General features: G+C 67.6%; 58 protein-coding genes and 1 tRNA gene (1 of these 59 cut by a window edge). 21 read left to right on the top strand and 38 right to left on the bottom strand.

Translation table 11 applies throughout. The features are described 5' to 3' along the window. The first annotated feature begins 279 nt into the window (after positions 1-279). Complete coding sequence (locus NP4_RS02070; protein ID WP_067990908.1) at positions 280-714, top strand: Pycsar system effector family protein; 435 nt, start codon at positions 280-282, stop codon at positions 712-714. Positions 715-734: 20 nt separating this feature from the next. Here the strand turns inward: NP4_RS02070 and NP4_RS02065 are convergent, their stop codons facing one another. From NP4_RS02065 to NP4_RS42300, 5 genes are all read right to left on the bottom strand, one after another. After that, a complete protein-coding gene (locus NP4_RS02065; protein ID WP_067990900.1) occupies positions 735-1,766 on the bottom strand; it encodes an SPFH domain-containing protein in 1,032 nt (343 codons plus the stop codon). Next, on the bottom strand, positions 1,763-4,009 hold the full coding sequence (locus NP4_RS02060) for a hypothetical protein (RefSeq protein WP_067990897.1): 2,247 nt from the start codon (positions 4,007-4,009) through the stop codon (positions 1,763-1,765). Before NP4_RS02060 ends, NP4_RS02065 begins: the two co-directional genes overlap by 4 nt. Then, positions 4,006-4,746, bottom strand: a complete 741-nt coding sequence (locus NP4_RS02055; protein ID WP_067990893.1) for a hypothetical protein — start codon at positions 4,744-4,746, stop codon at positions 4,006-4,008. Before NP4_RS02055 ends, NP4_RS02060 begins: the two co-directional genes overlap by 4 nt. A gap of 51 nt (positions 4,747-4,797) precedes the next feature. After that, on the bottom strand, positions 4,798-5,433 hold the full coding sequence (locus NP4_RS02050) for a Crp/Fnr family transcriptional regulator (protein WP_082875447.1): 636 nt from the start codon (positions 5,431-5,433) through the stop codon (positions 4,798-4,800). 288 nt (positions 5,434-5,721) lie between these two features. Then, the gene (locus NP4_RS42300) at positions 5,722-5,958 is read right to left on the bottom strand and encodes an LbetaH domain-containing protein (protein ID WP_245996920.1); all 237 of its coding nucleotides are present in this window, start codon (positions 5,956-5,958) and stop codon (positions 5,722-5,724) included. Positions 5,959-6,633: 675 nt separating this feature from the next. Here NP4_RS42300 and NP4_RS02040 point away from each other — a divergent pair. Further along, on the top strand, positions 6,634-7,233 hold the full coding sequence (locus NP4_RS02040; RefSeq protein WP_147287821.1) for a hypothetical protein: 600 nt from the start codon (positions 6,634-6,636) through the stop codon (positions 7,231-7,233). Positions 7,234-7,845: 612 nt separating this feature from the next. Here NP4_RS02040 and NP4_RS02035 read toward each other — a convergent pair. Further along, positions 7,846-7,918 (bottom strand) — tRNA-Ala (locus NP4_RS02035). Positions 7,919-8,047: 129 nt separating this feature from the next. Here NP4_RS02035 and NP4_RS02030 point away from each other — a divergent pair. Together NP4_RS02030 and NP4_RS02025 are read left to right on the top strand one after the other, a co-directional pair. Continuing rightward, positions 8,048-9,478 carry an HNH endonuclease signature motif containing protein gene (locus tag NP4_RS02030; protein ID WP_067990885.1) on the top strand — a complete coding sequence of 477 codons (1,431 nt, stop codon included), beginning with the start codon at positions 8,048-8,050 and terminating at the stop codon, positions 9,476-9,478. Positions 9,479-9,517: 39 nt separating this feature from the next. Further along, positions 9,518-9,754: a hypothetical protein gene (locus tag NP4_RS02025; RefSeq protein ID WP_067990882.1), complete on the top strand. Its 237-nt coding sequence runs from the start codon at positions 9,518-9,520 to the stop codon at positions 9,752-9,754. Positions 9,755-9,821: 67 nt separating this feature from the next. Here the strand turns inward: NP4_RS02025 and NP4_RS02020 are convergent, their stop codons facing one another. From NP4_RS02020 to NP4_RS01995, 6 genes are all read right to left on the bottom strand, one after another. Beyond that, positions 9,822-10,562 carry a DsbA family protein gene (locus NP4_RS02020; protein WP_307596149.1) on the bottom strand — a complete coding sequence of 247 codons (741 nt, stop codon included), beginning with the start codon at positions 10,560-10,562 and terminating at the stop codon, positions 9,822-9,824. Positions 10,563-10,608: 46 nt separating this feature from the next. Continuing rightward, entirely contained in the window at positions 10,609-11,823 is a 1,215-nt protein-coding gene (locus NP4_RS02015; protein WP_067990876.1) for an MFS transporter, read from the bottom strand. A 979-nt stretch (positions 11,824-12,802) separates the two neighbouring features. Next, positions 12,803-13,216, bottom strand: coding sequence for a VOC family protein (locus NP4_RS02010; protein WP_169813637.1), 414 nt, complete (start codon positions 13,214-13,216; stop codon positions 12,803-12,805). A gap of 135 nt (positions 13,217-13,351) precedes the next feature. Further along, positions 13,352-13,714: a VOC family protein gene (locus NP4_RS02005; protein WP_169813648.1), complete on the bottom strand. Its 363-nt coding sequence runs from the start codon at positions 13,712-13,714 to the stop codon at positions 13,352-13,354. A gap of 142 nt (positions 13,715-13,856) precedes the next feature. After that, on the bottom strand, positions 13,857-15,491 hold the full coding sequence (pgm, locus tag NP4_RS02000) for a phosphoglucomutase (alpha-D-glucose-1,6-bisphosphate-dependent) (RefSeq protein ID WP_067991964.1): 1,635 nt from the start codon (positions 15,489-15,491) through the stop codon (positions 13,857-13,859). Between the two features lie 136 nt (positions 15,492-15,627). Then, the gene (locus tag NP4_RS01995) at positions 15,628-16,035 is read right to left on the bottom strand and encodes a DUF190 domain-containing protein (RefSeq protein ID WP_082875446.1); all 408 of its coding nucleotides are present in this window, start codon (positions 16,033-16,035) and stop codon (positions 15,628-15,630) included. Positions 16,036-16,559: 524 nt separating this feature from the next. Between NP4_RS01995 and NP4_RS01990 the strand changes: the two genes are divergently transcribed. Then, positions 16,560-17,786, top strand: a complete 1,227-nt coding sequence (locus NP4_RS01990; RefSeq protein ID WP_082875445.1) for a lipase family protein — start codon at positions 16,560-16,562, stop codon at positions 17,784-17,786. A gap of 187 nt (positions 17,787-17,973) precedes the next feature. Here NP4_RS01990 and NP4_RS01985 read toward each other — a convergent pair whose 3' ends face one another. After that, complete coding sequence (locus NP4_RS01985; protein ID WP_082875444.1) at positions 17,974-19,476, bottom strand: MFS transporter; 1,503 nt, start codon at positions 19,474-19,476, stop codon at positions 17,974-17,976. A 131-nt stretch (positions 19,477-19,607) separates the two neighbouring features. Here NP4_RS01985 and NP4_RS01980 point away from each other — a divergent pair, with 131 nt between their 5' ends. Then, positions 19,608-20,300: a TetR/AcrR family transcriptional regulator gene (locus tag NP4_RS01980; protein ID WP_067991953.1), complete on the top strand. Its 693-nt coding sequence runs from the start codon at positions 19,608-19,610 to the stop codon at positions 20,298-20,300. 57 nt (positions 20,301-20,357) lie between these two features. Then, positions 20,358-21,656, top strand: coding sequence for a D-arabinono-1,4-lactone oxidase (locus NP4_RS01975; protein ID WP_067990870.1), 1,299 nt, complete (start codon positions 20,358-20,360; stop codon positions 21,654-21,656). A gap of 1 nt (position 21,657) precedes the next feature. Here NP4_RS01975 and NP4_RS42295 read toward each other — a convergent pair whose 3' ends face one another. Both NP4_RS42295 and NP4_RS01965 read right to left on the bottom strand, forming a co-directional pair. After that, entirely contained in the window at positions 21,658-22,746 is a 1,089-nt protein-coding gene (locus tag NP4_RS42295; RefSeq protein WP_245996914.1) for a DUF6286 domain-containing protein, read from the bottom strand. Then, positions 22,743-23,093 (bottom strand): hypothetical protein, encoded by a 351-nt coding sequence (locus tag NP4_RS01965; RefSeq protein ID WP_067991946.1) that lies wholly within the window; start codon positions 23,091-23,093, stop codon positions 22,743-22,745. Before NP4_RS01965 ends, NP4_RS42295 begins: the two co-directional genes overlap by 4 nt. Before the next feature lie 323 nt (positions 23,094-23,416). On the opposite strand from NP4_RS01965, the gene NP4_RS01960 reads away from it, so the two are divergent. Continuing rightward, the gene (locus tag NP4_RS01960) at positions 23,417-23,680 is read left to right on the top strand and encodes a hypothetical protein (protein ID WP_067990868.1); all 264 of its coding nucleotides are present in this window, start codon (positions 23,417-23,419) and stop codon (positions 23,678-23,680) included. A gap of 66 nt (positions 23,681-23,746) precedes the next feature. Here NP4_RS01960 and NP4_RS01955 read toward each other — a convergent pair whose 3' ends face one another. The 9 genes from NP4_RS01955 to NP4_RS01915 form a co-directional block, all read right to left on the bottom strand. After that, complete coding sequence (locus NP4_RS01955; RefSeq protein WP_067990865.1) at positions 23,747-24,313, bottom strand: hypothetical protein; 567 nt, start codon at positions 24,311-24,313, stop codon at positions 23,747-23,749. Next, on the bottom strand, positions 24,310-25,245 hold the full coding sequence (locus NP4_RS40590; protein ID WP_156524874.1) for a DUF6286 domain-containing protein: 936 nt from the start codon (positions 25,243-25,245) through the stop codon (positions 24,310-24,312). Before NP4_RS40590 ends, NP4_RS01955 begins: the two co-directional genes overlap by 4 nt. Continuing rightward, on the bottom strand, positions 25,242-25,559 hold the full coding sequence (locus tag NP4_RS01945) for a hypothetical protein (protein ID WP_067990859.1): 318 nt from the start codon (positions 25,557-25,559) through the stop codon (positions 25,242-25,244). The genes NP4_RS40590 and NP4_RS01945 overlap by 4 nt, the downstream gene beginning before the upstream one ends. Continuing rightward, on the bottom strand, positions 25,556-25,744 hold the full coding sequence (locus NP4_RS01940; RefSeq protein WP_067990856.1) for a hypothetical protein: 189 nt from the start codon (positions 25,742-25,744) through the stop codon (positions 25,556-25,558). Before NP4_RS01940 ends, NP4_RS01945 begins: the two co-directional genes overlap by 4 nt. 1 nt (position 25,745) lies before the next feature. Next, complete coding sequence (locus NP4_RS01935; RefSeq protein ID WP_067990853.1) at positions 25,746-26,252, bottom strand: Asp23/Gls24 family envelope stress response protein; 507 nt, start codon at positions 26,250-26,252, stop codon at positions 25,746-25,748. A 97-nt stretch (positions 26,253-26,349) separates the two neighbouring features. Further along, the gene (locus tag NP4_RS01930) at positions 26,350-26,664 is read right to left on the bottom strand and encodes a hypothetical protein (RefSeq protein WP_067990850.1); all 315 of its coding nucleotides are present in this window, start codon (positions 26,662-26,664) and stop codon (positions 26,350-26,352) included. Then, on the bottom strand, positions 26,661-27,038 hold the full coding sequence (locus tag NP4_RS01925) for an Asp23/Gls24 family envelope stress response protein (RefSeq protein WP_067990847.1): 378 nt from the start codon (positions 27,036-27,038) through the stop codon (positions 26,661-26,663). Before NP4_RS01925 ends, NP4_RS01930 begins: the two co-directional genes overlap by 4 nt. Then, positions 27,035-27,619 carry an Asp23/Gls24 family envelope stress response protein gene (locus NP4_RS01920; RefSeq protein ID WP_067990845.1) on the bottom strand — a complete coding sequence of 195 codons (585 nt, stop codon included), beginning with the start codon at positions 27,617-27,619 and terminating at the stop codon, positions 27,035-27,037. The genes NP4_RS01925 and NP4_RS01920 overlap by 4 nt, the downstream gene beginning before the upstream one ends. Continuing rightward, positions 27,610-28,173, bottom strand: a complete 564-nt coding sequence (locus tag NP4_RS01915; RefSeq protein ID WP_245996913.1) for an RNA polymerase sigma factor — start codon at positions 28,171-28,173, stop codon at positions 27,610-27,612. The genes NP4_RS01920 and NP4_RS01915 overlap by 10 nt, the downstream gene beginning before the upstream one ends. Before the next feature lie 172 nt (positions 28,174-28,345). Between NP4_RS01915 and NP4_RS01910 the strand changes: the two genes are divergently transcribed. Then, a complete protein-coding gene (locus tag NP4_RS01910) occupies positions 28,346-28,552 on the top strand; it encodes a CsbD family protein (protein WP_067990841.1) in 207 nt (68 codons plus the stop codon). Here NP4_RS01910 and NP4_RS01905 read toward each other — a convergent pair. Together NP4_RS01905 and NP4_RS01900 are read right to left on the bottom strand one after the other, a co-directional pair. Beyond that, positions 28,542-29,921, bottom strand: a complete 1,380-nt coding sequence (locus NP4_RS01905; protein WP_067990839.1) for an MFS transporter — start codon at positions 29,919-29,921, stop codon at positions 28,542-28,544. The genes NP4_RS01910 and NP4_RS01905 overlap by 11 nt on opposite strands. Before the next feature lie 54 nt (positions 29,922-29,975). Then, positions 29,976-30,794, bottom strand: coding sequence for a helix-turn-helix transcriptional regulator (locus NP4_RS01900; protein WP_067990836.1), 819 nt, complete (start codon positions 30,792-30,794; stop codon positions 29,976-29,978). Positions 30,795-30,894: 100 nt separating this feature from the next. Between NP4_RS01900 and NP4_RS01895 the strand changes: the two genes are divergently transcribed. Next, positions 30,895-31,431: a YceI family protein gene (locus NP4_RS01895; protein WP_067990834.1), complete on the top strand. Its 537-nt coding sequence runs from the start codon at positions 30,895-30,897 to the stop codon at positions 31,429-31,431. Between the two features lie 118 nt (positions 31,432-31,549). Here NP4_RS01895 and NP4_RS01890 read toward each other — a convergent pair whose 3' ends face one another. Then, positions 31,550-32,407 (bottom strand): LuxR C-terminal-related transcriptional regulator, encoded by an 858-nt coding sequence (locus tag NP4_RS01890; RefSeq protein ID WP_067990832.1) that lies wholly within the window; start codon positions 32,405-32,407, stop codon positions 31,550-31,552. Positions 32,408-32,463: 56 nt separating this feature from the next. Here NP4_RS01890 and NP4_RS01885 point away from each other — a divergent pair, with 56 nt between their 5' ends. The 3 genes from NP4_RS01885 to NP4_RS01875 all read left to right on the top strand — a co-directional run bounded on the left by NP4_RS01885 (position 32,464) and on the right by NP4_RS01875 (position 36,334). Further along, positions 32,464-34,107, top strand: coding sequence for an AMP-binding protein (locus tag NP4_RS01885; protein ID WP_067990830.1), 1,644 nt, complete (start codon positions 32,464-32,466; stop codon positions 34,105-34,107). 23 nt (positions 34,108-34,130) lie between these two features. After that, positions 34,131-35,831: an AMP-binding protein gene (locus NP4_RS01880; RefSeq protein WP_067990828.1), complete on the top strand. Its 1,701-nt coding sequence runs from the start codon at positions 34,131-34,133 to the stop codon at positions 35,829-35,831. Between the two features lie 311 nt (positions 35,832-36,142). Beyond that, on the top strand, positions 36,143-36,334 hold the full coding sequence (locus NP4_RS01875; protein ID WP_067991943.1) for a hypothetical protein: 192 nt from the start codon (positions 36,143-36,145) through the stop codon (positions 36,332-36,334). Here NP4_RS01875 and NP4_RS01870 read toward each other — a convergent pair. Then, positions 36,331-37,338 carry an AraC family transcriptional regulator gene (locus NP4_RS01870; protein ID WP_067990824.1) on the bottom strand — a complete coding sequence of 336 codons (1,008 nt, stop codon included), beginning with the start codon at positions 37,336-37,338 and terminating at the stop codon, positions 36,331-36,333. The genes NP4_RS01875 and NP4_RS01870 overlap by 4 nt on opposite strands. Before the next feature lie 146 nt (positions 37,339-37,484). Between NP4_RS01870 and NP4_RS01865 the strand changes: the two genes are divergently transcribed. Beyond that, positions 37,485-37,865, top strand: coding sequence for a VOC family protein (locus tag NP4_RS01865; protein WP_067991941.1), 381 nt, complete (start codon positions 37,485-37,487; stop codon positions 37,863-37,865). Here the strand turns inward: NP4_RS01865 and NP4_RS01860 are convergent. Further along, positions 37,847-38,578 carry a helix-turn-helix domain-containing protein gene (locus NP4_RS01860; RefSeq protein ID WP_245996911.1) on the bottom strand — a complete coding sequence of 244 codons (732 nt, stop codon included), beginning with the start codon at positions 38,576-38,578 and terminating at the stop codon, positions 37,847-37,849. The two genes, NP4_RS01865 and NP4_RS01860, sit on opposite strands and share 19 nt — an antisense overlap. Before the next feature lie 83 nt (positions 38,579-38,661). On the opposite strand from NP4_RS01860, the gene NP4_RS01855 reads away from it, so the two are divergent. Both NP4_RS01855 and mscL read left to right on the top strand, forming a co-directional pair. Next, positions 38,662-40,482, top strand: a complete 1,821-nt coding sequence (locus NP4_RS01855) for an amino acid permease (RefSeq protein WP_067990819.1) — start codon at positions 38,662-38,664, stop codon at positions 40,480-40,482. Positions 40,483-40,548: 66 nt separating this feature from the next. Continuing rightward, entirely contained in the window at positions 40,549-41,013 is a 465-nt protein-coding gene (gene mscL, locus NP4_RS01850) for a large conductance mechanosensitive channel protein MscL (RefSeq protein ID WP_067990816.1), read from the top strand. 3 nt (positions 41,014-41,016) lie between these two features. On the opposite strand, the gene hutI is transcribed toward mscL, so the two are convergent. The 5 genes from hutI to hutH form a co-directional block, all read right to left on the bottom strand. Next, positions 41,017-42,198 (bottom strand): imidazolonepropionase, encoded by a 1,182-nt coding sequence (hutI, locus tag NP4_RS01845; protein WP_067990813.1) that lies wholly within the window; start codon positions 42,196-42,198, stop codon positions 41,017-41,019. An 82-nt stretch (positions 42,199-42,280) separates the two neighbouring features. Further along, positions 42,281-43,576, bottom strand: coding sequence for a formimidoylglutamate deiminase (locus NP4_RS01840; protein WP_067990811.1), 1,296 nt, complete (start codon positions 43,574-43,576; stop codon positions 42,281-42,283). Then, positions 43,573-44,775 (bottom strand): allantoate amidohydrolase, encoded by a 1,203-nt coding sequence (locus NP4_RS01835; protein ID WP_067990808.1) that lies wholly within the window; start codon positions 44,773-44,775, stop codon positions 43,573-43,575. The genes NP4_RS01840 and NP4_RS01835 overlap by 4 nt, the downstream gene beginning before the upstream one ends. Then, positions 44,772-46,421, bottom strand: a complete 1,650-nt coding sequence (hutU, locus tag NP4_RS01830) for a urocanate hydratase (RefSeq protein ID WP_067990805.1) — start codon at positions 46,419-46,421, stop codon at positions 44,772-44,774. The genes NP4_RS01835 and hutU overlap by 4 nt, the downstream gene beginning before the upstream one ends. Continuing rightward, positions 46,418-47,968 (bottom strand): histidine ammonia-lyase, encoded by a 1,551-nt coding sequence (gene hutH, locus NP4_RS01825; RefSeq protein WP_067991938.1) that lies wholly within the window; start codon positions 47,966-47,968, stop codon positions 46,418-46,420. Before hutH ends, hutU begins: the two co-directional genes overlap by 4 nt. A gap of 89 nt (positions 47,969-48,057) precedes the next feature. Between hutH and NP4_RS01820 the strand changes: the two genes are divergently transcribed. Both NP4_RS01820 and NP4_RS01815 read left to right on the top strand, forming a co-directional pair. Continuing rightward, entirely contained in the window at positions 48,058-48,858 is an 801-nt protein-coding gene (locus NP4_RS01820) for an IclR family transcriptional regulator (protein WP_067990802.1), read from the top strand. 74 nt (positions 48,859-48,932) lie between these two features. After that, positions 48,933-49,835: an alpha/beta hydrolase family protein gene (locus NP4_RS01815; protein WP_067990799.1), complete on the top strand. Its 903-nt coding sequence runs from the start codon at positions 48,933-48,935 to the stop codon at positions 49,833-49,835. Here NP4_RS01815 and NP4_RS01810 read toward each other — a convergent pair. Then, positions 49,826-50,407, bottom strand: coding sequence for a TetR/AcrR family transcriptional regulator (locus NP4_RS01810; protein WP_067990796.1), 582 nt, complete (start codon positions 50,405-50,407; stop codon positions 49,826-49,828). The genes NP4_RS01815 and NP4_RS01810 overlap by 10 nt on opposite strands. Positions 50,408-50,502: 95 nt before the next feature. Between NP4_RS01810 and NP4_RS01805 the strand changes: the two genes are divergently transcribed. Continuing rightward, a complete protein-coding gene (locus NP4_RS01805) occupies positions 50,503-50,937 on the top strand; it encodes a DoxX family protein (RefSeq protein ID WP_067990793.1) in 435 nt (144 codons plus the stop codon). A gap of 15 nt (positions 50,938-50,952) precedes the next feature. On the opposite strand, the gene NP4_RS01800 is transcribed toward NP4_RS01805, so the two are convergent. The 3 genes from NP4_RS01800 to NP4_RS01790 form a co-directional block, all read right to left on the bottom strand. Further along, the gene (locus NP4_RS01800; RefSeq protein ID WP_169813636.1) at positions 50,953-52,293 is read right to left on the bottom strand and encodes a GDSL-type esterase/lipase family protein; all 1,341 of its coding nucleotides are present in this window, start codon (positions 52,291-52,293) and stop codon (positions 50,953-50,955) included. 73 nt (positions 52,294-52,366) lie between these two features. Further along, positions 52,367-53,143 carry an ABC transporter permease gene (locus NP4_RS01795; protein WP_082875442.1) on the bottom strand — a complete coding sequence of 259 codons (777 nt, stop codon included), beginning with the start codon at positions 53,141-53,143 and terminating at the stop codon, positions 52,367-52,369. After that, positions 53,140-53,799, bottom strand: coding sequence for an ABC transporter ATP-binding protein (locus tag NP4_RS01790; protein WP_245996909.1), 660 nt, complete (start codon positions 53,797-53,799; stop codon positions 53,140-53,142). The genes NP4_RS01795 and NP4_RS01790 overlap by 4 nt, the downstream gene beginning before the upstream one ends. 37 nt (positions 53,800-53,836) lie before the next feature. On the opposite strand from NP4_RS01790, the gene NP4_RS01785 reads away from it, so the two are divergent. Further along, positions 53,837-55,198 carry an MFS transporter gene (locus NP4_RS01785; protein ID WP_067990787.1) on the top strand — a complete coding sequence of 454 codons (1,362 nt, stop codon included), beginning with the start codon at positions 53,837-53,839 and terminating at the stop codon, positions 55,196-55,198. A 68-nt stretch (positions 55,199-55,266) separates the two neighbouring features. Then, positions 55,267-55,714 carry the start of a serine hydrolase gene (locus NP4_RS01780; protein ID WP_147287820.1) on the top strand. It continues 461 nt past the right edge of the window, so 448 of the gene's 909 nt are visible here — the first part of the coding sequence; its start codon is at positions 55,267-55,269; the stop codon falls past the right edge of the window.

Raw genomic sequence — 55,714 nt, 5'->3', positions numbered from 1 at the left:
AGACCGGCTCCGCCGGACCCGACCGCGCGTCGTTCCGCGACGATCCCGCGGGATGCGTTGAGATGGCGCTCGACAGAGCTGCTTGCGACTCCGGCCGACCCTGACCCTGTCGGAGACATCGCGATCAGATCGACCTCGAGTGTGCATTTGTACATGGAAACTGTTGCAGCGCAATGGTGTTCTTAGCACATGAAACCTGGAATGCTGAACGCGGCTCGCTGCAGACTCCGACTGGGGCGGCTCGGGCCCGCCGACGATCTGTCCACGGCACTTCGGACGGTGTCGGAATTCAACCGCGTCATCACCGCGGCCGATACGAAGGTCGGTTTGCTGTTGACCGCGAACGGATTCGCGCTTACTGGACTGATCGCGGCTACCCGCACACACCCGACTGTGCTCACCTGCGTGGCGGCCGCCACCCTCGGGGCGTCACTGCTGGTGTGCATGTTGTACCTGGCGGCCACACTGCGACCGGACCTGCGCGGTGCCGGGGCCGGGAACTGGTTCAGCTTCCCGACCTTTCCTACCGAGATCGACGAGCGGCCGAGCGCAGCGGTGCTGGCCGATCACGCGTGGCGGGAGACCGCAATGCTCGCCGAGATCGCCCGCAGCAAATACCGCAGGTTCGCGGTGGCTTTGCGATGGAGTGCGGTGAGCCTGATCGCGTTCGTGGTCTGGTTCATCGTGTCCTCGCTGTCCGGTCTCGGTGGGTGACCGTTCCGTGTGCCACGGTGTTAGGCACCTTCGTCTTCCTCGTCCTCTTCGTCGTCCGGCTCGGTGTCCAGTGCGCTGAGCGACGCTGTGTCCGCGATGATCGCCGATGCGGTCAGCTCGATATCCGGTGCCGAATCGGAACCCGCGACCGAGGTCGGTTTGGTGGCGCTGTCTATGAGCGCGTTAACCTTCGCCAGGAGCTGGTCGCCGTCCCGCTTGTTCAACATGCCCTTGTCGAGCAACAGAGTGATGATCTCCCGCGCGGACTGCGTGTTGACGTCGCGCTGAACGATCAGCTGATCGATCACCTTGCCGACATCGTCCCTGCGGGAAGCGAGCTGTAGCGCGAACAGACTGAGATCGCCATCGCGCAGTGCGCTCAAGTAATGCTCCATCCGGATCTGTTCGCGCGCTATGGAATTCTGCCCCTTCAAATTGGCGATCTCGTGCTCGAACTCAGCGTCGCGCAGCGTTACGTGATGCTCGGCAAGGCGGCGTTCCTCAGCCCGCTGGTTCAGGGTCCGGCGCCGGAGGTGACTGAGGGTTTCCGCGTCCGGCCGCAGCTGCACCCGGCATTCCAGCAAAGTCAGTCCGCAACCCAATTCGAGGGTGCGCGAAGCGAAGAAGGAGTTGACATGCTGCTCGGCGTCGAGGAACCGGTCGACATCGAACTGGCGGCCCATCGCTCGAAGGTGCTGTTCGACGATCGGACGGTAGACGAGCTCCGCGGCCCGCACATTGTCGCGGATTGCCCGCACCGGATCGGTGATTCGCCAGGACAGGTGGGCCTGGACGACGAAGTTAAGGGTGTGCTCGGAAGTGGGCACCTCGACCTGGAATGATGCGTGGTGGACCGCGACATTCACCCAGAACACGCCGGTGGGACGGGATGCGAACGGGCCGCTCAGCTTTCGCCCGATCGGCACCAGGCGGCCGTTCCGGTCCAGTGAGACGGTCAGCCAATACCCGTCCGATTGAGGACGGAACCGGCGCCAGCTTTCGACGGACATCTCCGAGTAGTAGATCAGCACTTCAGGATTGTTCGCATTCATTCCGTTTGCTCCTTCGAGTCGAGTTCCTTCGTGTCGAGTTGTCGCATCGAATCCAAGAGCGTCAGTACGTCCTGGACCGAACGCCGGGGTCCCTTGGGCTCGGCAGCCCATCCCCTCAGGTAATAGGGGAGAAGCTCGTTGTCCTGCAAGGCGTTTCCGAGATCGAACAGGAAGCCTGCGAGTGGTTCGCGCAGGCCCGGGTCACTCTCTGCGATGTCGACCCAGCCTCGGATTGCCGCGTAAGTTTCGGGCGGGTGTTCGGGACTTTCGATGAGACGGCCGAAGAGGGTGATGATGGCCTCGCGGTCTGTCCCGGTCAGGCACAGTGGCACCGGCCACTCGTGCAGGTTCTGCTCCGTCCGCACCAATCGATAGCCGCTAAGATCCAGCACGCTTCGTAATCCAGTGTCTCGCAATCGATGACGGCCCGCAGGCCTGGTCCAGTACAACAGTTCGCGCAGGATTCGGTCGGTGAGGCCGCCCGACCAGAACAGCTGGGCCATCGAGAGGGCTACGGCCATTCGGAGTGAGAGTCGGGTGCTGCGCGCCGCGCGACGCAGCCGTGGAATGGCCGTCTCAGGCATCGCCTGGCCGATCTCGCTGCCCAGGGTCCGCGCGGCGGTGACTCGCAACGCCAGTGGCTGATCGCGCTGCAACCAAGCTTCGAGCATTCGTGAAACGAGCGGAGCGAGATCGGAATACAAGAACGGGAACTGCAACGCGGCCATCGCTGCGACCCGGTCGGACCGTTTGCCGCTGCGGGCCCACGGCTCGATGATCACCAGACGAGCATGCTCGAACTCGAAGGTGGACAGCAGGCCCGCAGCCACTCCGGCACGCGCGCAAACCCTGAGATCGGGACTGCTCCCGAGTGCTCGCAGCCAATCGCGCACCAACTCGTGGGCGATGTGATACTCCTGCCAGACCCGATCGAGGATCTTGCACGGGTAGCTGGGATTGGTGAATTCGACTACGTGGACTGGGATCTCACCGTAGACACCGTTCTCGGTCGATCGATACAACCGCGCCCGCGCTGCGGCGATGAGTTCACTGTTGCGTGACCCGAATACCGGCCAGACGACCGTCTGGTCGGGCTGTTCTTCGCTGGCAATGACCTGAGCCAGCTCGCGGGCCGCGTTGGAGACCATGTACAGCGGCATTCTGTTGAAGACCGCCAGTGCGATCGCGAAGGCGCGAGCCTCCGGGCTGAGATGCTCGTCGAACCACAGCGCGAACTCGTTACTGATCGTCGTGAGATGACGGTCGATGATCTCGGTGAGTTCTGCTCGCCCCGCGGCGACATCGGCCAACTCGCTGCCCAGTCGCCCGAGAACGTGGGCGGGCGGGCGGTCCTGGGTGTACCTGTCGAGCAGCTCAACCACCTCGGGCAGTTCGAGCGTGTCGGCCGGGTCGCGGTCGAGATGGTATCGCGCATGGTTGTGGACCAGCTCTTTCGCGTCGGCCGGATCGCCTGCATCCAAGAGGAATTCCCCGAGGTCGGGTGGAAGGCAGATGACGTCGTTCAGCAACACGATCATCTGGCAGCCCCGCTCGCTCAGTCTTTTGCTCAGCCGCTCGAGGTGAAACCGGTGCAGGTGCGCGGCTTGATCGGGACCGAACGTCCCCATCAGATATCCGGTGTGTTCGGAGAATTCGATCTCCCAAGAACGAAGTTCCACGTCGAGTTCGAGGGTGTACACGCTCGTCATGGACGCTTCGTGCAGTGCGCACAGTGCCACGGTCGTGCGCCCCCAGCCTTCGGGTGCGCGCAGCAGCAGCAGCGACTGCGCGTCCATCCTGCGACGAATCTCCGGAAAGGCCTTCGGTTTTGCGAAGGTGCGGCGGATCTGCTCGAGTCGTTCGATGGTGACCGCGCCATGGGTCGCGGTGTGGTGGTTCGTGGCATCAGCGTGGTTGTCGCGGCCCACCTGGGTGCCGATCGTCGCGTTGCCGCCGACGAAGTTGGTGGCGTAAATCGTCACATGTCTCGCGGCGGTGGGAATGCCGCGCATCGAGCCCACCGCGTCGTGCATGCTTTCGGCCGCCGTACGGCTGTCGTCGAGCAGGTCGTCGTCGGTAGCCTGCTCGGACGGTTGTGCCTGCTTGTCCGGTGCGGCGTCGTCGGCGTTCTGGCCGCTGGGGCCGACGGATTCCCGAGACCCGGAACCGGGCGGTCGGGCATCGCCGACTTCCTTGCCGTCGAACCGGTCATTCTGGGGCGTTTCCGAATCGGCGCCGCTCATGATCGCCTGTAATGGTTGTCACGGCCGACCTGGGTGCCGATCTTCGCGTTGCCGCCGATGAAGTTCGTGGCATGGATGGTGGCCGCATCCGGGCCCGAGCCAGTGGTTCCCGACCCCTGGATGGCTCCTCTCTCGGATTCTGTTGGGGCGGAATCGAGTTTTGGCAGCGACGGCCGGGGATACCCTGGTACGCGAACCCAGATCTGGTGAGTATCGGATTTCAAATGCATTGTGGCACTGTCGTATTCATCCGGCGTGACTGTGTCCCGGTAACCATGGCGAACCACCCCGCGGAAAACCACGTCCGAGACCACCACGACCGAGTTCGCGCGCGGTGCGTGCTCGAGTGCGTACTTGGCGGCTTCCGCGGCGTTCATCCGGAACGTCAGCGTGAGCGCGTCGCTGGACCAACCGTTGTCGTCCCTGCCGACATACCCTTCGTGCACTGCGATGCGTATCCGCAGCCAGTTCATCGGGCCCGCCGCGCTGTTGTGCTCGCGCACGCCGGTCAGCATCGCGCCGACGACCTGATCGAGGACGTCCAGAACCGGAATGCCGAATATCAGCATGGCTCCGTCGCCACGATCCTCCCGAGCCACCAGGGCTGCGGGGTGTGGTAGCGCGCCATCGATGATGCCGTTGAGCGTCACGCGCATCGCATCGCTCTGCACATTGGTCAAGGATTCGGAGTTTTCGACATCCACGACGAGAAAGGACTGATGCGTGGGTTCGGGCATGACTTCTCCTGATTTGTGCGACGTCTCCGTTGATCTGGCGGTTCTTCAGGTCTATCGGCGAGGACCGCGCGTGTCTGCGTCCGAATACACATTCGGCAGACCTTCGGCTAGTAGGTCGGGCCGCAGCAGTTCCACCCGACGCCGAGCCGTCCGAATCGCGCCGATCGCACGTAGGTATTTGAATGCCTTGGCGACCGCTTCGCGGGATGCATTGGCCGCGTTGGCCAATTCGGTCTGAGTCAGCGGGAGGTCGATGACCACCCGATCCGCCTCCGGGCGCCCGTACCGCCGGGCGTATTCGAGCAGCAGCCGGGCCAGCCGCTCGGTAACGGTGTACGCGCCATAGTCCAGGCGCTGCCTATCGGCCTCGCGCAGCCTGGTCACCACGGTGCGCAACAGCTCGAATGTGAGCGCACCGTCGCTGATCAACAACGCGCGAAAAGCGCTGCCCTGCAAGGTGGTCGCGACGACCGGAGAGATCGCGGTGATGGTTGCCGAGCGCATACCCGCATCGATCGCGGAGAGCTCTCCGAGCAGATCGCCGGGGCCTCGAATGCCCAACACGACCTGTCTCCCACTCGGCGCGGCCGAACTCGCCTTCACCCTGCCCGACTCGATCACAAGAACGTGATCGGACACATCCCCTTCGCGTAGCAACACCGCACCGATCGGCCAGCGTTGCCGCACACCCGCTGTCAGCAGGTCTGCGCGGTCGAACCGAGGCAGAGTGTCGAAACGCAGCGTCGTTCCCCCTTGTAAACCACCGTGCCCTGCGGTGGTGACTCCGCGACAGACTAATCGGTCAGTGCGTGTCCCCGGGCTGATTCAAGGTGAGGAGATTGCCCGCGGATGCCTCGGCACAGGGCGCATAACGCACAGGATCCCCAGATCCTGATAGGTCCCGACAAGCTGCCTCAGCCGATGGCACGCCTGTGCGGACCTCCCGACTGCGACCAACCTGATGGCCGGGTACATCTAGTGCCCGGTGGCGGAGGTCCATTCGCCGATCAACGCGCCGAGTCGTCGCCCCGGCCACCGGCCGATCGGAGTGTGGACGTTGATCCCGGTCACGACATGACCCGGTGGCACGTCCTTGGTCACCACCGCCCCAGCGGCGACATAACTGCGCGGCCCGATCCGCACACCACCGACCACACGAGCACCGAACCCGACCACCGAATCCGCTTCGACCACCGGAGGTGCCTCGTCCACGCCCCACCACCCCAAATCGGGGCGAGTGTACTCGTGCACCAGGTCCCCCATCACCGCCGAGCGCTCCCCGATAACCGTTGCGTCACAGACGAACCCGGCCACACAGGAATCCCTACCGACTCGGACACGGTCACGCCCGCGGGTTGGCGCGGGAGCGCCCTGAGGCTTGTTGACGATTCGCTCGGAAAGGTTGCGGCAATCGGATGCCGACCCTCCGAAAGGGTCTGGTTCGGCGTTGTCTCGGTGGGGTGGGTGGTGGCGGTTTCGGCTACGGTTGTCGCGCTGTTGTGACCGTGCGCGGGTGTTCGGCGTGGTTCCGGGTGTCCGGGATCAGGTTGCTGATGGTCATGGCCCCTTGGTGGTTTTGGCGGCCGATAGCCCCTACCGCGCGAGAGGGATCGGACACTCACCCGCCGACGCCAGGCGCATTCGCCTGTGTTGCAGAACGCTTCCCCCAAGGCGAATTCACGCTTGACATCTGAAATCCGTTGTGAACCACTGTCATTCGATGTGGGCGGAAGCCTAGCCTGAGAAGGCCCGCGGCAACGGAGCTTATCGCTTGTCCTGCCTCGCCGGTGCGTTCGGCGGATCGGTCTCGCCGTAGCGTCGGCATGTCCGTGAGCCGAGCCCCCGTGCGGGCGGGGGATTTGTTGTGAGCAGAAGGAGGCGTACACGATGGCTGCGAAGGTGGACGCGTTCGGCTGGGAGAGCCCGGATCGCCTGTGGTTCTTCGTCGGACGTGACTGTGTGTTGTACGACGGGGTGACCAAGCGCGTCCGAGAGCGCAAGCCGATCGGCGAGGTATTCACCCGCCTGTCTCCGGCACTTCATAGCGGCATCGACGCGTTCGGGTTCGAGAACTGGGAGCGCCTGTGGTTCTTCAACGGCGCGTACTACCACTTCTACAACGCCAAGGACCAATACACCCGCCAGAATCGGAAGATCATCGAGCAGTTCACGAAGCTACCGGACCACTACAAGGACGGCATCGACGCGTTCGGCTGGGAGGACTGGCAGCATTTGTGGTTCTTCAAAGGCAACAGGGTTGCGTACTACAACGCCGATAGCAACGCACTCCGCGCAGACGGCGAGATCCAAACGGCCATCTCGAGTGACTTGCCGTCGGAGTTCTGGCGTGACATCGACGCATTCGGATTCGACAATTGGCGGCTGTGGTTCTTCAAGGGCGAGAAATACTGCGTCTACAACGGTCACACGGAACAAACCACTGAGCACGGGACTATTCGCGAGCGGTTCCCCGGTGTGCTGAATTAGTACTACACGGGCGAACTGGGTGGCTGTCCCGTACTAGTGCATCACCAAGGCCAGTGTCATCGGCGTCGCTGCCTGCACGCCCGACCGATTTCCTGCGCGGGCCGACGGCAAGACGTGCTCGACATAACGCATCGGGCTGCACGGACCCACTGCCCGTATCCCACCCCGGGCAGCCCGTCGACACACACGACCGGCACTGCGCCCGATTCATCAGCGCGGGCGGCCAGCAGCTCCACCACCCGCTCCATCTCCCCGGAGCGGCCCACGGGGACGACACCCCGGAAGTGTACGGAGAGACAGAAGACGTGGTTGACCTACGTCCGGGCTATTCCGCTTCCCCAGCTCGAACCGGGTATTGGCCAGCGGCTTCGAAAGCTAACCCGGCGGGACATCAGGCGTTGAGCCGTCACGTTGGATAAACACCTACGATAACCAGGCGTTTTCCGGTTGCCCATGTTTTGCGTGTCCTGCCGGGGAATCGAACCTACGACAACCCGCGAAACGGCTTCTTGCCCGAATGCCCCGCATCGAAAATGTGGGATAAACGCGGGGTTGGGTTGAATAAAACAGGTCAGGCCCGGCGAAGCGCCGGGCCTGACCTGCGTGTCTCTGTGGAGCTAAGGGGACTCGAACCCCTGACCCCCACACTGCCAGTGTGGTGCGCTACCAGCTGCGCCATAGCCCCATGTTCATTTTTCGGCCTCCGGGGGGCTCCCCGTTGGCTTGAATGAAGTTACACCACGGGCAGTTACGCATCCAAATCGGCTGGTCGCGGGGCTGGTGGAACTGATGTTCGAAGGGTAGTCTCGAACACATGTTCGACACCGGAGAGCTTCAGACGATGAGCGACGAGGGGCTGATCGATGCGCTGCGGCGGGCACACGGGGCGGCGGCGTTTGCGCAGGCGGCCGAGGTGTTGGCCGTGCTCGAGTTGTATCGACGGCGGCGGGAGGACGGGGAGCCGGATGAGGTGCGGGCCGGGGAGTACGCGGCCAGCGAGGCGGCGGTGGCCGTACAGATTTCCGAACAGGTCGCGGCGGTGTTGATCGATATCGGGGCGGGGCTCGACGAGTTGCCGCGCACCCGGGAGGCGTTCGCCTCTGGACGGATCGATCTGGCACGGGCCCAGGTCGTGGTCGATGCGGCCCGGGTCTTGCCGCCGCAGGCGCGGGCGGAGTTGGAGGCCAAGTTGGTCGAGGCCGCGGCGCGGACCGATCCGGCGCGACTGCGGCAGACGGCCGGGCGCTGGGTGGCCCGATTGGATCCCGAGGGCGAGCGACGTCGGCGGGAGTTGCGCGAGACCGAACGCGACGTCCGGATCAAGGCTGTGCGCGACGGAATGGCGGTCTTCGACGGCCTCCTTCCGGCGGTCGGTGCGCAGACGGTTGCGATGCGTTTGCGAGAGATGAGTCTTCAGGTCTGCCCGGCGGATCCGCGCACCATGCCGCAGCGCCGGGCCGACGCTCTGGTCGCGCTCGCCGAGGGGGCGGCGCGGCTCCGATGTGAATGCGGTCGCGGACAGCAGTGCACCGCACCGAAAGTCACCGGCGGGCGGCGTCGGCCGCTGATCCAGATCGGGGTCTCGGCGGCGAGTCTGCTCGGCACGAGTGAGGATCCGGCGTATCTGGCCGGTTACGGTCCGATCGATGCCGAACTGGCCCGCCGCATCGCGGAATCGGCCGAGTTCGAGGTGATTCCGGAGCGCGCCGAGGATCCGACCACTACCGAGGAATCCATCCGCGAGGACCCGTCGCTGTGGCTGGATCGCGAAGTGCGTGCCGTCGACGGCCTGTGTCGATTTCCGGGATGCACCATGCCCGCAGCCCAGGGCCGCCTCGATCACAGCGAACCCTTCGATCGTGCACATCCCGGTCGCGGCGGGGCCACGGTCCTCGGCAATCTGGCCGTGCTCTGTTCGCGCCACCACCGACTGAAACGGGCCGCGGACCGAGACGAAATCGCCTGGCGGACAAGGCGAACGGATACCGACCGGCTCCACTGGACCAGCCCGGGCGGCGACGAGCACACCACTGTGCGCGAGGGCGCACGATATCTGTTCCCGCACACCGATATCGAGGCGCCGCAGCTGCCCTGGCCGATGCCCGCCGAGTCGACCGAGGTCCCGCATCCGGCCGCGCTCGATCTGACCTATCCCCTCGAACGCGAAGTGCCGCTACATCCCGGGCTGGCCACGGCGACCCCGGAGGACGACCGGCCCTACGCCCTTGACAACCCCGGCCGCTGACCACTCCCCCACCATGATCACTAGGACACGGCAACAGCGATGGAACTCCCGGATCCCCCTCCGGCACCGACGGTCATCGACGTCGGCGTGGAACGCGATCGCATCGCGGCCCTGGAGTCGATCCGTCTACGGCTGGAATCCGAACTGGACCGGGCCGAGGCGGGGTGCGGCTACGCGGCCATGGCGAAACAGCTGCGCGACACGATCAACGCGATCGCCGATGCGCGTAACCGAATCTACGAGGCACTGCTCACAGACGAGCTCGAGGAGAGGTAGCTCGAAGGTCGCGGCCTCCTGGAGAACGGACGCCCGGGCGGCTGGGGATGCCGCCCGGGCGCCCCTGCTACGGCGCGAGCTTGTCGACCCAACCGGAGTCGTTGACATCCACCTCGGTAGCCCCGTCGACCACGGTCGGCGTCCGCACCTGGCCCACGGCGCCCTTGACCGCGGTCATCGCGGCCTGCGCGTGGTTGCGCGCCGAGTCGATCCGCTGGCCCTTGGTGATGCACTGCTGCACATCGGCGGGAGCTCCGGCGTCCTTGGCGATCGCGGCGAGCTGCTCGTTGCTCAGATCGCCACCGTTCTCGCTCGGCTGCCGGGAGGTGAGCAGCTCGGCGTGGAACTTCGCGTAGACCGGACCGTTACCGGCGTCGGCCACGCATTCATTCGCGGCGACGGCCCGGGTCGAGTAGTCCTTACCGGCCGATTTCGGATCGAGGAAGTTGACGAGCCGGTAGCGCACGGCCAGTTTGCCTTCATCGATCTTGCGCGCGATCTGTTGACCGTAGAGGCGTTCCAGCGCGCCGCAATTCGGGCACATCGGATCCTCGTAGATATCGATGGTCTTGGCGGCGTTCGGTTTACCGAGCACGATCGCGCCGTCGGAGTCCAACAGTGCGCTCACCGCCGGATCCTTGACCTGGCCGTATCCGTCGCCCTGGACCTTGAGAGTGTGATCGCTGTTCCATCGCACGACGAGCACGACGATCAGCGCGATCACCACGAGGGCGACGCCACCCAGGGCGTAGGTGGTGCGGCTGGACATGGGTCGCGGCGTGTACTTCGATCCCGAGGAGGAATTCACGGCGTCCACTCTGCCAAAACCCCTGCGGCGACCGGCAGCCGACACGTCACGCGTCGACGACCGCGCGCCGCCGCATCGGTTCGGGGACAAGCACCCAGCACAGCGAGGCCGCCACCAACAGCGCACCGGTCACACCGAGGGCGAAGCCGAACGACACCCGTTGTGCGAGCGCGCCCACCACGATCGGGCCGAGCACGGTGCCCAGATCCGCGGCCATCTGATATCCGGCCAGAACGGGTCCACCGCGCGCCCGCGGCCCGATGATGTCGGCAACCGAGGCCTGCTGTGCGGGGGTGTACATACCCGAACCCAGTCCGGCGATGAACGAGGACACCAGCAGCCAGGCGAAGTTCCCCGAAACACCCAGCAGTATCGTTCCGATCGCGCACACCAGTGTGCCGATTACGAGAAAAGGCTTGCGCCCCAAACGATCCGACAACCGTCCGGAGGTGAAAAGAACCGCCGCATTACCCGCCGCGAATACCGTGAGCGCAACACCCGCCAGTCCGGGCGAAAGCCCGAGGACCGACACCACCAGCAGTGGCACCAGCGCCATCCGCACGCCGAATACCGCCGCGCCATTGGCGAAATTCGACCACAGCACGGCCAGATAGCTCGGCCGCGCCAACGCCTGCCGGAAGGTCATCACCTCCACCGAGCCGGCCTCTTCCCGCGCGGCCAACTGTGAATTGCGCAGACTCCAGTACACGACGCCGGTCGCGGCCAGCAGCGCCACGGCATAGATCACGAAGGGCACCCGCAAGCCGAATCCGACCAGCGCCCCGCCGATCAGCGGCCCGCCGAGCGAACCGACCAGGAAGCTGCTCGACCACAGGCCCGAGACCCGCCCCCGCTCGCCGGGCGGCGACAGCCGGATCACCAGGCCCAGCGACGAGACGCTGAACATGGTCGATCCGATCCCGCCGAGTGAACGCAGCACGATCAGCTGCCAATAGCTCTGCGCCAGGGCACAAGCCCCGGTCGACAACGCCACGATCAGAACGCCGCTCAGATAGACCCACCGCTCCCCCAGCCGCTGCACCATCCGCCCGCTCACCGGCGCGAACAGCAGCCGCATGAACGCGAAGGTGCTCACGATCGCCGAGGCGGCCGCCACACCCACCCCGAAACTGAGCGCGTACTGCGGCAACGCGGGCGCGACCAAGCCGAACCCCAGCGCGATGAGGAACGCCGCCCCGATCATCACCCAGATCTCGACCGGCAACCGCTCACCCCGCGCAGCCCTCACCGGGAACACCATTCATCCACGACCCACCACAACTCCTCCAACACAGCAATCCATTCCACCCGCAACAGTCCCCACCGTCCACCATCCTCCCCCGTCCCCCGCGATCGGGTGATATGAATACCCGGGTGGGAGGGGGTCACGGGGACAAGTTCTGGCCGGGCCCACGATCATGGCGTGGCCGGTGGACGCTGTGCCGTTCGCGCTAACAGTGGTCGTATCACCAAGCGGTTCATGTCGGAGAACAGCTAGCTTCGCCCTCCTGCTGAGTGCATTTCACCGAAGGCGTGTTGCTTGCGCAGTCGCAGGTCCTCGCCGGTGCGCGAACGCCAACTCGCTGCGCACTCGGCGTTGCTCGAATCCGTTGATGTGCTCCGGTCGGCAACCATTGGAGCCGACCGATTCCGCCGACATTGTCGTCGCCGTCGCAGATATGCGCAGCAGCAGCGTGTTGCCACACCAGGACGACGCATCCGGGTCCACACCGGCCGCGAACGCGCCAAGACACGGCGCCCGCTGTCCGGCGAGCGCCACGAGCCCGACGCCGGTTCTCAACCGCCGCTGCGCCACGAATCTCCCAGCATGCCCAGTCCACATCGACATTCGGGCGTATCACCGAACTATCCCAACGCCCGCCTCTTCGGCTTTGAAGCTCCTGCGGCGCGCGTACCGGGCAGCGGCACGGTGAAAGTCTTTCTCCCGCAGCCGGAGTTATCACAGAACAATCGGAGCACGCGAAGGCTGATCACCACCTCACGGCCACCGAGCGCGGTGCCGGACAGCTGCCGCTCGTATCGGCTGTGTGCACCACCGAGGTCACGACACAGCCCGGTGCGGCCGTCGGCGCGGCCCGGGTGCTCGCATGGATCCGCGCTCCCGCACCGGCCTGTACACACGATCGATCCTCAGCGCGGCCAGGTGCGAGAAGACAACAGCCGCCGAACCAAGATCAGCACACGGAACCATGAGCAAATATCGAGCAGCAGGCTGCATTTCATCCCAACCAACCCTTCAGCAGCGCACGGTAGTGCCATGAGCGGGGGGTATCCGGAGAATCAGTAGTACTCGACCAGCAGAATTCATGCCCTTCGGGATCGGCCATCACTACGACCGCGCCTTGGTCGTAGTCGTGCCGTTCGCCGGTGTGCCGGCCGCCGAGGGCGATGACCTGGGTGACGCCCTGATCGATGTTGTCCACCGCGATATCGAGATGCAGACGCACCTTGCCCTGTTTGGGCTCGGTTACGGGTTGAAAGACGAGACGAGGCAGAAGTTCTCCGGGATGGCCGAGGTAGACCCATCCGGGTTCGGACGGCCCCTGCGGGCGGTCCAACAGCGCACTCCAGAAGGTCGCCACCCGTTTCACATCGACACAGTCGATTGTCACTCCGACCCAGCGGCTCGTCATCTCGTCGATATTCCTGTCTCGTTCCGGGTGTTCGACCGACCATGGTCTGCACCTGGCCGGGTCATATAGCGAACATCCTCGATGGCCGAATGAGTGCGTTCACCCAGAGTTCCTCCCCCGCGCGGGGCGCATGCCTTAGTCGAGGGTCAGGCAGAACGGGTGCCCGGCCGGGTCGATGAGGACGCGTGCCCGCTGACCTGCTGGCTGATGGTCGGGCTTGGTGGCGCCCAACTCGAGCAGTACGGCCTCGGCCTGGTCGAGATCATCGACTTTGAAGTCGAGGTGGATCTGCTGGGGCACGGTCTGATCGGGCCACTGTGGGCCTTTGTAGTCATCTACTCGTTGGAAACCGAGGAACAACCCATCCGCTCGGTTCAGACCTGCGAAGTCGCTGCCCGATCTGGGATGCGGTTCGAAGCCGGTGGCCTGCTGGTAGAACATGGCCAGAGCCTCAGGATCGGCGCAGTCGAGCGTCACCGCCACGAGTTCGAACCGCATCGGCACGGCAACTCCTCGACAACCATCGCGGGCGAACCTGATGTCCCACCCCTAGCGGCGAGTATCCTTCTCCGCGAGCCGCTTTCGGCACGGCAATCTCGCCGGACTCGACACTACACTCGGCGGACGGCGAATCACCGAACTATCCCAGCGCCCGCCCCACAACCTCTTCCGCCGCGCCCTGCACCTGCGCCAAATGGTCAGGCCCGTGGAACGATTCGGCGTAGATCTTGTATTTGTCCTCGGTGCCCGACGGACGCGCCGCGAACCAGGCGTTCTCGGTGGTCACCTTCACCCCGCCCAGCGCGGCCCCATTGCCTCGGGCTCGGGTCTGTACCGCGATGATGGCCTCGCCCGCTACCTCGGTGGCGGTGATGTCGTCGGGGGTGAGGGCGGACAGGCGGGACTTCTGTTCGCTGGTGGCGGCCGCGTCGATTCGGGCGTAGGCGGGGCTGCCGTAGCGCTTTTCGAGTTCGGCGTAGCGGGCCGAGGGGCTTTGGCCGGTTACGGCGGTGATCTCCGCGGCCAGCAGGGACAGCAGGATGCCGTCCTTGTCGGTGGTCCAGACCGTGCCATCCATTCGCAGGAACGACGCGCCCGCGCTCTCCTCGCCGCCGAAAGCCAGTGAGCCCGAGAACAATCCGGGGACGAACCATTTGAAGCCGACCGGCACCTCGTGCACCTGGCGGCCCAGGACGCTGACCACGCGGTCGATCATCGAGGAGGTGACGGCGGTCTTGCCGATCTTGGTCAGGGCGTCCCAGCCCATGCGGTTGGCTATCAGGTATTCGATCGCCACGGCCAGGAAATGGTTCGGATTCATCAGCCCGGCATCGGGTGTCACCACGCCGTGGCGGTCGGCGTCGGCGTCGTTGCCGGTGGAGATGTCGTAGTCGTCGCGGATGGCGACCAGCGAGGCCATGGCGTAGCGCGAGGACGGATCCATGCGGATCTTGCCGTCGCTGTCGAGGGTCATGAACCGCCAGGTCGGATCGACGAACGGGTTGACCACCTCGAGTTCGAGGTCGTAGCGCTGGCCGATTTCCTCCCAGTAATCGACGCTGGCCCCGCCCATCGGGTCGGCACCTAGCCGAATGCCCGCACCGCGAATCGCGTCCAGGTTCAAGACATTCGGCAGATCGCCGATGTAATGGTCGAGATAGTCGTAGCGCTCGACGCTGGTGGCCAGCGCGTGCTGCAGGGTGGTGCGCTTGACCCCGGCCAGACCGCCGCGCAGCAGCTCGTTGGCCCGTCCGGCGATGGCATCGGTGGCGACCGTATCGGCCGGGCCGCCGTGCGGCGGATTGTATTTGAAGCCGCCGTCGCGGGGCGGATTGTGCGAGGGTGTGACGACGATGCCGTCGGCCTGATGCCTCGTGCCGCCCCGATTGTGGCGCAGCACAGCATGACTCAGGGCGGGGGTCGGGGTGTAGCGGTCGCGGGCGTCGATGATGGCGGTGACGTCGTTGGCGGCGAGCACCTCGAGGGCGGTGGTCCAGGCGGGCTCGGACAGGGCGTGGGTGTCGCGGGCGAGATAGACCGGGCCCGTGATGCCCCGGGTGGCACGGTATTCCACGATGGCCTGGGTGATGGCCAGGATATGCGCCTCGTTGAACGCGCAGTCCAGACTCGATCCGCGATGGCCCGAGGTTCCGAATGCCACCAGCTGCGCGGGATCCGCGGGATCCGGAATTCGGCTGTAGTAGGCCGTCACCAGATGGGGCAGATCCTCCAGGTCGGTGGCCCGGGCGGGTCGTCCGGCTCGATCGTGGGCCATGCTCGGGCCTCCTTTCTTCGCCAGGCTCGTCATCAGGATCACGGCCCCACCAACCGAGCCGAACCCAGGGGGGATACCGTATCGAATCCCACCGACAGACCACGATCCGCCGGAATTCGGGTAGGGGGTAGCGCGCTCATCGGCGCGTCCCGGCGCCCGGACTCCACACCTGGACCGGTGACAGCGCGACCGTGCCGCTGTCGAACAGCTCGGCGTTGCGGGCAACGAAATCGCGCAGCAGTTCGGCATCGTCGATGATCATCACCATCACCGGAAGGTTCTCTGCCAGATCGAGCATCCGGGTGGTGTGGATGCGGGAGGACACCCCGTACCCCTCGACGCCACGCCACACACTCGCCCCGGCCAGGCCCGCCTCCCGGGCGCGCCGCACGATCTCGTGATACCGGGGACGGTGTTTCCAGTGGTCGTCCTCGCCCAGCAGTACGGTCAGCCGGGCGGCCGGACGCCAGCGCGGATCCGGCTGCCACGCATCGGCTTCCGTCTCGATCTGCACCACCGGATCCGTCGCCGCCGCCTCACTCATGCTGGCCCCCAATTCGTCGTGCCGTCCCGTTTCCCATCCTCCGACCCGATGACCGCCACACCCGATTCGAGCAGTTTACGAACATCCCCGACCTCACCGACATCGTGGTGGACCCGGGGCGGGCCGGACCGGTTCGCGCAGGTGGATTCGCTTGCGGCAGCCGCGAAAACACCTGGACAACCTCCTACCCGTGACCGGAATCCATCGAGTCATGCTAACTGCCAGCGACCGCCGACCGACCGGCATGCGGCTGTGAATCGGCGCGGGAATCGCCTCGCACCACCTCCCACCGGGGCGGCCGTCCACCACCCTTACCCGTGAACGGCGCGTCGCGCCCGGGCGGGCCGCGTTCCCCGGCGCGGCGGGCCGGGGGCGGGGCCGCGTGACTGCTGTAATAGCCTCTATCGATAAGTCCCTGCCGGTCGGTTTGCGGGGGAATTTCAGATATCCGGCTTCACCCCCAGACACGGATGGTTTCGCCGAGCGCAGTCGCCGCCCGGCCTTTCCGAGACACAGGAGTGACAATGGCGGTAGATGGGGTTGTACACCAGGCGCGGCGGTTCGGCCGACGACGCGCCGCAACGGTTCTGGCGACGGCACTGCTATCGGCCGCGGCGGCCGGACTCGGCACCGCACCGGCGCAGGCGGCGATCTATCCGATCGCCGACGGCGACGGGTTCTACGCGGCCCCACCGAATATCGGTGACTATCAGCCCGGCGATGTCATCCGCAGCCGTACAGTGCCCGCGAACGGGTTCCCGGGCGCGACGGCCTGGCAGCTGGTATTCCGATCGTCCAATTCCGCGGGGGATCCGATCGCCGGAATGACGACGCTGCTGATCGCCGGAAGCGGGAACCGGCCGCTGGTGTCGTATCAACCGTTCGTGAATTCCCTTGGGCTGCAATGCGCCCCGTCGCATACGTTGTTCAACGGCGGGTTGCAGGAGGCGCCCGCGCTGAATCTGCTCCTGGCACGCGGCTGGGCCGTGGCGGTACCGGATCATCTCGGACCGACCAGCTCCTACGGCGCCGCCAAGCTCGGCGGGCGGCTGACCCTGGACGGCATCCGCGCGGTCAAGCGCTTCGCACCGGCCGGACTCGGCGACGCGCCGGTCGGGCTGGCGGGCTACTCCGGCGGCGGGATGGCGACCGCGTTCGCGGCCGCGATGGCTCCCGAGTACGCGCCCGAACTGCCGATCGTCGGCGCGGCCATGGGCGGGGTACCGGTGAATATCGGCAAGCTCGCGCTGGATCTGGGCGGGGCGCCGAATCCGCTGTTCGGTCTCGGCTTCGCCGCCGCGATGGGCCTGGAGCGGGAGTATCCGGTGGCGATGTCGTTGGACGGCAAGCTCAATCCGGCCGGGTTCGAGCTGCGCAATCGAATCGCCAACGCCTGCACCGACGCGATCATCAACGCCGCGGCGAACAAGAGTTTCACCGATTACTTCACCGGCGGCGTCACGATCGCCGATGTCACCGACGAGCAGATCCACATCCTGCACGAGAACAGCACCGAGATCTATCCGGGCGTCCCCCGCGCCCCGATCTACCAGTGGGCGGGCGGCAATGACGAGGTGAACCCGTGGCTGGCCCGCGACGTCGCCGGCCGCTACTGCGCCGCCGGCGCCCGCGTGCTGTTCGACATCATCCCCGGCGCCGACCACGGCACCGCGATCGCCCCGGGCGCAGCCCGAGCCTTCAACTACCTGGGCGACCGCTTCGCCGGCGCACCGGCACCGAGCAACTGCTGATCCGAACCGAGCCAACAGAAATCGACCAGAGCCGGACCGGCAGACACTGATCGGAACAGACCCGGCAGGTAAACCTCGGTACGGCGCGGTTGCACTACCCCAACCGGCGGCGACCGCCGACCCGAACCAATCCGAAAAAGGCTGCGCCCCCGCCCGATACGGGCGGGGGCGCATCTTTCCATTCAGGTCAGTGCACGATCACCGGCTCACCCTCGGCGATCGCTGGGGCGGTGTTCGGCATGAGGAAGGCGGTGATCACCGCGCCGACCGCGAAAATCGCGGTGGCCCACCAGAAGCTGGTGGTGTAGCTGTGGATCGCCGACTCCGCCACCGCGACCGGACTGGGCTGGCGGGTGCTGAGGTAATTCGAGGCCGCCGAGGAGGCGATGGTGCTCAGCAGGGCGGTGCCGATGGAGCCGCCGACCTGCTGGCTGGTGTTGACCATGGCCGAGGCCACGCCCGCGTCGTCGTGGTGCACACCGGCGGTCGAGCCCTGGAAGGCCGGGGACATCGCGCCACCGAGGCCGAGGCCCAGCAGGATCAGCGAGGGCAGGATATGGGTGGCGTAGCCGGTGTCCAGGCCGATCCGGGTCAGCAGCGCCATGCCGATCGCGGCGATGACGAAGCCGGAGGTGACCGTGACCTTCGGGCCCAGCTTGGGCAGCACCAGCGACGGCACGGTCGTCGAGGACAGCACCATGGCCGCCACCATCGGCAGGAACGCCACACCGGTGACGATCGGCGAATACCCGAGCGTCAGCTGCATGTAGTAGGTCAGGAACAGGAAGATCGCGAACATGCCGATGCCCATGATGAACACCGTCAGATACGAACCGCCCCGGGTGCGGTCGAGCACGATGCGCAGCGGCAGCAGCGGATGCGCGACCCGGGTTTCGATCCAGGTGAACAGGCCCAGCAGGGCCACGCCGCCGATCAGGAAGGCCAGGGTCACACCGTTGGTCCAGCCGTGCGATTCGGCGTGTGAGAAGCCGTAGACGATGCCGAACAACGCGGCCGTCACCGTCACCGTGCCCGGCAGATCCAACTTGGGTCGCTGATCGCTGACGTGCTTGGCCAGCAGCAGCGCACCGCCGACGAACGCCACCGCGGCGAAGATCAGATTCACGTACATCACCCAGCGCCACGACGCCCATTCGGTGAGCGCGCCGCCGAGCAGCAGCCCCAGCGCACCGCCCGCACCGGCGACCGCGCCGAAGATGCCGAAGGCCTTGGCCCGTTCGGCGGGCTGAGTGAAGGTGACCGTCAGCAGCGACAGCGCGGCGGGCGCGAGCAACGCGCCGAACAGGCCCTGCGCGACGCGCGCGGCGACCAGCATCTCGAAGCCGTTGGCCGCGCCACCGACAGCGGAGGCGGCGGCGAATCCGACCAGACCGATCAGGAACGTATTGCGGCGACCGAACAGGTCGCTGAGCCGACCACCGAGCAGCAGCAGGCTGCCGAAGGCCAGGGCATATCCGGTGACCACCCACTGCCGGTCACCATCGGAGAAGCCGAGGGCGCGCTGCGCCTCGGGCAGCGCGATATTCACCACGGTCGCATCCAGTACGACCATCAACTGAGCCACGCCGAGCACGGCGAGGACCCACCAGCGCAGTGCGTGCGAGCCGCGGCGGCCCGCTCTCGACGACGTATCCGTCGCCTCTGTCTCACGGTCGATCGCGGTAGTCATGGATCTCCTTTATGGAGAGGAAGTGATAGCCGACACATATGCGGAGGAATCCCCTCCACTTACTGGAAGAAGCTATCACCATAACGGAGAGAAAGCCTCCAGTTAATCCCCGCGCTTGTTAGCATGTGGGTGTGAATCGCGCCACGTCCCCGTCCCCACCTCGGCATTTGGCGTCGCCGCGGCGACTGCGCGCCGACGCCGCCCGCAACCAGCAACGCATCCTCGCGGCCGCTCGCGAGCTGTTCGCCGAGCGCGGCCTCGAGGTGACCCTCGACGATGTCGCCGAGGCGGCCAAGGTCGGCGTCGGGACGGTGTACCGGAGATTCGCCAACAAGCGCGAACTGATCGAGGAGGTCTTCGATCAGCACGTCGCCGCGATGGCCGAGGCCACCGAGCGCTGCAACAACAATCCGGACCCCTGGGCGGGTGTGGTCGAGCTGTTCGAATGGGCCTGCCAGCACATGGCGGGCAATCGCGGTTTCAGCGCGGTGATGCTGGAATTGCCCGATGCCATGGAGCGATTCGCCTCGGTGCGGGGACGCATCAAGCCCGCCCTGCAGCAACTGATGGACCGCGCGCACGCCGCGGGCGTACTGCGTCCGGGCATCACCGGGACCGACTTCTTCGCAATGGTCAATATGGTCGAATCGATGGCCGCGTTCTCCCGCCCGATCAATCCCGACACCTGGCGTCGCTATATGGCGATCGTGCTGGACGGAATCCGCGCCGACACCGTGCCGCGCCTGCCGCTGACGGTTCCCCCGCTCACCGACGACGAGGTCGACCAGGCCAAGGCCGCATGCTTCGCGCCACGTAAGCGGTAATTTTTCACATTCGTCAAACGGTAGCGCTGGTCACACTCATACCTTAAAGTTGGTCACATGACCAATTCGTGGGTGAACTGGGCTGGGGACCAACGGTGCGCGCCGGCCGAGATCGCCGCCCCCCGCACGGCCGAGGAGGTCGGCGAATCGCTCGCGCGGGCCGAGGCCGCCGGGCAGACGGTTCGCGTCGCGGGCGCGGGCCACTCGTTCACCGACACCGTGCTCACCGACGGCATGCTGCTGAATCTGTCGCGGCTGAACCGGATCCTCGAGGTCGACCGAGCCGCCGGACTGGTGCGGGTCGAGGCGGGCGCCACCCTCAACGAATTGAGCAACGCGCTGCATCCCATGGGCCTGGCCTTTCCGAATCTCGGCGATATCGACGTCCAGACCATCGCGGGCGCCACCGCGACCGGCACGCACGGCACCGGCTCGAGACTCCAGAACATCTCGGCCGCACTGCATTCGGTGGAACTCATGCTCGCCGACGGCAGCCGGGTGGAGCTCAACGAGCAGTCCGATCCGGACGGCTGGCGCGCGGCCCGGGTCAGTCTGGGCGCACTCGGCGTGGTCACCGCTGTCACGCTGCGACTGGTCCCCTCGTTCGTCCTCGAGGGTGTGGAACGGCCGGTGCCGGTCGCGGAGGTACTCACCGAACTCGACTCCTATGTCGACGAGAACGAGCATTTCGAGTTCTACGTCTTCGCCCACAGCCCGCTGGCGATGACCAAGCGCAACAATCGGGTGACCCTGCCCGAACAGCCGCGAGGCAAGGCGGTCGACTGGTTCGCCGACATCCTCATGTCCAACTACACCTTCGACGCGCTGTGCCGGTTGAGTCGCCGTCGGCCGCAACTGATTCCGTGGGTTCACCGCGGCGCGGCCTATGCGGGCAGCTATCGCCGCCAGGTGGACCGCTCCTATCGTGTCTTCGCCTCCCCCAGGCTGATTCGCTTCACCGAGATGGAATACGCCATCCCGCGCGAACACGCCGTCGAGGCGATCACCGCGATCAAGGAGGTGGGTCGGCGTTTCGATTCGCCGATGCCCACCGAGGTGCGCTTCGTGGCCCCCGACGATGCCCTGCTGTCCCCCGCCGGTGGGCGCGAGACCTGCTATATCGCGGTGCACCAGTACCGCGGCATGGATTACGAACCGTACTTCCGGGCGTGCGAGGCCATCTTCGACGGTTTCGGCGGCCGCCCGCACTGGGGCAAGCGGCACTTCCAGACCGCGGCGACGCTGCGCGGCCGCTATCCGGAATGGGATCGCTTCCAGGAGGTGCGCCGACGCTTCGATCCCAAGGGCCGCTTCGCCAATCCCTATGTGGAACGAGTACTCGGTCCGCTGGACTGAATCAGCGCTCGGGCCGATCGGCCAAATGCAGTTCCATCGTCACCGGCACCGCGTCCACCTCGAGCGCCTGACGCAGCCGTGGCAGAGCGTGGGTGAGGATGCGCTGCCGCAGCGCGATCACATCGGCCTCGGGCGTGGTCGTCACGACCAGATGCAGTTGGGGCGCGACGCCGGGACCCAGCAGCCAGGCCGAGGCGGTGTGCACTCCCGCGTAGGTCTCGATATCGGCGACCACGGGCATCGCGGCGGTCGCCGAATCGAGTGTGACGGTGTCCTCGACCGCGGGTCGCGCCCGCCAGCGCGTCGGGGTCGGCAGGCGATTGATCTGCAGACTCACCCAACGCACACAGGCGATTCCGAGGGCGGCCGCGACGGCGACGATCAGCCACTGCGCCCACACCGGCGGTGGCCCCGCGGCGGGCAGGGGCGCGTCGGGATCCACCCAGCCGAGCCGGTCGTAGTGGGCCAGTAGCGCGTAGCCGCCGACGATCAGCAGAATCGCGCCGATCACGCCCAGCACAACGCGATTGAGCCGAGCCGGACGATTGCGATCGGTCGCGGATTCGGCCGCGAAGCCGTGCAGCACCGTCGACAATCGCGAACTCGCGCAGGGTCCGATGCGGCCGAGCCGCTCGTCGACCGCGGTCCGCACGGCATCGGGCAGTTCGGGCGGGTGGGTGTGCGCGGCCTTGGCGGTGATGCGAACCCGCTTGCGGTGCAGCCGAACCCGCGCCGAGCGGACCCCCTCGACCGATTGCGCCGCGGCGCGCAGCGCCTCGTCCAGCCCGCGCCGCCCCACCCCGGCGGCGATCTCGTCCTCGGCGACCAGCGGCACCAGGATCGAGCGGCCCGGCAGGACGGCCAACCCGAGCAGTACCAGCCCGGCCGCCGCCCCGGCCAATCCGGCGGCGAGTCCGCGCGAATCGGCCCAGCTGATCTCGTGCAGCCGGTTCATCACCCCGTCGTAGGAGATGAATTCGGTTGCGCCCGTGAGCCGTTGGATCAAGGAGACCACCACCGCCACGCAGGCGGCGAGTAGGACGAGCGCCACCAGAACCGCGGGTATCACGCGTCGCGGTGAACGCCTCATCGACGATCCCGCGCGGTGTGCACCACGGGCAGGGCGGTCACCTCGATATCCATCCGGCGCACGGTCAATCCCGCGCGCTGGCGCACTCGCTCGGTGATGTGTTTGCGGCAGACCGCGGCCACCTGCCAGACCGGCATGGGATAGCGGATCGGCAATCGCACCGACAGGGTGACCGTATTGCCGCGCACCCGCGCGATGACGTCGACATCGCCCGAGACACCGGTGATCTCGCCCGCGGCGGCCGCCACCAGCGCACCCACCGTCACGTCGTCGACCGTGCGCAGTCTGGGCGGTTCGAACGCGGATTCGGCGGCCGCAGAGGCGATATCGGTCACCGTGCTGGTCATCGGTTCCTCCTGGTAATCCGCGAATTGCGGCAGTTGGGCATACGACCTCCCCCATTGGTAGCGAAACACTAGCTTGCCTTCGGCAACAATACCGTCGACACGCCCGATAAGAGGTAGGACGAAATTGCGGCAATCCGCAGAATTCACAGGGCTTGACTAGCACGTATTCCGATACGCCTTCGGCGTTAATCCCTGCTCAACGGCCATTTCCCCGGTCGTAGTGTTATTTCCGCCATTTCGTTGACACGCCCGAACGCGCGAGCCCAGGATATCGATATGGCCGTTGTCTGAACGGTTGCTATCCAATCGACACGGAGGTTTCGATGGGCACCAAGATGGGCAGCAAGGGCGACCAGCAGTCTGATAAGGGCCGTAAGGGCCCCAACGATCAGCAGCGTAACCAGCAGAATGCGCAGAATCGGCAGGGCGATATGAACCGCTCGGGCCAGCAGGGCCAGCAGATGCGGGGCTCGGCCATGCAGGGCAATCAGCAGATCGACCGCGAGGACAACGATCGCATGGACAACCAGCGCAACCGCGACGACCGCAACCGCGACGACCGCAATCGGGACCGGCTCGCCCACTGAGCGCCGTCCCACGGACCGGCTCGCGGCTCCTGACCACCATCGGAGCCGCGAGCCGATTTCATTTGTTCAGCGGGTACGCCCGCGATCGGCCAACCGCAATTCCATCGTCACCGGAATGACCTCCACCTCGAGGGCCTGACGCAGTCGAGGGACGGCGTGACCGAGAATCCGGCGACGTAATTCGGTCAGATCCGCATCGGCCGCGGCGGTCACGACCAGATGTAGTTGCGGGGAATCCGCGAGACCCGCGAGACGAGCCGTCACGGCGTCGACCTCACCGTAGGATTCGACCTCGGCGGCCAGCGGCGCGGCGGCGATATCGGAATCCAGGACCGTCTCACCGGATGGATCCGGCACACCGAGCTGCCAGCGAACCGGCCGCGGCAACCTCACGAGCTGCGCGGCGATCCACCGCAGACAGCCCAACCCCACGATCACGGCCCCCGCCACTGCCAGATAGAAGACCCAACGCGGCGGGTCCTCGGTCCCCGGCACGAGCGGCGCTCCGGAATCCACCCGCGACACCCGCCCCAGATGAGCGGCGATCGCGAAGCCCCCCGCCGCGGCAACCACCACCCCGAGCAGGCCCAACAGGCTCCGGTTCAGCCGAGCGGGCCGATTGAGCGCACTCATCGCACATCCTCCGATCCGGTGGGGCGCAGCACGGCCTCATCCTCCGCGACAACCGCAGGCGCGCCGCCCACGGCACCGAACTCCGCGACCGCCCGCGCTGAGTTTCGACCGGAGCGCACCCCGGCGACCTCCTCCGTCGGATCCTCCCCGGAACGTTTTCCGGCGACTGCCTCCGCCGAATACGCAGCGGCAGGCACATCCGCGACCGCCTCCGCCGAGCGCCCTGCGTCGGACACATCCACAGCCGCCCCCGCCGAGCGCCCTTCGGCAGGCACCTCCGCGACCGCCCCCGCCGAGCGCCCTGCGGCGGACACATCCACAGCCGCCCCCGCCGAGCGCCCTGCGGCGGACACATCCACAGCCGCCCCCGCCGAGCGCCCTTCGGCGGACACATCCGCGACCGCCCGCGCCGAGTTCCGGGTGGGGCGCAGGGCGGCCTCCACGTTCGGGAGGGCCGCCGGGGCGATTCGTCGTAGGCGATGTTCGACCGCGGCGCGGACGGTCTCGTTCAGGTCCTCGGCGCGGCGGGCGCGGCCTTTGATCCGAATCTTCTTACGCCCCAGCCGGACCCGGCTGGACTCCACGCCGGTTACCGCGGCCGCGGCGTCGTCGACCGCACCGCGCAGGCTGCGCCTGGCGATACCCGCCGACACCTCGTCCTCCGCGGCCAGCGGCACCACCACCGCGCGGCCGGGCCACAGCGCGATACCGAACAGCAGCAAGCCGAGCGCCACCGCGGCGATTCCGACGCCGAGCACCCAGCCACTGGCCCAGGTAAGGTCGTGCAACTGGGTCGCCACCGTATCGTAGGAAATGAATTCCCTTGCACCGCTGAGCCTTTGGATCAGCGATACGGCCACGGCCACCGAGACGGCCAAGAGTGTCAGCGCCACGAGGACAGCCGGTATCACCCGGCGGGATCTACGCCTCATCGAACTCTCCTCTCCCCCACGGCAATCGGCAGCGCCGACACCTCGATATCCACCCGCGGCACGGTCAGACCGGACAGTTCGCGCGTCCGTTCCATCAGATGCGCCCGGCATTCGGCCGCCACCTTCGCGATCGGCAGCGGATATCGGATGGGCAGCCGCACCCACAGGGTGGCCGAATCCCCGGCGATCCGGGCCACTACCCGCACGCCCTGTTCCACCCCGGCGACCTCGCGCGCGGCCTGGGCGGCGATGCGCCGGATCGCGCGCTCGTCGATCGTGGTCCGTCCGGGCAGTTCGGCCGCGGCGGTGGTCATCGCCTGCCCTTGGTGCGATCGGTGCGAATCAGTCCGGACAGATCGACCTCGCCGTCGAGCCAGCGGCCGACCAGCAGGCCGAGCCCGCCGAAGATCAGCACGATGGCGAAGGCCCCGAAGCCGCCGAACGCGGCCGCGAATCCGAGGGCCAGTCCCAGTACCAGGCAGATGGTGGTGGCGTTCATATCACTGCACCCGATCCCGGCTGGGCTGCTGTTCCTCGTCGTCCTCCTCGATGTAGACGTCGTTGACGTTGATATTGACCTCGACGACCTCGAGGCCGGTCATCTGCTCGATCGCGGTGATCACATTGCGGCGCACCACCCGGGCCAGTTCCGCGATCGCCACGCCGTATTCGACGACGAGTTCCAGATCCACGGCGGCCTGCTTCTCACCGACCTCGACCGAAACACCCTGTCCCACACTGGCCGAGGCTCCCGGAATCCGATCGCGCAGCGCGCCGAAGGCCCGGGCCGCGCCGCCGCCCAGGGCGTGCACACCGCGCACCTCGCGCGCGGCCAGCCCGGCGATCTTCTGCACGACAACGTCGGCGATGGTGGTGGCGCCCTGATCGGTGACCAGCGCGCCGTTCTTCGCCGCGGTGTCGCCGGTGGATTTGCCGTGATCGGTGGACTTGCCGGCGGCCGTGGTCTTGGCGTTCTCGGCGGCCTTGTCGGTCGTCGTGCTCGTCATGATTCTTCCTCCCGATTTCCCTTGCGGTACAGCGGATAACGAACTTCACTCCAATCGACACGACCGCGAGCGAATCGTCACGGCCCCAGCGCGTGATCTAGGTAACTGAGCGATTGCCCGAATCGACCTCCCGAAACGCGTCGGCATCAAGTTCCGTGACGACCACGCGCACCGGAATATCAGGCCGATCGGTCTGTTCCAGCACTTCCCGCACCATCCCGGCCAACTTCTCCAACAGCGGCGGCAGTGGCAACGCGGTCGCCGCCACCCGGATCTCGATCCCTTCCGAACCCGCGTCCACCGCGGCGCGCGTGCGGTCGCGCTGCAGCCCGAGCGGAACGGCGGGCCGCAGTCCGGCCACCGCCTCGATACTCGCCACCAACCGATCGATCAGGTCTTCGTCCGATGTCACAACGTCCCCGGTTCGATATCGAGCACGGTCACCGCGACGGTGTCCACCTCCACGCCGGTCTGTTCGGCGACGGCCCGGGCCACCTCCTGCTGCACCGCCGCCCCGACCTCCTCGACCCGGCCGCCGGCGCTCATCGACAGATCGATGTGAATACTCAGCCAGCCGCCCGCGCGTCGCACCCGCACACCCGCCGACGGCGCCGACTCCTGACCGGTCCACAGCTGCCGCCCCGAGCGCGCCAGATGGCCGACCAGCCCGAGCACCCCGGGTTCGAGTCGCAGGACGCCGGGCACCGTCGCCGCGGCGCGGGCCGCGACACCGGCGACGACCGCGTCGGTGACGACGAATTCGGTATTCGAGGCGACGGCGGTCACCGATCCTCCTGATAGATGTCGACCACGGTGATGTCCACGCGCTCGAGGACGAGTCCGATGCGGGCCGAGGCGGCCGCGCGCACCCGCTGCCGCACGAGCGGGACCAGTTCGGCCACGCCGCGTTCGCCCAGCCGCACCGCGATCGTCATACTCACCTCGATCACCTGCGCACCGTCGGGACCCGGCCCGCTGCTGTGCACCTGACAGCCGCGCGCCCGCACGCCGTCGACCGTGTCGGCGGCATAGCGCAACACCACCGCGATGGCCTGTTCGCTCACCTCGAGCGCGCCCGGATGCGGGGTGTTCAGCGGCAGTGTGCGGCCGCGGCGCACCTCGGTGCGAACCGCGGACATGATGCGGCCGAACAGATCCGGCGGCGGCGGATCGGGTTCGTCGACCAGTTCGCGGGTGGCCGTGCGCAGGGTCAGCAGACTCTCCCGCGCGGCCGCGCAGTGCGGACAACTGGTCTCATGCTCGTCGCCCAGTCCCGACTCGATCGCGTCCAGTCGTTCCCAGACCTGTTCCAGACCGCGTCCGCACGGCAGCAGATAGTCGCTGTCGGTCGTATTGGTCACCGCCATGGCCGCATCACCTCCGCCAATTGCGCCCGGGCGCGCGCGATCCGGCCGCGCACGGCCGTGGTGTTGGCGCCCACGATCTCGGCGATCTCCTCATAGGAGCGCTCGTGCACCTCACGCAGCAGCCAGCAGGCTCGCTGTTGTGGGGTCAGCAGTTGCAACGCCTCGGTGAGGGCCCGCATCTGACCGCTGATCTGTACCGCGTGTTCCGGCCGGGACTCGGTTCGCGGCTCTGCGACCGAATCCGGGTCCACATCGGCGGGGACCTTGCGTGACCTGAGCACATTGAGGCAGCGATTAGTCGTCATCCGGTAGAGCCATCCCGCGAACGCCGCGTCGTCCTGGAGCTGGGCGATGCGTCGCCACGCGGTCAGGAACACCTCCTGGGTGACGTCCTCGGCCTCGGCCCGATCGGCCAGCATCTTCGCCGCCAGCCGGAACATCGGGCCCTGATAGCGCAGCACGAGCTGCTCGTACGCCCGGACATCGCCGTCTCGTGCGCGACCGGCCAGGGTCGCGTCGTCCAGCGCTGCCTCGGGTGCCGTCGTCGTGGACACTCGGGCACCTCCTCCACTGCTCATCCCGATCGACACCGGGGAGAGGGAATCGTCATGCAGAATTATCCGTGATCGTTGTCTCAATGGTTGCTGCGTGACGTTCGCGAGTGTCGTCATGTCATTTCAACAGGCGCACCGACGGTGCGCGAATCGAATGAATACGGAGGTTGCGATGTCTGCGAGCGACAAGATCAATAACGCCGCCGAGGATTTGGGTGGCAAGGCCAAAGAGGCCGCCGGGTCGCTGACCGGCGACGAGCAGCTGCGCGGCGAGGGTAAGGCCGATCAGCTGGAGGCGAGCGTGAAGAAGGCCGCCGAGGAGTTCAAGGACACCGCCCGCGATGTCGCCGATAAGGTGAAGGGCGTCTTCAAGAAGTAACCGGAGGTTGGCTCGCGGTTCGCTGCACCTGCGGATCGCGAGCCGCACCGGCCGCGGCGAGATCGACGCCCTTGGTTTCCGGCGCACCCCACACGCAGACGCCGAAGCCGATCGCCGTCAGCGCCGCGGCGTAGAGCATGGTCCGCCCCAGCCCCTGGTGTTCGAGCGACCACGGCAGCAGATAGGTACCCAGTGCCGCGCCGATCCGGCTGGCCGAGGTCGCGAATCCGACCGCGGTGGCCCGAATGTGGGTGGGGAACAACTCGTTCGGATAGGTCCAGTCCAGTACGTTCGGCCCGCCGCAGAAGAACGCGTACAGGCACAGCATGCCGAAGGCCAGCACGGCCGGTGCGGTCGGCCACAGACCCAAAAACAGCGTCGGCAGCACCATCAGCCCGAAGCACCAGATGATGGTCGGGCGGCGGCCGATGGTGTCGATCAGCCGCATGGCGGGCAGGCAGCCGATCAGGAAGACCAGGCTGATCAGCGCCGTGCCGAGGGTGTCCATCCAGGTGCCCGAGGGCATGCCGAAGGCCGACAAAATCTGCGGGCCGAAGGTCAGCATCGCGAACAACACCGCGACCTGACACAGGAAAAAGCCGCTGCAGAACAGGATCCGCTTGCGATAGACCGGCCCGAACAGCTCGCGGATCGATCCGTGTTCGGCCTCCCGCGCGCTGTCCTCGATCAACTCCTTCGGATCGATACGGACCTCGAGATATTTCTCGATCATCCGAGCGCCCTTGTCCGCGTGCCCGTGCTGGGCCAGCCAGCGCGGTGACTCCGGCGCGGTCTTCTGCCGCACGATCAGGAAGAACACGCACAGCACCGACGCACTGGCCAGCTGCCAGCGCCAACTGCCCGGGCCACCGAAGGTCAGCGCGAGATAGCCGACCACATACGCGAGCACCGATCCGGCGTACCACGCCACGATCTGGAAGCCGAGCAGTCGGCCGCGCTGTTTGACCGGCAGCCATTCGGCCAGCAGCGAGGTGGCGATCGGATAGTCGGCCGCCACCGCCATGCCGAGCACCACGCGCAGCACCACGATCAGCCAGGTTGCCTCCACCCAGAACGACAGCACCGAGCAGACCGCCATCACCACCAGATCCGCGGTGTACATCACCTCGCGGCCGATGCGATCGGTGAGCACGCCGAACAGCGCGCCGCCCACGAACATTCCGATCAGCGCCGCGGCCCCGATGAGCTGGGTGTCGGAGGTGCTCAGATCCAGCTCGCTGGTCATCCCGATGAGCGCGGTGCCGACGATGCTGAGGATGTAACCGTCCAGCAGCGGCCCGCCGGAACAGGCCACGGCGAGCCACTTGTGGAAGGACGTGAACGGGGCGTCGTCGATAACGGTGCTCATATACGGTCCCTCCGTTGAATGCCGGAAGTTTGCCGTTATGACACTACCGTGTGCCTACTCGTTGACCAACCGCAGACTCGGCGTACGACTTTCGCGTCGGTTCACGAACCACACCTGCACGCTCTGATCGGCTGCCGGGTCGAGCGTTTCGAACTCCACCTCGACACGGCCGCGCAGCGGATGATCCAACCACAGTGTGCCCGACCGAAACTCACCCATCCGATGCTCCTGCCAGCGGCGGGCGAATTCCGGATAATCTTGCAGCGCAGCGATGGTCGAGTCCAGACCGGCGTCGTCGGTCCACAGCGAGCGGGCCATGCGCAGCCGCGAGGTGACCATATCCGCGGCCGCCTCCCAATCGCTCCAGTGCCGCGCGTCCGGATGCGCGAAGAAATAGCGGGCCAGGTTGCCATCGGCCTCGGCGTCGAACAGGCCCACCGGTTCCACGAAATCGCGCCAGGCCGCGTTCCAGGCCAGGACATTGAGCCAGCGGCCGACCACGAACGCCGGGGTGGGATGCAGGGCGTCGAGTACTGCCTGCAGCGTCTCGGGCACCTGCTCGAGCGCCTGTCCGGAGGACGGGCAGCCGCCCGCGTGTTCGTTACCGAGGGCCAGCTTGGCGAAATGATGCCGCTCGACCTCGTTGAGTCGCAGCGCGTCGGCCAGCGCTCCCAGGACCGCGGTCGAGGGATTGGTATCGCGGCCCTGTTCGAGCCGGGCCAGATAGTCCACGCTCACCCCGGCGAGCGCGGCCACCTCCTCCCGGCGCAGACCGGGTGTGCGACGCCGTCGTCCCGCAGGTAGCCCTACCTCTTCGGGCTGCAACTGGGCGCGACGAGCGATGAGGAATTCGGCGAATTCGGATCGTGCCACAAGTCCATCCTGTCCTATCCCCGGTCTGTTATCCGCGCCCTGCCAGTGCCAGGATAACGGCGGTGTGGCTATCCGGACCACGGTCCGCAAAGGTGGAGACATGACGACATCCGAACAGACGCTCAAGGCCGGCTCCTGGCCGCTGGACCCCGCCCACTCCGCGGTCAACTTCACCGTGCGGCATCTGGGCATTTCCAAGGTCCGCGGGCGGTTCAACCGGTTCGAGACCAGCTTCGTCGTCGACGAGTCCGGCAGCGCGCAGGTCTCGGCGACGGTTCATCTGGATTCCTTCGACACCGGCAATGCCGACCGCGACGCCCATGTGCGCAGCGCCGACCTGCTGCACGTCGAGCAGCGCCCCACGCTGACCTTCACCGCCACCGAGCCGGTACGCGTCGCCGAGGACTTCAAGGTCACCGGCGAGGTCGTGATCGGCGATCAGACCCACCCGGTCACCCTCGATGTGGAGTGGGGTGGCATTCAGGAGTTCCCGGCCACCGGCGATCGCCACATCGGCTTCACCGCCACCGGCACCCTCAAGCGCACCGATTTCGGCGTGGGCGTGGGCATCCCGTCGGCCGCCCTGAGCGACAAGATCGCCATCGAGCTCGACATCCAGCTGATCGAGCCGAAATAACTTCGTCATTCCGGCCCATTTGGGGACGGGTTTCATTCCGGCCCATTTGGGGACGGGTTTCATTCCGGCCCAGTTGGGGACGGGTTTCATCCCGGCCCATTCGGGGACGGGGACGGCCCTAGGGCAGCAACCCGGCTCGCCGCGCCCGCACGACCGCCTCATGGCGGGTGTGGGCGCCGAGCTTGGTCATCGCGCTGCGCAAATAGCTCTTGGCGGTCTCCAGGCGCAGCGAAAGACGTTGCGCGATTTCGGCATTGGTGCAGCCGAGCGCGACATGAGCGAGGACGTCCAGCTCGCGCGGCGTCAATGCCGGTGTCTCGCCGGGGATTTCGGGCCCGGCCATCAGCCGCGCCAGTCGGTCGGACAGATCTCGAAGCCGATTGCGCGTCTCGACGTCGGTCGCCTGCTGCGCGATACCGCGCACCTCGGCGTGAATGTCTCGAAGCTGCTGCGCGGCAATGGGATCCGGCTGCTGCGGTGCCGGCTGCGCCGACTCGCGCAGCCGCAACCGGCGGTCCACCTCGTCGCGCACGGCCAGCTCGATCGCCAACCGGCGACCGGCCTGCACCACCAATTCCGCCGCGCGATCGCCGATCGGGCCGACATCGCGGCTGGCGACATACAGCACCGCGCGCGACTGCCCGCCCACCACGACGGGTACGCCCACGATCGCGCGTAAACCCTCGGTGAGCACCGGGGCGTCGTAGTGATGGGTGATCGTGGAGGCGAGTTTGTAGTCCGAGACCGAGGTCGGACGCCTGGTCGCGACCGCGGCCCCGCCGACGCCGGTGGCGGGCGTCACGGCCAGCCCGCGCATGGCATTGGTCCGCGTGCCGAAGAATTCGCTCAGCGTCAGCGTTCCCTTGTCTACCGGACCGCCGAACACCACCGGCATCCTGGAAACGTTTGCCACCCGCCGCAGTTCGGCACGCAGCGCATCGGCGTCGCGCGGGCGCAAGAGATCGGCGCCACTCATCTCGATACCTCTTTCCGGGGGTGGTGAACGGAGAATGTGATCTGGATCCTATATGCGTGGATTCGGTTTCGGACCGGTCTCGTCCGGTCAGTTATACGCATGGAGTATGGGACGCACCGCTGCTCGGCGACACGATCGGCGCGAACCTCGACCGCACGGTCGCCGCGCACGGCGACCGCGACGCGCTGATCGATCGGGTCACCGGCGCGCGGTGGAGCTATCGGGAATTCGCCGCCGAGGTGGCCGCCGTGGCGCTCGGACTGCTGGCCGCGGGCATCGGTAAGGGCGATCGGGTCGGCATCTGGTCGCCCAATCGCGCCGAGTGGACGCTGGTGCAGTACGCCACCGCGAAGATCGGCGCGATCCTGGTCAACATCAATCCGGCCTATCGTTCCCATGAACTTCGATACGTGCTGGAGCAGGCCGGGGTTCGACTGCTGGTCGCGGCGCGGGAATTCAAATCCTCCGACTACGCGGCCATGATCGACGAGGTGCGCCCGCAGTGTCCCGGCCTGGATCGGGTGGTGCTGCTCGACGGCGCCGACTGGACCGAGCTGGTCGATACCGGGCGCGCGGAGGATCCGGCGAAACTGGTTGCGGCACAGGCGCGGCTGTCGGCCGATGATCCGATCAATATCCAATACACCTCGGGCACCACGGGTTTCCCCAAGGGCGCCACGCTGTCGCATCACAACATTCTGAACAACGGCTACTTCGTCGGCGAGCTGTGCGGCTACACCGAGGCCGACCGAATCTGCCTGCCGGTCCCGTTCTACCACTGCTTCGGCATGGTGATGGGCAATCTGGCCGCCACCACGCACGGCGCGGCCATGGTGATCCCCGCACCGGCCTTCGATCCGAAGCTGACACTGGAATCCGTTGCCGCCGAACGGTGTACCTCGCTGTACGGGGTGCCGACCATGTTCATCGCCGAACTGGCCCAACCCGATTTCGAGAACTACGACCTGTCCTCGCTGCGCACCGGCATCATGGCGGGCTCGCCCTGTCCGGTCGAGGTGATGAAGCAGGTGATCGAGCGGATGGGCATGTCCGAGGTCTGCATCTGCTACGGCATGACCGAGACCTCGCCGGTCTCCACCCAGACCCGTCGCGACGATTCGCTGACCCAGCGCACCGCCACCGTCGGCCGGGTCGGACCGCATCTCGAGGTCAAGATCGTCGATCCGGCAACGGGTCTCACCGTGCCGCGCGGCGAGCCGGGCGAATTCTGCACCCGCGGTTACTCGGTCATGCTCGGCTACTGGAACGAATCCGAAAAGACCGCCGAGGCCATCGATTCCGCGCGCTGGATGCACACCGGCGATCTGGCCGTCATGGACGACGAGGGGTATATCGCCATCACCGGGCGGATCAAGGACATGGTGATCCGCGGCGGCGAGAACATCTATCCGCGCGAAATCGAGGAATTCCTCTACACCCATCCCGACATCCTCGACGCCCAGGTGGTCGGCGTACCCGATCCCAAGTACGGCGAGGAGCTGGTGGCCTGGGTGCAATTGCGCGAGGGCGCGGGCGTCCTGACCACCGACGCCCTGCGCGAATTCTGCACCGGCAGGCTCGCGCACTTCAAGATTCCCCGCTACGTGCACGTCGTGGACGAGTTCCCGATGACGGTCACCGGCAAGATCCGCAAGGTCGAGATGCGTGAGGTGTCCGCGCGGCTGTTCGGTCCGCAATGACGAGGAAGAGGGAGAAGGCCGCCATGACCTCCAATACCGACCTGTACCGCACCGCGCGCGATCAATTGCTGTCCCGGGCAGTCGATTACGAATCGGCCGTCCGCGATTTCACCTGGCCGATCCTGAGCGGTCGGTTCAACTGGGCCACCGACTGGTTCGACGTGATCGCCCGTGACAACGATCGCACCGCGCTGTGGATCGTCGAGGAGGACGGCAGCGAGCGGCGGGTCAGCTTCGACGAGATGGCCCGCCGCTCGGATCGGGTGGCCACCTGGCTGGCCGAACTCGGGGTGAGCAAGGGCGATCGGGTCCTGCTCATGCTGGGCAATCAGGTCGAGCTGTGGGAGTCGATGCTGGCGATCGCCAAACTGGGCGCGGTCGTCATGCCCACCACCGCGGCCCTCGGCCCGGCCGATCTGAGCGACCGAATCCACCGGGGCGCGGGCAGTTTCGTCATCGCCAACAGTGTCGACGCCGACAAGTTCGTCGCGGTGCCGGGCGACTACATCCGCATCGTGGTCGGCGAGCCGGTCGCGGGCTGGCACAACTACGCCGAGGCCGAGCGCAGCGAGGCCCATTCGTTCGAGGCGATCACCGACGTCGACGATCCGCTGCTGGTGTATTTCACCTCCGGCACCACCAGCAGGCCGAAGCTGGTGCAGCACAACCAGATCAGCTATCCGCTCGGCCATCTGAGCACCATGTACTGGATCGGCGTGCGCCCCGGCGACGTACATCTGGCCATCAGTGCGCCCGGCTGGGCCAAACACGCGTGGAGCTGCTTCTTCGCGCCGTGGATCGCCGAGGCCACGATCTTCGTCTACAACTACGCGCGCTTCGACGCCGCCGCCCTGCTGCATCAACTCGACCGCGCGCGGGTCAACACCTTCTGCGCGCCGCCGACGGTGTGGCGCATGCTGATTCAGGCCGAACTGGGCCGTCGCCCGGCGGCCCTGCGCGAAATCCTCGGCGCCGGTGAGCCGCTCAATCCCGATGTGATCGCCCGCGTCGAGAGGGCCTGGGGCCTGACCATTCGCGACGGCTTCGGACAGACCGAAACCACGCTGCAGGTCGGCAATACGCCCGGCCAGCCGGTCAAGGCCGGATCCATGGGCCGCCCCGCGCCGGGCGTGCCGGTGGTGCTGGTCGATCCGATCACCGGCGAGCGCGCCGACGAGGGTGAGATCTGCCTGGACCTGAGCGCCCATCCGGTGAACCTCATGACCGGGTATCTCCATGACCCCGAACGCAATTCGACGGTTATGGCGGGCGGTCACTATCACACCGGCGATGTCGCCAACCGCGACGCCGACGGCTACATCACCTATATCGGCCGCACCGACGACGTGTTCAAGTGCTCCGACTACAAGGTCTCGCCGTTCGAACTCGAGAGTGTGCTCATCGAACATCCGGCGGTGGTGGAGGCCGCGGTCGTACCCCAGCCCGACGCGACCCGCCTCGCGGTGCCCAAGGCCTATATCGCGCTGGCCGCCGGGTGGGAGCCCGACGCCGAGACCGCGCGCGCCATCCTCGAATACGCCCGCGACCATCTCGCCCCCTATTTGCGGGTGCGTCGCGTGGAGTTCGCCGAGCTGCCCAAGACCATCTCCGGCAAGATCCGCCGCGTCGAGCTGCGCCGCCGCGAGGAGCGGCTGCACGCCGCCGGAACGCCCATTTCGACCGAGTACCGCTACGAGGAGATCCTGGCGCAAACCACCGGATAGGGATCGCCCGGTCATTGCGACCGAATCGGATAGCAGTGCCGTAGCCTGGACGGCAGACCCGCGCGCCGCGGTGGGTCGGAACTTGGCGCGTTTGCCCGAATGTGGCGCGTTCGGCGCTGGCCGAGCGATCGCCGAGCTACAAGACTCATCATTCGTGCCCGCCGCGAGGCACCGACCCGTCGTCCTCGGACCCGTCTCCCCTCCACCTGACGGATCCGCCTCCCGGGGCGACGGGACGCCCGCGGTGTCGGTTCGGCTCATCGCCCGAACCGTGATCGACCGTAAGTTCCTGCGACCGATTGGAGAACACCGTGTCGAACACCTGCGAAAGCGCGACCGCCTATGTGATCGCCGAACTGGAAGCCAAGGGCACCGCCACGCGGGACGATTTCGACGTCCCCGCCATCGTCGCAGCGTCGCACGCCATCGCCGACAGCTGGGATTTCAGCGAGATCGACCGCAGCACCTTCTGGAATATCGCCGCGAGCAATCTGCGCTCCTAATGCGACCGATCCAATTCGTCGGTGCGATGCGAACGCGCGACCACCGACCAGCGCAGCGCGGCCCGGCGGACCGAGGCCGCGTCGGCGTAACCGAGTAGTTCGGCCTGGCGTTCCCGGGTCACCGGGCCCGCCGCGGCCGCTCGTTCCAATCGGGCTCGATCCAGTTCCCGGCGCCAGGTGGTGCCGGATTCGGCGAGGCGACGTTGCAGGGTGCGGGGACTGATGGCCAGGCGGCGGGCCACCCGATCGAGGGACAACTCACCGTCGTCGAAGAATTCGGACAGGACCGAGCGCACACGTTCGGGCCAGGCCCGGTCCAGGGGTGGCGGGGGCGGCAGGGCGGCGGCCAGGGGACGCAGGACCTCGGCCAGCACGGGATCCGCGGTGATCAGGGGCATATCCATATCGACGGACCGAAAGACCATGGCATCGACCGGAGCGCCGAATTCGATCGAGGACGTACCGAACACCTGCACGAATTCATCGAGATCGCGCGGGGCGCGCTGGCGCAGGGACACCCGGATCGGGTCCAGCCGCCCCCGCACACAACCCCGCGCCCGGGTCAGCACGGCCACCAGACCCCACAGCTGGGTGTGGTCGCGGGCGCGGCCGTCGCCTTCGATCATGTCCAGATACAGCGTGGTCTCGGCGTCGTTCTCGGCCACCAGATCGAAGCGGTGATTGGTGGTGACCGCGCTGACGTACGGGCCGCAGGTGGCCAGGCCCGCGCCGACGGTGGGCGCGGTGGAGAACAGATAGTCGTAGAGCTTGGTCGCGGTCAGCTGATAGTTGCTGGCCACGTGCAGGGCGATATTCGGATCGTCCAGGGCTCGCTCGCCGACCTCCCACAGCCGCGAGAAGGTCTCGCTGGGCACATGCGCGCCGGGGCCGTCCAAGGCCCATTCCGGCAGCCCGCACTCGCGCAGCAACCGATCCGGCGCCAGGCCGGCTGTGCCGAGCTGCGCGATCACGAATCGGTGCAGCAGCGTCTGATCGGTCCCCATAGCCCTCCTCGTCTCGGCACTGCGACCTATATTCGTGGCGAATTTTGTGCCGAACGCTTTCTGTGACCAGACGTTCTCGAAACGTGATCCTGACGGTGTCCGATTCGTTCAAGACCCCGGCCGCGCCCGGGCCTAGCGTTGCGGCCATGACTGCACGACTCGATGTCATCGGCGTGGTCGTCGCCGATCTGCGCATCGCCCAGGACTTCTATCGACGGCTGGGCCTGGAATTCGGCGAGCCCATGGGCGGACATGTCGAGGCCGAACTGCCCGGCGGTTTCCGGCTGACCCTCGATACCGAGGACAACATCCGCGAATTCCATCCGGCCTGGCAGGGCGGAACCGGACGAATGGGCCTGGCCTTCCGCTGCGACGGCCCCGCCGAGGTCGACTCCCTCTACGCCGAATTGACCGAGGCCGGATATCACGGCGAGCTGAAACCGTTCGACGCAGTATGGGGCCAGCGCTACGCCACCGTGCACGATCCCGACGGCAACAGCGTCGACCTCTACGCCCCGCTGTCCTGACCTGCGCGGGCCATCAGCTGTCCCAGGGAACGCCCGGACAGCTGCCGCACCTCGCGCGCCAGATGCGCCTGATCGGCGTATCCGGCGCGAAAGGCGGTCTCCGCGAACGGGGTTCCGGCCCGGGCCAGCGCCAGCGCACGCTGCATGCGCAGCACCCTGGCCAGCACCTTGGGCCCATAGCCGAAGGCCGCCAACGACATTCGATGCAGCCGTCGGGCGCCCAGACCCAGTTCGTCGGCGGTGGCGGCCACCGTAGCGCCATCGGCCAGTCGGGTCACGATCCGGCGCAGCCGGGGATCGGCGGGCTCGGCCGCATCCGCGCCGCGGCGAACGGCCTGCTCCAAACCGATCATCGGATCGGACGCGCCCGCGACGATTCCGCGCAGCGCCCGCACCCGCGCCGCGGGCCACAGGTCGGCGAGTTCGACTCGACGGTCCAGCAATTCGTGCGCGGGCACGCCGAGCAGCGCGGGCGCGGCGCCCGGATAGAACCGAATGCCCGAGATCGTGGCCGCGACCGCGGCACTCGGCGCGTAGGCCCGGCTGTCCGCGCCCGCGACCACCAACCGCTCCCCCAGCCACAGCAGATCCATACAGCCGTCCGGTAGCACGGGCGCGTCCTCGTCGGGTGCGATCACGCGGGTCCACACCACCGCGCCCGCGATACCGCGCGCGGGCCGTTCCCGATACGCGGGCATCGCATCGATCGACACGATTCCGAGCCTAGCGCGCCGCGTGCCACAACCCCCTAGGCTGATCAGCAATCGCTCAGCATCAGTCGAGGAGGACGCGCGCCATGGACACCGCGGCCCAGCGGGACCTCATCCCCGATCGCCGCGAGCGCCGAAGGCAGAGCGCCGCGCATCGGTTCACCGCCCTCGGCGGAGTGGCCGCGCTGTCGCTGAACGCGCTGTCCAGCCTGGCCTATGGTCCGGAGGCGATGGTGGCCGTGCTGGTCACCGTCGGCGCCTCGGGTCTGGACTACACCCTGCCGGTCGCGATCGCGGTGACCGTCCTGCTGCTGGTGGTGGTGTGGTCGCTTCGGCGCGCGATCGGCGTATTCCCCGACGGCGGCGGCTCGTATGCGATCGCGCGCCGCGAATTCGGTCGCGGCCCGGGACTGATCGCGGCGGCCGCGGCGGTGCTCGATCAGGTGCTCACGGTCGCGCTGGGCCTGGCGGTCGGTACGGCCGTGCTGGGCAGCGTCTTTCCGATCGTGGCCGACCATCGGCTGGTGACCGCGCTCATCGCGCTGGCCGCGCTGACCGCCCTCAATCTGTTCGGCATCGCGGAATCCGCGGCGGTGCTGCTGGTTCCGACGGTGCTGTACATCGGGGTGATCGCGGCGATCGTCGTGGCCGGACTACTGCGCGGCGAGCCGGTCGCCGAAATCGGCACACCCGCCGATCTGCACGATCTGCCCGGGGTGATCGGGCCGTGGGTGCTGCTGCGGGCGCTCGCGGCGGGCGGTTCGACGCTGACCGGACTCGAGGTGGTCGCCGATCACGCGCCGGACTTCCGCCCACCGGCCGCGCGCCGCGCCCGGCGCACCGAACTGATGCTGGGCCTGCTGCTGGCGGTGCTGCTGCTGGGCATCGCGAAAGATATTGCCGCGCATCAGGTATTCCCGCGCGACGGGGTGACGATCCTGGCACAGCTGGCCGCCGCGGCCTGTGGCACCGGAATCCTGTTCCACGCGGCCGGTCTGGTGATCGCCGGGACGCTCGGACTGGCCGCCAATACCGGATTCGCCGGATTGCCCAGGCTGCTGAGCAGGCTCGCGCGCGACCGGCGGATGCCGTATCTGTTCGCGCTGCGCGCCGAACGACCGGTGTTCCGCTATGCCGTCGCCGCCCTGGCCATCCTCGCGGCACTGGCCCTGGCCTGCTCGAATGCCCGGGTCGAATTATTGCTGCCGATCTACGCCATCGCGGTGTTCGTGGGCTTCACCGTCACCCAGCTGGGCTCGGTGCGGCACTGGGTCGACGAGCACGGCCCGCGCTGGCGGTGGAAGGTCCTGCTGGCCGGTCTCGGGGCGATAGCGACCGGCGGCGGCGCGATCGTGCTGTTCCTCGCCGAATTCGCCTCGACGACCTGGGTCCTGCTGATCGTCGCCCCGGCGCTGATGCTGCTGTTCGACCGCACCGAGCACTACTACCGGGAGGTCGCGAATCATCTCGGGTTGGGCACCGAAATTCCTGTCCCGCAGCTGGATTCGGCGAAGAAGACGATCGTGGTGGTGCCGATCGCGGCGGTCAGCTGGCTGACCCGGCGCGCGCTCGAGGCCGCCCGGCGCATGGGCGACGAGGTACATCCGATCGCGGTGGATGTCGATGCCGAACTCACCGCATCGCTGCGCGAGCGTTGGCGTGCCTGGAATCCGGGCGTGGAACTGCGCGTCCTCGACAGCCCGTGCGAGCGGCTGGTCGAGCCGATCGCCGAATACGCCGATTCGCTGTCGAGTGCCGACACCATGGTCATCGTGCTGCTGCCGCGCATCGAATCGCGCCGACGCCGCTATCGGCTGCTGCACAATCAGCGTGCGCCGCTGATCATGAGCACCCTGACCGGGCGCACCGACGCGATTGCGGCGACGATCACATTTCACGTCGACTGAGAGCTTCACCGAGTCGTCGGGCACCTGTCCGATTCCGGTCGCACGGCATCACTACACTCCGAGGCCATGCTCAAAGGGTTCAAAGACTTCCTCATGCGCGGAAATGTCCTCGACCTCAGTGTCGCGGTCGTGATGGGCACGGCCTTCACGGCCGTCGTCACCTCCGTCACCAAGGGCGTCGTCGAACCCCTACTCGCGGTGCTGGGCAGCAGCGGCCAGTTCGGCCTCGGCGTGCAGCTGGTGTCCGGTAAACCGGCGACGTTCATCTCGCTCGGCGCGATCATCACCGCGGCCGTCAACTTCGTCATGGTCGCCGCCGTGCTGTATTTCGTGCTCATTCTGCCGATGAAGACCGTGCAGAGACGCTGGGGCGGTAAGAAGCTGACCGTCGTCGAGCCGACCCAGACCGAACTGCTGGTCGAGATCCGCGATCTGCTCGTCGCCCAGGCCGCGCAGAACGCCGCCAAGGACAACAAGCACGCCCAGCGCGAGGACGCCGCCCGCGAGGTCGGCGCGGCCGAGCTCAACTGACGCTCACGGCGCCGTGGGAATCACCACCTGCGTCCCGCGATGCCACACCGACCAGGTGAGCGGCACACCCGGACGATAGGCCAGGTGTACCGCCGAGGGCGCGTCGAGGACGTGCACATCGGCCCGCGCGCCCGGCCGCAGGACGCCCACCGCTCCCTCGGCGTGCAGATCCCGCCCCAGCGCCAGCGCTCCGCCCGCGGTCGCGGCCCAAATCGCCTCGGCGATGGACAGTTTCATCTGCAGCACCGCGGTCGCGACGCAGTAGGCCATGGCCGTCGTATAGGAGCTGCCCGGATTGGCGTTGGTGGCCAGGGAGATTCGCGCCCCGGCGTCGAGCAGTCGCCGCGCGGGAGCCAGCGGCTGGCGGGTGGACAGATCGCAGGCGGGCAGCAGCGTTGCGACGGTGGCGGATCCGGCCAACGCGTCCACATCGGCCTCGGTCAGATGGGTGCAGTGATCGACACTGGCAGCCCCGTGCTCCACGGCCAGCCGCACACCCGGCCCCGGACCCAGCTGATTGCCGTGCACACGCAGACCCAGTCCGCGCGCCCGGCCCGCGGCCAGAACCCGAGCGGACTGCTCGGCGTCGAAAGCGCCCGTCTCACAGAACACATCGATCCAGCCGACGTGTTCGGCGACGGCGTCGAGCATGGGCCCGCACACCAGATCGACGTATTCGTCGGCGGTGACGGTATCGGGAACCACGTGCGCGCCGAGGAAGGTGACCTCGTCCGCCACCTCGGCGGCCAGTGCGGCGCAGCGCTTCTCGTCGGTTACGGTCAGCCCGTATCCGGTCTTGGTCTCGAGGCAGGTGGTGCCCTGCCGCAGCGCCTCCTGGCGCAGCCGGTGCAGATTCAGCGCCAGCACCTCGTCGGAGGCGGCCCGGGTCGCCGCGACCGTGGTGCGAATCCCCCCGGCCTCGTACGGCTGTCCGGCCATCCGCGCCTCGAATTCGGCCGTACGGTCCCCGGCGAAGATCAGATGGGTATGGCTGTCCACCCAACCCGGCAGCACCGCCCGACCGGCCACGTCGACGCGCACATCCGCATCCGGCGCGGCGTCGGCCCGGCCGACCCAGGCCACCCGCTCCCCGTCGAGAACCACCGCGGCATCGCGCAGGGTGCCGAATTCCTCGGTATTGGTGACGAGTTCGCCGATTCCGGTGACGAGCGTGGTTTCACTCATGGCCGTGGTGCGCTCCGATCTGGGTGCAGAGGACTCGGATGTACTACCCGCAGCAGCCGATCATAAAAGCGCGACCACGGGATCACGACCACAGCGCCTCGATCTCGCGCTCGAGCACCCGGGCCGCGTCCGGTACGGTCTCGTGCACGCCCTCGCGGACCACCCAGCGCCCGGCCACCATGACGTCTGACACATCCGAAGCCGTTGCGGCGTAGATGATTCCGGGCCCGGCCGCGCCCGCCGTACGCACGGATTCGGTGCCGACGTGCACCAGGTCGGCCTGCTGCCCCGCCGCCAGCGCGCCGACCTCGGGCCAGCCGGAGGCGGCATGGCCGGTGCCCGCGCGCAGCAGTTCGCCGACGTCGAACCGCCCGCGCTGACCGCTGGCCAGTCGTTCGTGCAGTTCCAGCGCCCGCATCTCGAACCACGGATCGACGATGGACTGACCGTCGCTACCCAGGCACAGCCGCGTGCCCGCCTCGGCCAGCCGTCGTGCGGGGCCGATCCCGTCGGCCAGGTCGGCCTCGGTGCTCGGGCACAGACACGCCCAGCCGCCCGACAGCGCGCCGATATCGGCGTCGGCGAGGTGGGTGGCGTGCACGGCCACCGTATTCGGCGTCAAAGCGCCTGCGGCGGAAAGTAATTCGGTCGGGGTGCGTCCGGTGTGGGCGCGGCATTCCTCGTTCTCGCGGGGCTGCTCGGACAGATGCACGTGCAGCGGGCGGTCGCCCACCGCCCCGACCACGATCGGAATCTGATCGGCGGGCACCGCGCGCACCGAGTGAATCGCCGCCCCGACCCGTACCAGCTCGCCGACCGGACGGAACGCGGCGAACCGCGCCGCCCACGCCTCGGCGTCACCGTCATCGAAGCGCCGCTGCACGCCCTCGGTGGGCTTGCCGAAACCGCCTGCCACATAACAGGTGTCGAGCAGCGTCAGCCGAATCCCGGCATCGGCGGCCGCGGCCACCAGCGCGTAGGAGAAGGGATTGGGCGCGTCGTAGCGTCCGCCCCGGGCCGGATGGTGCAGATAGTGGAACTCGGCCACGCTGGTGTATCCGGCCAGCACCATCTCCGCGTACACCGCGCGCGCCAGCCGGTAGTAGGACTCCGGTTCCAACCGCTGGGCCACGGTGTACATCCGCTCCCGCCAGGTCCAGAAGCTGCCCCGATCATCGGTCGTGCGGCCCCGCAGCGCACGATGGAAGGCGTGCGAGTGCGCATTCGCGAAGCCGGGGACGACCATTCCGGAAAATATTGTGCCGCTAGGCTTCTCACCCGTCGATACGGAACGGATAGTGGTTCCGTCGATGTCGATTCGGACGCCCTCGGCCACGCCGTCCGGCAGCCACGCCCGGCGGCACCAGTAGGTGTTCATCCCGCCAGCCTCCGCAGCACCCGGGCCAATTCCCGTGCGCCGTGGTCGATATCGGCGGGTTCGGCGTGTTCCTCGGGGGAATGACTGATGCCGGAGGGGTTGCGCACGTACAGCATCGCGGTCGGAACATAGGGCGCAAGCACGGCAGCGTCGTGGCCCGCACCCGTCGGCAAAACCGGCGCGCCGTCGAGCAACCCCACCAGCTCGTCGCGCAGCGCCGGATCGAAAGCCGCTGTCCCCTCGTAGGATTCCTCGCGGACCTCGACCGTGCACCCCTCGAGCTCGGCCGCCTCCCGCGCCTCGGCGGCGATCTCGCGCACCAGATCGTGCGCGCTGCCCGGTTCGGGTACGCGGGCATCGAGCCAGACGTCCACCCGCGAGGCGATCACATTGGTGCCGCCCGGGGTCGGCGCGATCCGCCCTACCGTCGCCCGCGCCTCGGGCACCCCGGCCGCGAGACGCCGTGCGGCCGCGATCAATCCGGCCGCGGGCAGCATCGGATCGCGGCGATCGCCCAGCAGCGTTGTCCCGGCGTGATTGCCCTGTCCGGCGAAGCTGAACCGCCACCGTCCGTGCGCGATGACGGCGCTGCCGACCGCGAGCGGCGCGTCCAGGTGAACCAGTCCCCTGCCCTGTTCCACATGGAGTTCGACGAATGTGCCGATGCGACCGAGGGTTTCCTCGTCCCTGCCGAAATGATCGGTGTCGAATCCGGCCGCCCGGGCCGCGTCGGCGAAACTGTCCCCCTCCCCGTCGCGCAGCGCCAGCACCCGTTCGGGCGGCAGCGTCCCCACCAGCAGCCGCGATCCCAGACACGGCACCCCGTAGCGCCCGCCCTCCTCCTCGGCGAACACCACCACCGCGAGTGGACGCTTCGGTGAGAAGCCCTCCGCCCGAAGCAGATCCAGCGCGGCCAATGCGCTGACCACCCCGAGCGGCCCGTCGAAGGCCCCGCCGCCGGGCACCGAGTCCAGATGGCTGCCGGTCACCACCGCATTCGGTCCCGGTTCACCCAGCCACGCCCAGATATTGGCGTTGCGGTCGGTGTGCACGGTCAGCCCGCGCGCCCGCGCCGCGGCGATGAACCACTCGCGCAGTTCGAGTTCGGCAGAAGCGAACACATGCCGCGAATAGCCCCCGCGCGACCGGTCCGCCCCCACCCGCTCGATCTCGGCGAGCAGTCCGTTCGCGCCGTTCATTTGTCCCACATCGGAATTCGCACCCCGCGCTCGCGCGCGACGGCATCGGCCTCAGCATAGCCCGCGTCGACGTGGCGCAGCACGCCCATCCCGGGATCGTTGGTCAGCACCCGTTCGATCTTCTCCGCCGCCAGTTCGGTGCCGTCGGCGACGGTGACCTGTCCGGCGTGGATGGATCGGCCGATGCCGACGCCGCCGCCGTGGTGGATCGACACCCAGCTCGCACCCGAGGCGGTATTGACCATCGCGTTGAGCAGCGGCCAGTCGGCAATGGCGTCCGAACCATCTGCCATACCCTCGGTTTCGCGATACGGCGAGGCCACCGAACCGCAGTCGAGGTGGTCGCGGCCGATCACCACCGGCGCGGACAGCTCGCCGTCGGCGACCATCTCGTTGAATCGCAGTCCGGCCCGGTCGCGTTCGCCGTAGCCGAGCCAGCAGATTCGCGCGGGCAGACCCTGGAACGCCACCCGCTCCCCGGCCAGCCGGATCCAGCGCGCCAGGGATTCGTTCTCCGGGAACAGATCCAGAATCGCGCGATCGGTGGCCGCGATATCGGCCGGATCGCCCGACAGCGCCGCCCAGCGGAACGGGCCCCTGCCCTCGCAGAACAGCGGCCGGATGTAGGCGGGTACGAAACCGGGGAAGTCGAAGGCGCGCTCGTAGCCGCCCAGCTGCGCCTCGCCGCGAATCGAGTTGCCGTAGTCGAACACCTCCGCCCCGCGATCCTGGAAGCCGACCATCGCCGCGACGTGCACGGCCATGGATTCGCGTGCGCGGCGGGTGAATTCGTCGGGTTTCTTCGCGGCGTAGTCGTCCCATTCCTCCGGTTCGACTCCGATCGGCAGATACGCCAGCGGGTCGTGCGCCGAGGTCTGATCGGTGACGATGTCGACCGGAACATCGCGGCGCAGCAGCTCGGGCAGGATCTCCGCGGCATTGCCGATCAGGCCCACCGACAGCGGTTTACGCTGCTGTTTGGCTGCCAGCACCCGGCGCAGCGCGTCGTCGAGGTCGTCGGCGATCTCGTCCAGATAGCGGGTCTGCACGCGGCGCTTCGCGCGTTCGCCGCTACAGTCGATGCACAGCGCCACACCGTCGTTCATGGTGACCGCGAGCGGCTGCGCGCCGCCCATACCGCCGAGACCCGCTGTGACGGTGAGGGTTCCGGCGAGGGTACCGCCGAATCGCTTGGCCGCCACCGCCGCGAAGGTCTCGTAGGTGCCCTGCAGAATGCCCTGGGTGCCGATATAGATCCACGAGCCCGCGGTCATCTGCCCGTACATGGTCAGACCGGCCGCCTCCAACCGGCGGAACTCCGGCCAATTCGCCCAGTCCGGAACGAGATTGGAGTTGGCGATCAGCACCCGCGGCGCCCATTCGTGGGTGCGCATCACACCGACCGGCTTGCCCGACTGGACCAGCAGCGTCTCATCGGCGCACAGGTCGGTCAGCGTGCGGGTCAGCGCGTCGAAGCTGGCCCAGTCGCGGGCCGCCTTGCCGCGACCGCCGTAGACGACCAGATCCTCGGGCCGCTCGGCCACCTCCGGATCGAGATTGTTGTGCAGCATCCGCAGTGCCGCCTCGGTCTGCCAATTGCGCGCGGTCAGCTCGGATCCCCGTGCGGCGCGGACGGTTCGGGTCATCGGAGATTCACCTCTCGGTCGAGGACTTCGTTCACGGCTCCCGCGCGGATCAACTCGGTGACCTCGGCGATCTCGACGGCCACATGCCGGTCCGGGCCCGGCCCGGCGACCGCGGTGCGCACCAGATCGCGCACCGCGCCGGTCACCGGGCCCGGGGCCAGCGGCGCACGTAGATCCAGAGCCCTTGCGGCGGTGAGCAATTCGATGGCCAGCACGGTGGTCAGCCCGTCCACGGCGCGGCGCAGTTTGCGCGCCGCGGCCCAGCCCATGGACACATGGTCCTCCTGCATGGCGCTGGAGGGAATGGAATCCACCGAGGCGGGCACCGCGAGCCGCTTGAGCTCGGACACCACACCGGCCTGGGTGTACTGGGCGATCATGTAGCCGGAGTCCACGCCCGGATCGTCGGCCAGGAAGGCCGGAAGGCCGTGGGAGCGATGCACATCCAGCATCCGGTCGGTGCGCCGCTCGGCGATGCTCGCGACATCGGCAGTCGCGATCGCCAGGAAGTCCAGCACATAGGCCACCGGCGCACCGTGGAAGTTGCCGTTGGATTCCACCCGGCCGTCGGCGAGCACGACGGGATTGTCGATGGAGGCGGCCAATTCGCGGTCGGCGACCGTGGCGGCGTGGTCGACGGTATCGCGCGCCGCACCGTGCACCTGCGGGGCGCAGCGCAGCGAATAGGCGTCCTGTACGCGCGTGCAGTCCTCGCCGCGATGGCTGGCCACGATCGGCGAATCGGCCAGTGCCGCGAACATTCTCGCCGCCGACGCCGCCTGTCCCGGATGGGGGCGCAGGGTGTGCAGATCGACGGCGAACACCCGATCGGTGCCGAGCAGCGCCTCCACACTCATCGCCGCTGTCAGATCGGCCAGATCGAGCAGCTGCCGCAGATCGGCCAGCGCAAGCAGCAGCATGCCGAGCATGCCGTCGGTGCCGTTGGTCAGCGCCAGGCCCTCCTTCTCGGCCAGCACCAGCGGCGTCACGCCCGCCGCGGCCAGCGCCGGGGCCGCGGCCACGCGGTGGCCGTCGAGTCCGAAGACCTCGCCCTCACCCATCATCGCCAGCCCGACCGCCGCCAGCGGCGCCAGATCGCCGGAGCAGCCGAGGGATCCGTATTCGGGCACCACCGGGATCAGGCCGCTGTTGAGCAGTCCGGCCAGGGTGGCCGCGGTCTGCGGCCGTACCCCGGTATGCCCGCTCATCAGCGTGCGCAGCCGCAGCAGCATCATCGCGCGCACCACCTCCGGCTCCACCGGGGTTCCGGCGCCCGCGGCATGTGAGCGCATGAACGAGCGCTGCAGATCGATGCGGCGCTCGGGTGCGATGTGGCGCAGCGCGAGTGCGCCGAAACCGGTCGAGATGCCGTAGGACGGTTTATCGCTGTGCGCGAGTTCGTCGATATGCCCGCGCACGGCGGCCAGGCGTTCCAGGGCCGGTTCGGCGAGTTGCACCTCGCTGCCCTCGCGGGCGACCGCGACCACCTGCCGCGCGGTCAGCGGGGTCGTGCCGACCACCACCCGGTCGATTCCGATTCGCGTCATATTCCACATCCAACCGCGCATCGGCTGCGGATCGGGGCCCTGTGAACGGATTGTGTCTGAGATTCCAGACAGTTGCTAAGGTTGCGCCCGTGGGGACCAGTAGTGACGTTCCGGGTCTGCGGCGCGGGCTGCAGGTGCTCGGCGTGCTCGCCCGCCGCGCGGGTCCGGTGCCCGCGGCCGTGGTGGCGCGCGAGCTGGGACTGCCCCGATCGACGACCTATCACCTGCTCAACGAGTTGCAATCGGCCGGATACGTGTCGCATCTACCCGCCGAGCGCAAATACGGCCTCGGGATCGCCGCCTTCGAATTGGGTTCGGCCTATCTGCGCCACGATCCGCTGGAGCGGGTAGCCGCGCCGCTGCTGCGCGGCCTGGTCGACGCGGTCGGCTACACCGCGCATCTGGGCATCCTGCACGGCAACGAATCGCTGTATCTGATCGAGCAGCGCCCGCCCCGGCCGCAGACGCTGGTCACCGACGTCGGGGTGCGCCTGCCCGCCCATCTGACCGCGACCGGTCGCGCGATGCTGGCCCATCTGACCCGCCCGCACGTGCGCGCGCTGTTCCCAGGGCCGGCCGCCTTCCCCATGCGTACCCGGCGCGGCCCGCACGGTCTGGCCCAGCTGCGGCAGCTGCTGCGCGCCGAGGTCGAGCGCGGCTGGTCGGTCGAGGACGGTTTCGTGACACCGGGATTCGCGACCGTCGCCGATGCGGTCTTCGACCACGGCGGTCGCCCGATCGCGGCGGTCGGGGTCACCCTGCGCCACCACTGTCCGGACGAGGCGACCGTATGCGGTGAGGTGTGGCCGGAGCTGGCCGCACAGGTCAAGGCCACCGCCGCCGCGCTCACCGCGGCCCTGGACGGACGCCGGAGAATGCGAGAGCGATAACGAATCCGACGCATTCCGGAATCGAGTACCGCACTACTCGCGATCTCGGCGGCGTCGCGGCGCACGCTCGAACCGTGGCTCAACACAAACTCTTCTGCATTCCGGGCACCTGGGAGGCCGTGGCGGCCGCCGAGCGCCTCGGGCGCATCGAGCCGGGGTCGGAGATCGGCATGCTCACCGGCGTCACCGATCTGCTCGACCGCTCGGTCTTCGATGTGGTCTATGTGAACTATCCGGCGAGTTTCGGTCCGATCCCGGGCGGCGGGGAGAGCGTGCTGGACGCCCTCGGACATCCGTCCTATCGCACCTCGCGGGATATGGGCATCGCCGAACTGGGCAGGCTGATCCGCGCGCACGAGGGCAGTTTCGGCATTCTCGGCTACAGCCAGGGCGCCGCGATCGCCTCGCTGGTGGGCCGGGAGCTGGTGTCGGGCTCACTGCGCCACCGGATGCGCGACTGCCATTGGCTGCATGCCGTCGCCTCGCCGCACCGGGCGCGCGGCCATACCTTCCCGCAGGGCAATCAGCTTGCCGGACAGGGTATTTCCGGCGATCCGATTCGGCGAACCGGCAGTATCGACTGGTTCGACTACTGTCTGCCCGGCGATATCTACGCCGACGCCGATCTGGCGGACACCTATCTGCAGCTGGGCTATACGTTGGCCATGGATCTGTCGGTGGTCGATCCGTTCACCATGATCGCCAGCCTCACCGACAGCCTGCTGCGCGGTAAGCTGCGCGACGCGATCATCGAACTCGGCGAGGATCCGCTGCGAATGATCCACAAGGTCGCGGTCACCGCGGCCACGCTGGTCGCCTTCCTGCAGAACTTCCCGCACGACAAATACGGTGTGCGCGAGATCGTTCCGGGCCTCACGGCGCTGCGTCACTCGGCCAATCATCTGAACTTCTGGGGCCCGCGCACACCGGTCTCCGAGGAACTGCGGCCACCGGTGACCGCGCTGCTCTACCGCTGATCGTCACTCGCGCCGACGAATTCGACGGCCGCGACCATGCGCCGCGCCAGCAGTTCCGGATCGTCGCCGCCCAGGGCCGAATTCGCCAGCGCGCCCTCGCGCCACAGCGCGGAGAAGCCGTGCACCAGCGACCAGGCCGCCAATTCGACCGCGGGCCGATCCTGTTGGGCCACACCGAGTCCGGCCACCCCGAAGCGCAACGGCCGCGCGGCCCGCTCCCGCGCCTCGATCAGCCGCTCGTCGTCCGAGCGCAGCAGATCATGACGGTACATGACGTCGAAGTGGCCCGGCTTGGTCCGCGCGAACCGAATATAGGCGAGGGCCACCTCTCGGAAACCTCCGGTCGCCGAACGCATTTCGGCCTCCAATAGTTCGAATCCCTCGACGGCCAGCGCCGTGAGCAGACCCTGTCGATTGCCGAAGTGATGGGCGGGCGCGGCATGCGAGACCCCCGCCCGCTGGGCCAGCGCCCGCAGCGAGACCGCATCCACTCCCTCGGCGGCGATCTGGTCGGCCGCCGCGCGCAGCAGCGTCGCCCGCAGATCGCCATGGTGATAAGCGCTCTTGGTCACCCCTCGATGGTCTCCCAGTATCTAGACATTGACAAGTTCGCAGGCCGTCCCTAATCTAGTCACTGTCAAGATTCGTTCTTTCCCAGGAGCCCCGCATGGCACCGCTCATCGTTCTCCTCGTCGTCACCGCGCTGGCCCGCGTCATCGGACTGGTCGATCTCGTCGACTGGCTCGACTCGTGGCCGCACGCCGCCCGGATCGGGCTGGCGGCCATGTTCGCCCTCACCGCGTCCGCCCACTTCCTGCCGCCGCGGCGCGACGGTCTCATCGCCATGGTGCCGCCGCGACTGCCCTCCCCCGCAGCGCTGGTCACCCTGACCGGCGTCCTCGAAACAGCCGGGGCCGTAGGGCTTTTGATCCCGCCGGTGGCCCCGGTGGCGGCGATCTGCCTGGCCGTGCTGATGGTCGTCATGTTCCCCGCCAATGTCCGGGCCGCCCGGGCCGGTATCGGCGTCAAGACCATGCCGCTGCCCGCGCGAAGCGTCGTGCAGGTGCTGTTCATCGGCGCCTGCGTCCTGGCAGCCCTCTGACCAGGGATGCCGGGACTACCCGCAGGCGGCCAGACTCAGCAGCACAGGCATATCGATGGATTCGGCCTCCCGCTGCGAGCCCAGATCGCTGGGGTGCACATTGTCGTTGGTGGGCGACAGTCCCGGCAACCAGTGATCCGGGCGCGCCGGATCGGCGACCGCGGCGTCGAAATCGAAGACCGCGTCGAATTGCCCACTGTGGCGGATGAAGTCGTTGACCTGATGACGATTGGCCATGACTCCGGGCAATCCGTACATGGTGGCCGGAAACAGCGGATCCGCGCTGGGGGTGAGGGTCGCGCCGATGATCTTCAGCCCGCTGCGATGCGCCTTGTCGATGATCAGCTGATAGGCCGCGATGACATCGCCGGGCGAGGTACCGAAGGCCAGATCGTTCATGCCGAGCATGAGGATCACCGCGCGCACCCCCGCGACCGGGGCGATATCGCTGTCGAATCGGTACAGTCCGCTCGGTCCGCCGATACTCACCAGATCGGGGCCGACGAGATTCGGATGGCCCACGCCGGTCAGATTGAAGCTGAGCGCCGCGTTGACCACCGACAATCCGCTCCCATCCGCTCGCAGCCTGCGGCTCAGGAAATCCGGCCACCGGCTGTCGGTGTCGAAGGTGGTCGCGGGGCTGTTGGTGAACGAATCGCCGAGCACGGCCACCGCGGAGGTTCCGGCCGGGGCGTACACGTCGACACCGTCGAGGTAGTACACCGAATTGGTCTGCTCGGGAAATCCGACGGCCGACTCCTCCGCCGCGTGATCACCGCTGAAGGCCGGGGACAGATACGAGGTGTGGTTGGTCTGCCAGTGATAGGTCGGCTCGGGATCGGGTGCGTTGGGCACGTGGAAGCTCACGGCCAGATGGTCGAACGGCTCCACCGGCAACGCCGCCGGATCGCTGACGACATCGCTCCCCGGCGCGACGGTCACCTCACCCGCGCCCGAAAATGTCAGCGGCGTATTCGAACCCGGCGCCAATTCGGCCCCGACCAGTTGACGTCCGATATGGACTTCGCGAAAAGTAACCGGAACCGCGCCGTACCGATTGCTCAAATGAATTCGTACCGCAGAACCCGCAATCTGCGGCACCGCGATCATTCGCAATGTCTCGTCGGCGATTACCCGCGGGACGGTCAGCGGATAACTGTCGGCGACGATCGCGGGGTGGTGGGCGTCGATTTGGATGAAGCGCTGCGCACCGCCCGGCGGCGCGGACCACGAGCCGACCCAACCGGGCGACGAGCAGGTCACCGGGTCCGCCACCAGGTCGGATTCCGCGGCGGCCGGAGGCACCGTGATCATCGCGCAGGCCAATCCGGCGGCGAGCAGCAGAACGGTCCGCATCATCACAATCCTTTCATTCACGAACTACTCGGATTTAAGCGACTGCAGAACGGTAGCAGGGCCGGATCGACCGCTATACGGGCAACGGCACCAATCTTTGCGCGGGGTCGAAAAGATATCGTTCGGCAACCCGCGCGGCGATCAATGCCGCCAGGGCGGCCGCCGCGAGTTGCATGTACATCACCACGATCTGATAGCGAATGGCCGTCATGGGATCGACGCCCGCCAGAATGAGACCCGTCATCGCGCCGGGCAGCGTGATCAGCCCGACCACCTTCGTCGCATCGATCGTCGGCGCCAGCGCGGTGCGCAGCGCGGAACGACGGAACGGCAGGAACGCCTCGCGCGCGGACAATCCGAGGCACAGCCGCGCCTCGACGGCGGGCCGCGCCTGCCGCGCGTCCTCGTGCACCCGGCGCAGCGCCACACCCGTCGCCTGCATGGCCCCGGAGACGACCATGCCGCCGACTGGGACCACGACCCGCGCCTGCGTGGAGATGATGCCCAGCGCGATCAGTACGCCGAGGGTGAGCGCCGAGCCGAAGGCGATGCCGATCGTCGCGGCCCGGATCGCATGCGGCAGTCCGGCTCCCCGCCGACCGGCGACCTGTCCGGCGATGACGATCATCAACGCCACCCACCCGAGTGCGCCCGGTAATCCGGTGTGCCGGAACAGAATCAGCAGAATCGCGCCCACCGCGATCAGCTGCACGCCCGCCCGGACGGCCGCGATCACCAGTTCCCGGGTCAGCCGCAGGCGCTGGTAGTAGGCGATGGCCGCGGCGAGCGCGACCAGGACCAGCGACGCCGCCACTCCCGCCCAGTCGGGCACCGACAGTTCCTGTGTCACTGCGAATTCCGTTCGTCCAGTGCTTCCAGCGGCGTGAGGCGGCCGCCCTCGAGCATCCAGATGTCGTCGGCCACCGTGCCCACGAAGCCGCTGTCGTGGCTGACCAGGATCGCCGCACCGCCCGCGCGGCAGTGCGAGCGGATCAGCTCCGCGATCACCGCGGCCGCCGCCTCGTCCAGCGCCGAGGTCGGCTCGTCGAGGATCAGCACCTCCGGCTCGACCGCCAATTCCCGGGCCAGGCAAACCCGTTGGGCCTCACCGCCGGACAGTTCGGCGCAGCGCCGGTGGGCGAAGGCCTCGGGCAGGCCGACCCGGGTCAGCAGCTCGGCGATCCGCGCGTCGGCCAGTTCGGGGCGGCCCACGCGCACCTCGTCGTTGACAAGATCGGTCAGCAGCACCGCGTGCTGGGGCACCAGGCCGATGCGGCGGCGCAGGGCCAGGACATCGATCTCGGTGATCGGTATGTCGTCGAGCAGGATTCGGCCGCTGGTCGGTTCGTCGAGCCGGTTCAGCAGGCGCAGCAGCGTGGTCTTGCCGACGCCGCTCGGCCCGACGACGGCGGTACATCTGCCGCCCGGCACGGTCGCGTCGACCTCGGCGAACACCGGGACCGACTTGTGGCTCACCCCGACCCGCTCCAGAACGATGCTGTGCACGGCCCCCACCCTGCCGCACATCAGGCGGCGGCGCATCATGGACGCGCAGGACCAGAAAGGAGTTGCGGTGTCGCTTTTCGGCCATCGGGACTATCGACATCTGTTCACCGCACAGCTGTCGGCGCTGTTCGGCACCGGACTCGCCACGGTCGCACTGGGACTGCTGGCCTATCAGCTGGCCGGGGCCGACGCGGGTGCGGTGCTGGGTACCGCGCTGACCATCAAGATGCTCGCCTACATCACCGTCGCCCCGCTCGCGGCCGGACATGCCGACCGGCTGCCGCGGCGACTGTCGTTGGTGACGCTGGATGTGCTGCGGGCCGCGGTGGTGCTCGCGCTGCCGTTCGTCGATCGGACTTGGCAGATCTACGTTTTGATCGCGATCCTGCAGTCGGCGTCGGCCGCGTTCACGCCGACCTTCCAGGCCGTGCTGCCCGACATCCTGCCCGACGAACGGGATTACACACGGGCGCTGTCGGCGACGCAACTCGCGGCGACGATGGAAACCCTGCTCAGTCCGGTGCTCGCGGCGGCGCTGCTGTCGGTGATCTCCTTCCACTGGCTGTTCGTCGGCACCTGCGCGGGTTTCCTCGCCTCGGCGAGCCTCGTGCTGACCACGCGAATTCCCGACGCCGCCCGCAGCATTCGCCGCAGCGCCCGCGATCGCACCCTCGCGGGGATTCGGATCTTCACCGCCACCCCGCGACTGCGCGGGGTCATGGGATTGAATCTGGTGGTGGCCGCGACCGGTTCGATCGTCATGGTCGATACGGTCAACTACGTGCGCGACCGCCTGGACGGAACTCAATCCCAGGTCGCGATCCTGTTGGCGGCCAACGGCTTCGGCACCATGCTCATCGCGATGCTGCTCCCCCGGCTGCTCGATCGAACCGGCGAACGGCCGATCATGCTCCTCGGCGGCGGACTGCTCGTCACCACCCTGGCGGCCGCCACGGCCACCGAACTGATCCGCCTCGCGTCCTGGCCCGCCACCCTGACCATCTGGGCATCGATCGGCGCGGCCACCGCCCTGGTCCTCACCCCCATCGGTCGAGTCCTGCGCCGCTCCGCCCGGGACTCCGACCGCCCCACCGTCTTCGCCGCCCAGTTCTCCCTCTCACACGCCTGCTGGCTGCTCGCCTACCCGATAGCCGGATGGCTCACCACCACAACGACTTTCACCCCCGCCTGGCTGACCCTGGCCTTGCTCGCCCTCGTCGGATTCGCCGCCGCCCTGCGCTCGTGGCCGCATTCCGATCCCGCGGTCCTCGAACACACCCACCACGCCTCGGTCGACCATACCCACGTCCGCGACGCCATCCCGATTCCCGGCGGTTACCGCCACGCCCACCCCTACGTGATCGACACCCACCATCGGCACTGGCCCGCCACGGCCTGATTCCAACCGACAGGGACCTACCAAGGTGGACTCGAGATATTCACAGGCTCGAGCGGTCTCTATTAAGGATGAGTTCGATTGCGTGTGGTCGGCGGGTGTGGGGGGCCGTGGCGGCGGGGTGCGCGGTGGCGGTGGGGGTTTCGGGATACTTCGTCACCGGGATCGCCCACGCGCGGCCGCCGGTGGCCGCGCCCAGCGTCACCGAGGTGGAGCCGACCTTGAAAGCGGCGGAGCCGCAAGGGCTCTCGCCGATCGCACTGGGCCAGCAGATGCGGGCGGCCATCGAAGCCGCCTCGCCCGGAACGGATCCGGGTATCGAGGTCGTCGACACCGCCACCGGAACCGAGCTAGCCTCCTTCGACGCCGATTCGCAGTTCTACACCGCCTCGGTGGTCAAACTGCTCATCGCGATCGATGCGGCCGAGAGCCAGGGCGGGCGGCCCGATCCGGCCCTGGCCGATCGAATTCGGCAAATGCTCTCCGCCAGTGACGATTCCATCGCCGATACGCTCTGGG

The sequence above is a fragment of the Nocardia pseudobrasiliensis NBRC 108224 genome, assembly GCF_001613105.1.
Taxonomy (GTDB): domain Bacteria; phylum Actinomycetota; class Actinomycetes; order Mycobacteriales; family Mycobacteriaceae; genus Nocardia; species Nocardia pseudobrasiliensis.
Note: the sequence above shows the minus strand (reverse complement) of the source record. Positions and strands in the feature narration are given on the sequence as shown.

Excerpts from the sequence above, each read along its gene's own strand:
- NP4_RS01960 (WP_067990868.1), top strand. The coding sequence starts at position 23,417 with ATGGGCACCAAGATGGGCAGCAAGGGCGACCAGCAGTCTGATAAGGGC.
- NP4_RS01865 (WP_067991941.1), top strand. The coding sequence starts at position 37,485 with ATGACTGCACGACTCGATGTCATCGGCGTGGTCGTCGCCGATCTGCGC.
- NP4_RS01890 (WP_067990832.1), bottom strand. The coding sequence starts at position 32,407 with ATGAGTGGCGCCGATCTCTTGCGCCCGCGCGACGCCGATGCGCTGCGT.
- pgm (WP_067991964.1), bottom strand. The coding sequence starts at position 15,491 with ATGGCCCACGATCGAGCCGGACGACCCGCCCGGGCCACCGACCTGGAG.
- NP4_RS01805 (WP_067990793.1), top strand. The coding sequence starts at position 50,503 with ATGGCACCGCTCATCGTTCTCCTCGTCGTCACCGCGCTGGCCCGCGTC.
- NP4_RS01975 (WP_067990870.1), top strand. The coding sequence starts at position 20,358 with ATGACCAATTCGTGGGTGAACTGGGCTGGGGACCAACGGTGCGCGCCG.
- hutI (WP_067990813.1), bottom strand. The coding sequence starts at position 42,198 with ATGAGTGAAACCACGCTCGTCACCGGAATCGGCGAACTCGTCACCAAT.
- NP4_RS40590 (WP_156524874.1), bottom strand. The coding sequence starts at position 25,245 with ATGAGGCGTAGATCCCGCCGGGTGATACCGGCTGTCCTCGTGGCGCTG.
- NP4_RS01870 (WP_067990824.1), bottom strand. The coding sequence starts at position 37,338 with ATGGGGACCGATCAGACGCTGCTGCACCGATTCGTGATCGCGCAGCTC.
- NP4_RS01785 (WP_067990787.1), top strand. The coding sequence starts at position 53,837 with ATGGACGCGCAGGACCAGAAAGGAGTTGCGGTGTCGCTTTTCGGCCAT.
- NP4_RS02040 (WP_147287821.1), top strand. The coding sequence starts at position 6,634 with ATGGCTGCGAAGGTGGACGCGTTCGGCTGGGAGAGCCCGGATCGCCTG.
- NP4_RS42295 (WP_245996914.1), bottom strand. The coding sequence starts at position 22,746 with ATGAGGCGTTCACCGCGACGCGTGATACCCGCGGTTCTGGTGGCGCTC.
- NP4_RS02055 (WP_067990893.1), bottom strand. The coding sequence starts at position 4,746 with ATGCCCGAACCCACGCATCAGTCCTTTCTCGTCGTGGATGTCGAAAAC.
- NP4_RS01965 (WP_067991946.1), bottom strand. The coding sequence starts at position 23,093 with ATGACCAGCACGGTGACCGATATCGCCTCTGCGGCCGCCGAATCCGCG.
- NP4_RS01940 (WP_067990856.1), bottom strand. The coding sequence starts at position 25,744 with ATGAACGCCACCACCATCTGCCTGGTACTGGGACTGGCCCTCGGATTC.
- NP4_RS01985 (WP_082875444.1), bottom strand. The coding sequence starts at position 19,476 with ATGACTACCGCGATCGACCGTGAGACAGAGGCGACGGATACGTCGTCG.
- NP4_RS02010 (WP_169813637.1), bottom strand. The coding sequence starts at position 13,216 with ATGACGAGCCGCTGGGTCGGAGTGACAATCGACTGTGTCGATGTGAAA.
- NP4_RS02015 (WP_067990876.1), bottom strand. The coding sequence starts at position 11,823 with ATGGTGTTCCCGGTGAGGGCTGCGCGGGGTGAGCGGTTGCCGGTCGAG.
- NP4_RS01855 (WP_067990819.1), top strand. The coding sequence starts at position 38,662 with ATGGACACCGCGGCCCAGCGGGACCTCATCCCCGATCGCCGCGAGCGC.
- NP4_RS01990 (WP_082875445.1), top strand. The coding sequence starts at position 16,560 with ATGGCGGTAGATGGGGTTGTACACCAGGCGCGGCGGTTCGGCCGACGA.
- NP4_RS01895 (WP_067990834.1), top strand. The coding sequence starts at position 30,895 with ATGACGACATCCGAACAGACGCTCAAGGCCGGCTCCTGGCCGCTGGAC.
- NP4_RS01905 (WP_067990839.1), bottom strand. The coding sequence starts at position 29,921 with ATGAGCACCGTTATCGACGACGCCCCGTTCACGTCCTTCCACAAGTGG.
- NP4_RS02065 (WP_067990900.1), bottom strand. The coding sequence starts at position 1,766 with ATGAATGCGAACAATCCTGAAGTGCTGATCTACTACTCGGAGATGTCC.
- NP4_RS01835 (WP_067990808.1), bottom strand. The coding sequence starts at position 44,775 with ATGAACGGCGCGAACGGACTGCTCGCCGAGATCGAGCGGGTGGGGGCG.
- NP4_RS02005 (WP_169813648.1), bottom strand. The coding sequence starts at position 13,714 with ATGCGGTTCGAACTCGTGGCGGTGACGCTCGACTGCGCCGATCCTGAG.
- NP4_RS01920 (WP_067990845.1), bottom strand. The coding sequence starts at position 27,619 with ATGGCGGTGACCAATACGACCGACAGCGACTATCTGCTGCCGTGCGGA.
- NP4_RS01840 (WP_067990811.1), bottom strand. The coding sequence starts at position 43,576 with ATGAACACCTACTGGTGCCGCCGGGCGTGGCTGCCGGACGGCGTGGCC.
- NP4_RS01910 (WP_067990841.1), top strand. The coding sequence starts at position 28,346 with ATGTCTGCGAGCGACAAGATCAATAACGCCGCCGAGGATTTGGGTGGC.
- NP4_RS02030 (WP_067990885.1), top strand. The coding sequence starts at position 8,048 with ATGTTCGACACCGGAGAGCTTCAGACGATGAGCGACGAGGGGCTGATC.
- NP4_RS01800 (WP_169813636.1), bottom strand. The coding sequence starts at position 52,293 with ATGCGGACCGTTCTGCTGCTCGCCGCCGGATTGGCCTGCGCGATGATC.
- NP4_RS01955 (WP_067990865.1), bottom strand. The coding sequence starts at position 24,313 with ATGAGTGCGCTCAATCGGCCCGCTCGGCTGAACCGGAGCCTGTTGGGC.
- mscL (WP_067990816.1), top strand. The coding sequence starts at position 40,549 with ATGCTCAAAGGGTTCAAAGACTTCCTCATGCGCGGAAATGTCCTCGAC.
- NP4_RS02025 (WP_067990882.1), top strand. The coding sequence starts at position 9,518 with ATGGAACTCCCGGATCCCCCTCCGGCACCGACGGTCATCGACGTCGGC.
- hutH (WP_067991938.1), bottom strand. The coding sequence starts at position 47,968 with ATGACGCGAATCGGAATCGACCGGGTGGTGGTCGGCACGACCCCGCTG.
- NP4_RS01945 (WP_067990859.1), bottom strand. The coding sequence starts at position 25,559 with ATGACCACCGCCGCGGCCGAACTGCCCGGACGGACCACGATCGACGAG.
- NP4_RS01995 (WP_082875446.1), bottom strand. The coding sequence starts at position 16,035 with ATGAGTGAGGCGGCGGCGACGGATCCGGTGGTGCAGATCGAGACGGAA.
- NP4_RS02060 (WP_067990897.1), bottom strand. The coding sequence starts at position 4,009 with ATGAGCGGCGCCGATTCGGAAACGCCCCAGAATGACCGGTTCGACGGC.
- NP4_RS01935 (WP_067990853.1), bottom strand. The coding sequence starts at position 26,252 with ATGACGAGCACGACGACCGACAAGGCCGCCGAGAACGCCAAGACCACG.
- NP4_RS01880 (WP_067990828.1), top strand. The coding sequence starts at position 34,131 with ATGACCTCCAATACCGACCTGTACCGCACCGCGCGCGATCAATTGCTG.
- hutU (WP_067990805.1), bottom strand. The coding sequence starts at position 46,421 with ATGACCCGAACCGTCCGCGCCGCACGGGGATCCGAGCTGACCGCGCGC.